We start from the raw sequence: 57,671 nt of genomic DNA, 5'->3' as shown, positions 1-57,671 counted from the left end.
ACCCGTTGCCTGAACTGCAGCAGATCCCGTCGCCGTATGAGTCGTTGATTTTGAAGGTGTAATCACCATCAGTCAGACATATCTCTTTCGTGTAGGTGGTCGAGTTATCGAGGTTTTTCCCTTCAAACAAGTTTTCTCCGGCTTTGTTTGTCAGCAGCCAGGTGGTTTCTGATGCGAACTGATCTGTTACCAGCGTCAGTGTTGCCGTGGTGTCTTTGCAACTGACCGGCGGTGGTGTTGTATTGCCGCTGTTTTCTGCCGGGCGGAAGTTATCGACATAAACGACTTCCGAACCGTCAAAGCCGGAGACATCATAGAAACGCAGTCCGACACGGATATCTTTGGTAGAGGTTGCCGTGTAAGTGTGGCTGATTTCCTGCCACTGGTTGGTTTTAGACGGAGCTGAATAAAGCTGGTAACCATCGACATACAAGCGGGCTTTTACATGGCCTTCGGTGTGGAAAAGGGATACGGCGAAATGATAGGTTTTGCCCTGCTCAACACGGATGGTCTGTAAGAAGTCAGTATTGCTTTGTGAGCCGGTGTTAACCGTCACTTCTGCCGCCAGGGAACCGCTTTGTGCCTGAGTGGATGAAGGAGAAACACTGATGCCCGAGTCAATGACACTCCAGCCGTCAGGTTGATTGCCATTCCACAGTTCAAAATCGCCGTTAGCGACCTGAGCCAGTGCACAATTTGAAGTCAGCAGCGCCACTGCACTAAGGGTCATTATTCGATTTAACATATAACCTTCTGTTTATTGATGTAAAAATCAATTAAGGATAGTAATTTATCAGCAGCTGAAAATTATCTTTGCTCACAGTTTTATATTGGCGACATATTGCTTTCATGAATATTTTGAACACTGGTCACATTAATGTGGGAATAAGGTGAGGAGATATGAAGGGGTAGCCTGAGATGAAAGAGAAACTCCCGCCACAAAATCATTGCAGCGGGATGGTTGGGATTAAGACAGACGGAATTTTTCGATCTGCGTTTTCAGGTTATGGGAAAGTGAACTGATTTCCTGACAAGCGACAGAGGTTTGCGATGTGCCTTCAGTCATTTCTGTGGCAGATGAATTGATGGTTTCAACGCTTCGGTTGAGTTCTTCAGATACGGTATTCTGCTGGTTACAGGCCGCAGCAATTTGGGTACTCATTGCGGCAATGTTGTCGATAGATTTTTCAATGTCGACAATCTGCCTGCTGGCTTCAGAGGTCTGTTCTACACAGGTGCTGATACCTTCCTGGCATTGCCGGGTTGCCTCTCCGGTCTGATTCGCTTTGACCTGAAGTTCCTTAACAATATCGACGATTTGTGTTGTCGAATCCTGGGTTCGCTGTGCAAGAGAGCGAACTTCATCGGCGACGACAGCAAAACCGCGACCCTGCTCACCGGCTCGGGCTGCTTCAATCGCGGCGTTCAGAGCAAGCAGATTGGTTTGCTCGGCAATATCACGGATCACATCAACGACAACATTGATGTTGTTGGAGTTCTGCTCAAGCTCGTTGGCAAGTTGGCCAGCAAGTTCAACAGAGCTAGCGACGTTAGAAATAATACTGATGTTGTTTTGCAGTGTCAGGCTACCGCTTTTGGCTTGGTTAAGGGCGAGGTTAGACGACTCAGCTCCGTTTTCGGTGCTTTGGGCGACTTCATTGATTGCAGCCTGCATTTCAGTCATGGCTGATGCAACAGAACTCAATTCTTGCTCTTGTTGCTGCATACCTTGAGCTGTCTGGCTGGAAATAGCGCTGACTTCTTCAACTGCGGTTGTTAATTGCAGTGAAGAGTCATTTATCTCATTCACCAGGGAATATAAGTTTGTCTGCATTTTCGACAAGGCGTCGAGCAAGGTGCCCAGTTCGTCTTTGCTGAGCTCTTCGCGCTGAATTGCCACACTCAGGTTACCGTTGGCAATTTGTTGTGCAAACTCAACCGCACGGTTGAGAGGTCTGCGAAGAACCCTGCCTAGCCCCAATGAGATAGCGATGATAACCAAAACGGTAAGTAATGAGCCAAAACCAATGAAGTAAAAGCTTTGTTGGACTTCTGATACAACTGTGCTTTTGATCTGTCCAATCAGGCTTTGATTAAGTTTGATAACCTCATCCAGGCTGGTGAGAGCCTTACTGTAAGTACTAAAGCTTCCCAGCACAATTTTGTTTGCCTGCTCGGCATCACCACGGGACAGCAATGTATTGTATGTACTGGTTTTATCTATGTATTGCTGCCAAGTTGATTTGAATACTTCAAACTTACTACGTTCTTCCGTCGTCAGATCGAGGGCTTCATATTGTTTGATTTTGGTTTGAACATCTTCACGCCATTGGTCGAGATCTTGTAGCCATTTACCTAAATCCGGATGGTTAGCATTAGGTAAAAGTGAAAATTCATCTTTACGAACCTTGGTAATGTCGACCTGCATCCCTTTGATCAGTTCAAGTGAAGGAATACTCCTTTCTGTAACTATCTGGATTTGTTTGTCCAGAGTAAGAACACTCTGGCTTATTGTTGTGTTTACAGCAATAAATACCAGCAGCACTGATAAAAAGCTGAAGCCAATTTTTTTAGTAACGCTTAAATCCCTGATCCGCATTTCTTCCCTCTTTATCTTCAATCTGTGCACGGATAGCGTGAAAACTAAGCGAAACACTATTGTGTTATTTGTTTATTAGCAAGTGTGCTCTGAGGCGTTATTCGTTATTAGAAAGGGAATTAATGACGGAAGTTAATGACTTACAAAAGTAACGAAATTTATGAATTTTTAATTGAAATGCTATGCCAATAGCTTAACGCATGAATTGTTAGATAATGGTGTCTTGTATTTTTTACTTTTGTCTGTGTTGAAGAGGCTAGCTACTAGTGCGGAGTGAACATGAATGGTGGTCAAAAGTAGGTTGATAGTTGATACAGGCTATATTGTAGATTGGCGTTAAGTAGTCAATAAATAAGAGATTAAAGAAATGAACAAAAACAGAAACACACTGGTGGCACTTTCTGTGCTGGGAGTGTTGGTGCTAACCGGTTGCCAGAATGCTGGGGCGCAATCGACAGCCAGCCAACAAGATGTAACTGCATCCGCACCCGAAACGGTTGCTGCAGAATCTGCTGCGATGAAAATGGACTCAACCAAGGTTGCGCAGATGGTTGATAGTACAATTCTTGCCCCTGAAGGCTTGTCGCTGGCAAAAGACAATATTCGTTATAAGGTTGGCATGGCTGACCTTAACGATAACGGCAGCCAGGAAATTATGGTGGTGATGCAGGACCCGTATTTTTGTGGCAGTGGCGGGTGTACGGCTTATTTATTTGATGAATCCGGTAAGACGATTACCCGTATGACAGTGGTTAAAACGCCTGTGTTACTGGCAGAGTCTTCCCATAACGGTTGGAAGGATTTTGTGGTCTGGAGTAACCGTGCATACCGTGTGATGAAGTTTGACGGTAAGTCTTACCCGTCTAATCCGTCAACGGAACCGACAGTTGAGCGTGACAGTGAGCAGAAGAGTGCGATGGCAAAGGTAATGGCAACAGAGCTTTATCAACAGGATGGTTATGAGTTGATGCCACTGGAGAGTGATATTTTACTGGAGCCGTTCCACCGTTATCACTTTACGTTTAAGCATTACGGTGATCCGGATAACCGCTACGTGGCAACAGTCGATATGAAGAGCGATACCCTGGATGTAGATATGGTACCGCTCAATGAGTGATTTAAGTCGGCTCAAAAACTTATAAATAGTAAGTGAAATCTACTTAGCTAATATCATGTGCTTTGTTATTGCCGTCATAAGGCGGGAAAGTTTTACTCAGGTTGAGCAGTTGCTTAATGCCTTTCGGTGAAACAAAGCTATTGAAGTCCTGCCCCCAGGACTCTGGTATTGCCTGCGGGCCAAAGAAAAAGCAGTTAGCCATTGTCTGATACACCATGGTGTGCGCGAGATATTCGGCCAGTTTATCCTTGATCATGCTTTCAGGCAGTGCCGGTGTTGCCGCTCGTAACTCTGCTAGTTTGGCGATCAGTTTTTCCGGGAAATCGCCGGACAATGGCATTTTATCTGAGTACAGCTCACTTTGTGCGATCAGCTTGTTCCAGAAAAATTTACGGGCAAATTGCATTTTGGCCGATTCTTCTGCACTACCAATACATTTCGCATACTCATTATAAGGTGTGATGTACTTCTTCCCTTGGCTTTTGTAGTACTCCTTAAAGACAAGGTAACCGAATAAATCTGCTGCGGCTTCATCCCAGTCAACGTTGAGGGTTCGGTTATAGTCCTGAAGGCCACAAGAGTCGTGAGACCATAAATGCATCATTTCGTGGATCAGGCACGACAGGATCGAGGCCGGGTCAGGTTTTTCGAATGAGAAAAATGCCGGACTTTCCACTTGCATGTAGACCCCGGTTTTATCTGTTTTGGCACGGGCTTCTGCATACGTTCTTACATCACCCCATGCCCGAGCCTGCGCCGTCCAGCAGTCTGGGCATAGTGTTTTGATTGTTGGGTTATTGCTGATATCAGGCATTTTCTTGCCGTTTAATGCTTCAGCCAGAATTTGTTGTAGCGCTGTCTTAACTTCGAAAACCTTAAATCGCTCAATCCTGTCAGGTAATTCCAGCCCTCTTTGAGAAATGGTCCACGATACTTCAACGTTACAATCTTGATTACTGCATACAGGCATAATACGTCTTCTTGTTGTTGTCCTTGTGGCTTAAGTTTTCTAATGGTGAATTAGAATAATCAGAAATATATTGCTTTGATAATAAGTTAGAAGATAACAGAAATTATCCTTATGCGGCTACAACTAATATTAGATGTGAAGTGGCAAATATATGTTATTTGAAATTGGTGGTTTATATGACTCGAGGTGTCATAAATAAGTATTCAATGACGTGCTTAATTAATTTGCAATCTATATTTGGCAACTTTAATTTATCACAGGCTAATGCTATGTTGGTTCTTTTGATGATTAAGTATATGGGTTTGAACATCCAATACATCTGATTTTATGGTAACGAATAAGTTTTACTTTTCAAAGAGAACGATAATTCAATCAGTTATCATCCTCTATATTGCTAGCTCCGTTATTAGTTTTGTTTACGTATGGGCAAGTCGTGATCTTCATGCCAAATCTGTATTTGGTGATAAAAAAATAACGACAATATATGGAGAGCGAAATGTGTATTATGATGAAGGTATGAAAGCTTATAAGCTATTTGCGACGATTCATAATGACTTTTTTGGAAATTATAATGTCGATATCTCTTTGGTTGACCTAGGTGTAAATAAAACGAGGTATGAGTCAAAATCAATTGTTTTTGTTGATGAAGATTTATTTTTAATGCGAACTCAAAAGTTAAGTAATAAAGGGTTTAGCAATAAGAAGATATTATCTGAAGATCATATGAGAACATATCCAAAACCTGAGTATTACCTTAACGTTTATAGTAATGAAGATTTTATGTGCAATATGACGGTTGAGACAAGTGCCGTACAGTGCTTTGCTTTCGTCAAATAGTTTCTGATTGGGTTGTACACGCCAGTAGTCTCAGGCATTTGAGAACATGACAAAAATGTCATTTTTCAGTCCGGTTCCGGTCATGGTTAGCCTCTTATTATAACTCACATACAGCGAGACAAATGTGAGGACCCCCCCATGAAAACAGTTAAATCATTACTAGTAGCGGCATCTTTAGTTGCATTCAGCGTTCCTTCAATGGCTTCTACATTGGTTGCAGGCAGTAAATACAGTGTTGAAACCAACTCTCGTACTCTAGTCACTCAGGTAAGTGACAGCAAAGAAGGCGCGTATGCTGCCGGTCAGGATATGTTAAATGAACTTCAGCAAAGCAATCCCGTAGAACTTCGCAGTATTCTGAAGGCAAACACATTTCAGCCTAAAGAATTGGCAAGCCTTCAGGTGAAAGACAACAGCTATATTACTGTTGAGGAAAGCATGAATGCAGCCGGTAACATGGAATATCGTGCACTGGTTAATGTTCAGTACCAACACTTGCGTTACGATAACAACTAATTAAGGGTTACCTCCCTTTATTGTATTGTCATGACAGGGAGCATTTTTTGCTCCCTGATTTGGATCTAAGATTCGTAGTAAATCAAGATGGTTAAGCGTAACAATGAAGTTATTACTGATTGAAGATGAACCTAAAACCGGTGAATACCTGAGAAAAGGATTAACAGAAGCGGGCTATGTGGTCGATCTGTCATGTGACGGTGTCGATGGCCTCTATCAGGCGACCAGCAACCAGTATGATCTGATCATTCTTGATGTGATGTTACCTCAGCTCAACGGTTGGCAGGTACTTACTACGCTCAGGGCCAGCGAGATAGAAACACCGATCATTATGCTGACGGCACGAGATCAGGTGGAAGATAGGGTCAAGGGATTGGAGCTGGGTGCTGATGACTATATTGTGAAACCGTTCGCTTTTGTTGAACTGGTTGCCCGGATCCGCAATACCTTACGCAGAAAGAAAGCCTCTCCAGTGCAGGAGTTGGCATTGGATGTGGCAAACCTTCATCTTGATTTACTCAAACGTCGGGTTGCCCGCGAGGGAGATACAATCAACCTGACTGCGAAAGAATTTTCCCTATTGGAGCTATTGATGCGTCGGCAGGGAGAAGTACTGTCCCGTTCTGAAATTGCATCGATTGTCTGGGATATGAATTTTGACAGCGATACTAATGTGATTGATGTTGCCATCAAGCGGCTGAGAGGCAAGGTCGATAAGGGGTATGAACCCAAACTTATCCATACTATCCGCGGGATGGGCTATATGCTCGATGAAAAGATTTAGGTGGGTATTATGTTTAAATCACTTTCATCACGGCTGATCATTTCTTTTTTTACCGTTTCCATTCTTGTTCTTTGCGCCCTCAGTACAGTGACGCTCTACTCCCTCAAACATCATTTTTTCCAGCAGGATAAATACCAGCTCGACCAGAAGTTTCAGACTATCAACACTCTCCAGTTGCAGGATGATTTTATTGCCAAGTACGGAACGCTCTTTGAGCTGGGCGAAACGAAACTGTGGGTAATCAAACACAGAGAGGTGATTTATCAGACCCAGCCTTTAACACTGCCGGATGAATTTGTTCAGTATCACAACCTCGACAGCTTCGAATGGCAAATCGACCAGAACCATTACCGCGCCTTTCGTTATCACGCTGCTGAACCCAGGGTAGATGTTGTGCTGGGGATTAAAACAGATCACCAACGACGTTTTTTAGAAGGGTTCAGCACTGTCCTCATCTGGACAACGCTGCTTGCCAGCATGGTCAGCGGTGTTCTTGGCTGGGTGATCGTAAAACATGGTTTGTGGCCGTTGCGAAAGCTGAAGCATCACATGGAGCAGACTTCAACCGAAAAGCTGAATTTACGGCTTGAACCAAGCCAGTTCCCGGTTGAATTGCAGAATCTGGTCATCGGTTTTAATGACATGCTTTCCCGTCTGGAGAATGACTTTGAGCGCCTGTCTGAGTTTTCATCCGATATCGCTCATGAGTTGCGGACACCGATCAGTAATATGATGACCCAGACTCAGGTGACACTGGCGCATCCACGCACAGTGGAAGAGTATCAGGAGAGTTTGATTTCGACTACGGAAGAGCTTAGCCGCCTGGCGAAAATCATTACCGATATGCTCTATCTGGCAAAGTCCGAACATAACTTACTGGAGATCTCCAAGATTGATCTGGAACTGCATGATTTGCTGGAAGGGCTTGTGGACTATTACGAGCTGGCGGGGGATGAGAAAGAGTTATCTATTGAACTGAAGGGTCATGCGACTGTATACGGCGACAAAGAGATGCTCAAGCGGGCTGTCGGTAACCTGATTTCAAATGCAGTTCGTCACAGTTATGACAATGAAACCATCAAAGTTCAGATAGCCAGTGATGAAGCTTCGACATCGGTTACTGTGATTAATAAAGGTGAGACGATCGACGCAAGTTATCTGCCGCACCTGTTTGAACGCTTTTACCGGGTCGATAAATCCCGTACTCATCGTGCTACTGCAGGAGCCGGCTTGGGGCTTGCTATTGCCCGCTCGATAGCTCGAATTCATCACGGCGATATTTCGGTTAAATCTGCAAATGGTATTACGAGCTTTATCCTGACAATACCTAATCGCACAGCATGAGAAACAAGGTAGGGCGTAAGGAAGAGTGTTGTTGATAATGGGGATGGGAGCGCGAAATCTGTTGTTTTTGCTGCTTCCATGCAGCTTTATTTTCTTCCGCTTCTACACGTCAATGTATCCTCTTATCGAGTAATAGCGACATTAAAAACAAAAACTTAAGCAAGTTGCATAAATAATTATAAATTGTGTTTTAGTCTTAGAAGATAGGCTTCTTCTTTATTGAATTCTGTACCGGTCAGCTTGATAAAGCTATCCAGCACTATAGGAACCTGCCAGATTGCCCGAATGACGGCGGTATACAATGAAGAAGCTTCAGTGAGAGCTTATGTTCTATTTTTATAGATGAAACCTGAAAAGATGAGTTCGGACTCCCACCATTTTTCCACCTAGAAGTTATTGTAACGCGCTTTTTATCAGTAATTACTTTGCCACAAATTTCTCTACAAAATATCTGTGTTCAAAAATCCATCAATGCTTCGTCGATTTACCATAAAGTTACCCACTGTTTTTGTGGATAAACTTATTTTTACTATAGAAAACATTAGCTTAATTATTGCAATGTTATTAATGCGATTTCTTGAATAATTTTGTCGGCGATCAAAATCACGCTTTTTAGCCAGTTGTAGTCGTCAGAATATATGGAAAGGTGAAATCTTACATTTGATTATCTCTAGATTATTAAGTTAATAAACACTTGGTAAAAAGCTGGTTTTAAAATGCTTGTTTTAACTATTTTGATTCCTTTTATTTACATGGGTTTGTTGAATAAAATGCAATTACTCACTTTGCATAATCACAAGTGTTGATATGAAATAAGGCTTTATAAAACAGGTTTTAATTTAAGTTGTTGTTTTATATCGGCGTCTTTAATTTGACACTTGTGTGTGGGTGTCAACTTATTGACCCTGTTTGAGCTGTGTCATTATTTCTGTGGTAAGGCGTAAAGAGTCTTTTGGAATGTTGCCTTTCTTTGCTAATTTGTATTAAAAGTGCAAATTATTATAACTATTCGAGGTTGTGGAGATGGTGAGCTTGGCTCGGGCTTTCAATATCAGGACGACGCTGTCTGTCGTTTTTATTATTCCGACGACGTTGCTTTTGCTTTTTATTGGTATGCAGATAAAAGATGCCAATGAACAGCTAATGCAGGCAGAGTTGTCACAGGAAACAGTAGAGCTGTTTAACCTTTACGATAATGTGGCCCATCAGTTTGCGGTAGAACGAGGGCTGACGGCGGGGGTGATCGCGTCTAAAGGACAAAGTAAGCAGCGTGATGCTTTGATGAAGCAGCGTCAGAAAGCGGATGTGGCTTATCAAAATCTGCTGGCCTTCCAGCCAGAATACTTAGATTCGGCAGAAGTGAATGCGTTGCTGCGTGAAGTGAAATCTCAGCTTGATCGCCGGGATAATATTCGTCGTCAGGTCGACAGCTTGAAATTGGTCGATTCGCCGTTTGCTTATTACTCTAATGTGAATCGTCTTGCATTGGATAACCTTGGCATCGTGATGTCCGGAGTAAGTAGCCTGGAACTGAAGCAGGAGTTACAGGGGCTGCTTTCATTGCTGGTGATTAAAGAGCAGGCGGGGATGGCGCGTGGGGCGCTGAACGGTGTTTTTGCCGGTAAGAAATCCAGCCTTGATCGCTATGCTCAGATCTCTTCCTACATTAACGCTGAACGCTATGCTTTGCGCCAGGCAGAGATGCTGCTTAAAGGTGATCAGTTGAAGCAGCTGAAATCCATCACTCAAAACCCGACATGGCAGAAGGTCATGGATATTCAACAACAGTATCTAGCCCAGAAAGCTAACCTGTCATCAGTTAAAGGCCCTGAAGCTTCTTCCTGGTTCGGTCTGGCGACAGAGCGTATCGGTATGGTGAAAGGGTTACGAGACAGCTTTGCAACCGTGATTCATGATAAGGCGGTTGAGGATCGCGCGGATGCTAATATGCTTCGAATGGCTTACATTGGCGTGACTCTGTTGGTGGTATTGCCACTTATTCTGTTAACCATCCGTATTGTGATTAATCTTCGTCGCCGAGTTGAAACCTTCACCGCTCAGCTTGATCGAATGGCATCCAACAAAGATCTGACGATCCGCTTATCCGATGGTACACAGGATGAGTTCGGTGAAATCGCGACTCATCTGGACGGACTGCTTTTGAGCCTGGGGGATACCCTGAATAAGGCTCTGCAGGTGGCAAGCCGTACTCAGAAAGAAATGGATGCGATGGTCTCTATGGTTTCTCAGGCCAGTCAGGCTAGTGAGATGACCCATACCCGTTGTGACAACATTGCGACAGCTATGACCGAAATGGCTCAGACCAGCGAACAGGTTGCGGGAATTACGACTGATGCCCAGCAGGGTACGGACTCAGTAAAAGCCAATGCTGAGGAGTGTCATAAGCACAGCGAGCAGTCATACGCTTCGACCACAGGGTTGCTGGAGAGTGTGAACCAGACTTACAGCTGTATTGAAACCCTGGAACAGCAGATGGGCAACGTGTCTGAGATCCTTGATACCATCAATGCTATTTCCGAGCAGACTAACCTACTTGCGCTGAACGCCGCGATTGAGGCGGCACGAGCCGGTGAGCAGGGCCGTGGTTTTGCGGTGGTTGCTGATGAGGTTAGAACTCTAGCCCAGCGTAGTAAGCAGTCGACTGAAGATATTCGCCAATTGCTGGATGGTATCGGGCAGAATGCAAAAGAGTCGTTCAATAACATGCAACAGAGCCGTGAAGCCAGCTATGAGACACAAGAAATGGTATCTGAAACCAAGTCGCTGGTTGAAAGGTTGATCATGACTGTGAACGAAATCGCCCAGTTTAACGCCAGCATTGCTACTGCTTCGAATGAGCAGTCACAAACGGCGAAAAGCGTTGATACTGATGTCGATGAACTACTTGAGATGGCAAACAATACCAAACAGACCATTTTCGATATTCAAAATGAAGTCGAGCAGGTGAAACTGCGCATGACAGAGTTGGTCGATGAGGTTAATACCTTCACTATTAACGACTCCTCTGCCGGGAAAATTTCATTTAAGTAATTCCTGCTGAATAAAGTTAGAAAAACAAAACCCCGAGCTGGAAGGCGCGGGGTTTTATTTTTGAGAGTCTGTTTGCTTGGCTGCTAATGACGGTTCTGCCACCACTGGCTTGCCTGTTCAAGTGCGGTGTGCTGGTCTGGACATATTTTCATCATTTTGAGAGCAAGGGCCATGGTTGAGATCACGGCATGGCTGCCATAGTTATTTTCGATTTCACCTTCCCAGACTTTTCGAAGATATTCTCCGCTGATCTCACCATGTTTACCGGATGCACCTTCGAGGAAGGTTGGCCACTCTTCATAAAAGACATGACCATCAGAGACTCCGGCAACACGACAGGCTGTACGCGGGCTGCGCTCGCTTTCTCCGCCTTCGCCCTTGAAAGCGATCATGTTACGGTCACCGACCAGTGCAGCCGCTTCGGCATGGAGTTGTTCATAACCCTGATGAAAAATGCCGTGGATAGAGTAGGGTGCATCAGTCGGGTTTAGTGCGCGTGCGACGGTGTTCAGAGGTGTGCGAAGGCCGACCTGGCTACGAAGAGCCAATAGATCAACCAGAGGTTCACAGTAGGCAGAAAGCGGGATATAGCAGATATCATCATGAGCCAGAATTGCTTTGGCTTGCTCCGGAGAGTCGGCCTGTTGGATCCCCAGATCAGGGCAGGCAGATTCAATCTGAAATTTGATCGCATCAACAGCTGCATGGCCATGAAGCATCACCCTGATACCGTTTTTAGCTAACACCTTAGCTGCGAGTAACAGCCATGGCGGCTGGCGACGTTTTCCTGCAAAACAAGGCCAGTCGAGATCGACCGCCAGATCCTGCCATTCCACATCAACCCGTTTTCGCAGGGCCTGAATATAACCGGCAGCTTCTTCCGGTGTTTCGCATCGTACTCGTTGTAGCATGAGTAAAACAGCAAGCTGGAGCAGTTCGGCTCTACCGTTGAGGTACATGTCCAGTGCCTCACGGGCTTCCTGTTGGGTGAGTGGTCGGCGGCCTTTTTCTCCCCGGCCGACGTGTTTAATAAATTCTGAAAAGGCTGGCATTTCAATCCCTGATTTTTTAGTTATTTAAGTCTATTAAGTATACCCAAAATGAAATTTAAGCAATCAGGCAGTAAGCAGCAGATCTTCTACACTGATAAAACTGTTTTTTGCAAAGAGACAAGCCAAAGGTGAGATGATGAAAGGAAAATTATTGCTGGTTGCTGTTTCAATGCTGATGTCGTTTGCCACACAAGCGGTGGAAGGGAGGACGGTAAATTATCGTGTGGATGGTCAGGAGTTTGAAGGGTACTACATTTCCCCGGATGCCAAAGCACCGCTGATGCTGATGATTCATGACTGGGATGGTTTGACCGATTATGAAATCAAACGGGCTCAGATGCTGGCAGAAGAAGGTTATGCGGTGTTTGTGGCGGATATGTTCGGTGCCGGAGTCAGGCCAACCAAAGTTGAAGACAAACGTCAGCATACCGGTGAATTATATAAAGACCGGCAGAAGATGCGTGCTTTATTAAACGGCGCATTGCAAATGGCAGATTCTTTGGGTGCCAACACCGAGCTAACAGTGGCTATGGGATATTGCTTCGGTGGTGCAGCTGTATTGGAAATGGCGCGATCCGGTGCCGAAATGAAAGGATTTGTCACTTTTCATGGCGGCTTGAAAACTCCACAGGGTCAGGATTACTCCAAAACTAAATCCAGTCTATTGATCCTGCACGGCGCTGCGGATCAGGCAATTTCGATGGAAGATTTTGTGGCTTTGTCGCGTGAACTGGAAAAGGCATCGGTTGAAAACGAAATGATTGTCTACAGCGGTGCGCCTCATGCCTTCACAGTTTACGGCTCTGACAGTTACCGCCAAGTTGCTGATTACAAATCCTGGCAACGTTTTCTGAGTTACCTTAAAGCGGTAAATCCGTCCTAAAAATGCATTTTGAGGCTTTGAAACGGTCAATTTGAAGCCTCATAAATTTTGCTCATATCATTATAAATCTTCGTATTTCTATTTGAATTCTTTGTCGTTGTTATTCATGCTAATTTTTTCAAACGATTTTTAAGTCTATGGAGTGGAAATATGCTGTGTGTCTCAACGCCTGATATTGCGGGTCGTGAAATCAAGGAAGTGCTGGGTGTTGTTACCGGGAATGTGGTTCAGTCCAAACATGTAGGCCGAGACATTATGGCGGGATTGAAAACGATTTTCGGTGGTGAGATCAGGGGGTACACCGAGATGCTGACAGAGGCCCGCCAGAAGGCAACAGGTCGGGCAATAGCCGAGGCTGAAGCCATGGGCGCAGATGCGATAGTTAATGTGCGCTTTACAACGAGCGCGATCATGCAAGGTGCCTCCGAAATTTTGGTTTACGGCACGGCTGTAAAATTAGGTTAATTGCTGCGAATCAAGGTGCATCAGAAATGATATCTACCAAACAGGCAGTTATAGCGAAAATGAGTACAAATCAAAGCCTCCGCTAATCGGGGGCTTTGTTTTAGTATCTATCTGTTTATTATCTGCCAACGGTTTTGGAAATTGCCTAAGTAAGATTTGCCCCAAAATCACTTTACGTAATTACTTAGTGGTAGAACGCGCCAGCCGATTTGTCTTATTTTTGGTTATGCTTTCTTATCCAAGTGTGATGCTCAAAATCTCTCAAAAGTCGGCTAAATAGAAGTTCCTTACCAGTTAAAGTCGATCTGAATAGTCATGCGCTACTTGAACGATTGTGCTGAGGTGCTTTCGTCTCATAATATCTTGCGTTGCATTCTCATTCAGAGATCTCTCGCTGAGATTCAGGAAGCTGATTCATGGATTAGGCTTAAGGAAAACCGTTAAAACGGCAACCAATACAATAGCTATGAGGTGTGCGGTATGAGTGTAGACAGAGTTGCTGTGTCCACCAAATTGGCTTACGGTGTTGGGCAAGCTGCCGAGGCTATAAAAAACAACACCTTCGAACTGTTTCTGTTCTTCTATTACAACCAGGTTTTGGGGTTGTCTGGAACCCTCGCGGGTCTGGCTATGTTTATCGCCCTCTGCGTGGACGGTATCACAGACCCCATCATAGGTTCACTCTCGGACGGCTGGCAATCTCGCTGGGGCCGGCGGCACCCTTTGATGTACCTATCTGCCATTCCACTGGCGTTAAGCTTTTTTTTCCTTTTTGCGCCACCAGATGAACTGGAACAGGCCGAACTCTTTGTCTGGCTCACTCTGTTTGCCGTGCTGGTGCGCTTCTTCATGACTCTTTATCAGGTGCCCCATCTGGCCCTGGGCGCGGAACTCTCCGATGACTATGAGGAGCGTACATCGCTTGTCGGTTATCGTACCGCGTTTGGGCTGATAGGCGGTGCTGCGCTGGTGATCATCGGCTTCAGTGTGTTTTTTAAAGCAACACCGGACTTTCCCAGTGGTCAGCTCAATCCTGATGTTTATCCTGACTTTGCGCTATTTTTTGCCCTGCTCATGTGGGGAAGTATCTGGTGGTCAGCAGTGGGGACCCATAAGACGATTCCATTTCTGCCCAAACCAGCTCCAGGACTTCCCCCTTTTCGTGTTGTTCGTGTTATTAAAGAACTGCAATCGGTATTGAGCAACAGGGCTTTTCTCATTCTTTTCCTGAGCATGCTGGTATTTTTTATGATGCGCGGGGTGCAGGCTACCCTGGGCCTGCATGCTACAACCTTTTTCTGGGCATTAAACCCACAACAGATTCAAATGGTGACGCTAGCCATTGTTGTCGGCCTGTTAGCTGGCATTCCCTTATCCAAGCCCCTTAGCCACCATTTTGATAAGAAGTGGATTTTTATCGTTGGGTCGTTCTGGTCTTTGCTGTTCCATGTAGCCCCCATTATGTTGCGTTTATGGGACTGGCTGCCGGAAAACGGTGATCCAGCATTGATCATTATCCTAGTGATTGCATCGCTGTTCGGTGGTATGGGTGCTGTACAGTCTTTGATCGCCGCAGGCTCAATGATTGCCGACATCAGTGATGAACATGAACTGACCACTGGACAGCGCCAGGAAGGCATGTTCTTTGGTGGTATGGCCTTTGCTGGTAAGGCGGCATCAGGGCTGGGGCACTCATTCGCCGGGATCGGTATTGATCTTATCAACTTCCCAACGGAGTCTGTTCCGGGTGAGGTTGCCAATGACGTGTTACAACACCTAGCATGGATATACGGTCCTGGCGTCGGCTTGATTGGCTTGTTGGCCGTCACTATCTTTTTTAGATACCCCCTGACTCGGGCACATATCGAGCGGGTTCAGATAGAACTTAGAACCCGACGCGATGCGACCATTTCCGGGCTTTCTCCGGACCTGGATTAATGTGCCTTTATTGTTATGACGATCTTCTTACCGGCATAAAATCAAAAGTATAGATGGGGATATCCTGAGTCTTCTGGGTGCCGGTTTGGGCGAAATGAAACATCGCCGCTGCGCGTCGGCTGTGCGACTGGTTATCTACCGAACGGTGCATCAGGAAACTGTGAAATATCAGTAGGTCACCCGGCTGCATCAGAATTGGAACTGCATCAGTAAAGTCATAATCAACGATCTCAACATAGCCGTAGTTCGCCAGTGGGCGCTGATCCGGTACATGCGCGTGGATAGGCTCGCGGTGGGAACCAGGTTGCACCAGCAAGCAGCCGTTTTCAAGGGTGGCTTCACTGACTGCCAGCCAAACACCCACCTGCGGCTGGTGGTCAAGGGGCATATAGTAGGAGTCTTGGTGCCAGGGCTGGCCCCAAGCTCCGGCATTTTTGAAAATGAACTGGCTTTGGAAGCAGTCAATCTCCGGACCAATAAGTTGTTCCAGCACATCAAGCACTTCAGGCTGTTCTACAAATCCCTTAAAAGGCTCTCGGCGGTGCAGGTTGAATACCTTTGATATGTTGTCTTCTGGATTTTTAGCGAAGGGGTTAGGCTTACTTTCCGGGATAATAATTGAACCGTCGGCCACATATACAGTTGAGTCATCCGGTGCCTTAACCGTTTGGACTTTTGAGCTGTCAGATCTATTTTCCCTGACAAAAGCGACGATATAATCCAGCATAGCCTGACACCGGTGTGGATCTACAAACTCACGAAGCAGAATATAGCCGTTGCGTTCCCACGCCTCCTGATAATTCATTTCCACCATCGCTGGATGCCTCCTTCGCTTACTGTAATGTTAATATTGAAGCCTGTGTTTAATAACTTAGCAAACCCGAGGACTTGCATTTGTTATTCACGGGAACCGATAGAGGATCCCGCTTTTGCCGAGCGGCCAGTTACCCTTAATAACTGCTTTGGAACCTTGAAATGCCAAGTAGCCTCTACGCCCGTAATGGGGTAATGGACGGAGCAAAGCTTCCAGCGACTCCAGGCTGTCGGCAGCAATAATTACATATGATTGTCCTTGTGGAGTATGTTGCGACCAAACTTGCGCACTGCTCGGTACCGCTAATTCTTCAGGCATCCCGGGAAGCTTATGAGTACGCAAGAAGGTATCGACTTCAGAACGCGGGCCGATCAACAAAAACGGCTTTTCCGGCTCAAGAGTGCTATTAGGTTGTAATGATGAATCCAACATTGCGCGAGCCAACACCAAGGCTTGTTGTTGAAAAGCCGCTCCCCCCAGTACCAAAGTTTGTGTCTGCCCGCTAAGCAGCGTATCACGCAGGATCGGTGGTGCTTCGCCTGATGCCAAGCGACGAAACAGATTAAAATCGGGGTCAGCCATCAACTCCACAGGCTCGGCAGATAACTGTATCTCTACCTGTGTATGAGTTCCCCTAATCGGAATTAAGTGCTCCACTGGATCTTTTGTGGTCAGAATCCTTACTGGAACTTGCAACTGATAGGGTGGGGCAGATTGCTTGATCTCCAGTGATAAGATCCAGCCATCTTTTTTTTGACGCCTTTTATCAACTTTGGTAAAGGAAATATCAGGAGCCCCTGTTCTATCCAGCCATTGGGCGAAGATAACAGATAAGTCCCTGCCTGCTTCTTCGCTGAAGGCTCGCTCCAGTTCATCCCATCCTGCGATTTGAAAGCGCTGCTCACGCCAAAACCGGCGCAGGGCGCTTTCAAAGACTTGCTCACCCAATTGCCTGCGAAGCATATGGAATAAAAAAGCGATCTTGTTGTAACCGATCACCTGGGATGCGGTGTGGGTCTTACTGGTAAACGTACGGGGTGGCCGATCTCGCTCGGCTGGCAGTGCTGCGTAATCTCGTAACCACTCAAGACGCCGTACTTTAGCCATTTCATTGGATCTCTGCTCAAGAAAAGAGTAATCGGCCAGATAGGTGGTCAGTCCCTCGGCCCAGTTACCATTTTCATAGTCAATATAGACACCGTTGCCCCACCAGTTATGAAGGACTTCGTGACCCAAAGAACTATGTTTGATAAAGGGCAGCTCCAGTACATGCTGACCGATATAGGTGATGCCAGGAAAGCCCAGCCCTACTGGCAGCCTGGCAGCAACAATATGAAAGCTATGGAAAGGGTATGGACCGATACGGCCAGCAAACAGATTGAGATAGTCTTTGCTCAGACCCAGATAGTCATCCGAAAGCGCCTCCATCCCCTCGAAAAAATAGGTCCGAAGTCGATAAGGCTCATGGCGACGCTCCTGGATACGATAGGGGCCAGCAAAGAGGGGAATCCCCCAGGTTGGGGCAGCAAAGTCAAACTGGGCCTGATAATAGCCGCCTTCTTCGTTATCCTCTGTTTCAGATACCAGAAGACCGGGAGCAACCGCCTTCTGTGGTGTCGGTAAACTAACTGAAAGCTTATAAGTGAAGGGGCCTGACTCAAGTTCAGGATACCAGCCAGATCCAGGAGGCAAGTAACTGGCATCGGGGCCGATAACCGGGCGCGGGGAGCGGTTGTAGCCTGAAGTGTCCGTTCGCGGATCTGGTAAGAAAGAACCTGAATAGCTGAGCTCCAGTTTATGTGGTCCATAACTTCCCAGGTCTATATGCCAATGACCATCTTTGCCTTTTACCGAGACTGACTTACCATCGAGGTGTGCTTCATTGATGCTCAGTTCACTTGCAAGCATAAAGCTTAATTTACCGGCTCCATCGATTTCGATACCATCTTTGGCTTGTAGAAAATGCTGATGGGGGATAAGCCTAACTTGAAGGTTGTGCCGCAGAGATGGGGGGGCAGGTACCTCCCCTGAAATCGACGAGGACATGGAACTACTGATGCAGAAAAAAGTAACCAAAGTGATTATCTTCCTACCCCATGCGATCATAGGTTTTTCCTTTTTGGTTCCCTGTTTAAGCACATAAATTTGATAATCCATCCTCTCTATGAATGCGAGAGCGATCGACTCATTACGTTTTTTATCGTCAGAGCGCGCTAATTGGCCCTGTTGCCTCAATCTTTACCGGGTAACCTTCCAGGGAAGAAGGGATTTTATGAGACAATGCAGGCGTATTTTGGATAACGTAAACCTTGATGCAAGGTTTACCTTCACACAGCCCCTGAGCGGTACCGACTACTCCGGCCAGAGACATTAACTTTGCAGTGTGCTCCGTAAGCACTTCCTCTATTGTTTTCATCGGCGTTATAAAATCTCTATAGGCTAGCTTCCTTAAGCGTACCTCCACTAAACCTGGATATACGCTTAATAAAAGGGCTCTAGAAGCTGCGCTAAAAGACGACCGTTACCTCATTAGAGCAGGTAGTGGTGCTGTCAGTCTCGCAGACTTGATAGGTGTAGCTACCGCCACCTCTTCTGTTGATATGGTCAGTGAAAGAGGTCTCTGATGTGGTGTCTATCTGTGTACCATCCCGCTTAATGTCGACATATTCGGAAGTGGCACCACTCCAATTCAGATCGACCTTCTGGCGTCCTTGCACCTTGTAACCTGTTGCCGACAAATCAATAGTAGGCGCGGTGCCAGGCTCATTCACAGCCACTGTTGTGGAGCTGGTATCATTGGATGAGACATCATCGGTCAAGTTATGAACTGCACTTAGGGTATGATCCACCAAAGAACAATCAGCTGTGTCCCAAAAAAAAGTTAATGTCGTGGCTGCTCCCGCTGACAAGCCGCCACTAATGATCTCTGTGCCGATTTCTATACTGGTTGTATCATCCGTATCCGTCAGGACCACGCTGATATCGCCTTCCACTTTCTGGTTACCGGTGTTGGTCACAGTGACATCAACTGTAACGGTATCACCTTGTGTCACGGAAGTTGGGTTAGCAACAACACTTGTTATTGCTAGATCTGTGACTGGTGTAACCGGCTCAGGTGGGGTTGAATCGATAGTCACATCGAAGTGTTTGAGCACAGGTCCAATTGGATTGGCAAATGTATGTGTGTTGCTGCCTGCAAACAGCAGTCCGACAGGGTGGTTACTCATATCAACAATTAGGGAACCAGAATCACCGCCGGCACTAAAATCCCCGTCAATAATGGCGATCTGATCTACAAATCTTGCAACTGTTGTACATGTGCAATTAAAAGGGCCCCGACATTGCTGCTCGTAGCAAACATCCACGTTGACGCTGATACCATCAACCGTTCCTTGAGTCCAGGCGGTTGTCCGGCCGTATTTTTGTACAGCTTGAGGGGGAGTAGAAATTACTGCATCTACGGGGGTCGAACTGGGAGTGCCATAGCCGTTGGAGGGAGTACTATTTCCCAACATATCAGTTGTACTATGGGCTATCGCCGCATCCATAATGTTTTCGCCACCGGAGAAGTTGATCGGCTCAAAATCCGCGAGGCTTCCTATATTATCAGCAGGCGAGCTCCCACCATCAAAGTCCCCTGGTTGAATAACAGAGTCCCCAACCCCATCATTGATTGTTGCACGGGCATCGTTACTGTTGGCAAAAACATGGTTATTACTTAGGGCATAATAAGTAATATTACCGTCAGAGTCTGTTTTAATGACCCTCGCTCCTATGGTACCGGCAGTAATATCCGGATGGCCGGTTGAAACCCCTATCGGTACGGGACGTGGCTGTCGGGCTGTGGGGTCGGTTAAGGCGACGATCATCCCGGTTACCTCTACCTGAGCCGGAATACCTTCAAGGTCCACGGGAATATCAGGTATGCCAGCCCTTACGGTGTATATCTTGATAACGGGCAGGCCATCCACTCCCAGCCCGATACCTGTACCAACCACACCTTGAATATTCATGAGTCTTGTAGTGTGCCTATCTTGTACACCCATCGCTGCATGAATAAGGGGGTGGTCTTGAGTGAGTTCAATGCCCGGGGGAGTTCTGCTCTCTTGGGCCATTGCAGTGTTGATAAATGTACTTTCATCGCTACTAAGGACAGGCGATAAGGCAAATATCAGAGCAAAGAGGCCTAGAGTATACTTTGCATATCGATTTAAAGAATTTTTCATAGCTCAGCTCCGTTTCTCCATATCCTGGCTCGTACAACCATCCATGTTCTGGAATGTCGGCCTGAAAAATCATGCAAGTATGAGTAGTATAGATAGCAATTATATTATTAGGGAGAAAAGCAGGAATTTACTTAAAGATTAAAGTTTCAATGGTATTAATTAGAAGGTGAGGTTCACTGAACGCATATTATGGTTAAATGGCTTGGCACTATTATATTCCCCCCAATTAGGTAGTAATAGCTCAGTACTTGAGGTTTGAGATACTTTTCCTTATGTGGGTATTTTAAATTAGAATATAAAGTCTAACTTGTTTCTGTCCAGAAACGTTTTTTGGGTAATGTTGGGGCTTGTGTGATCGTTCTAAGCCCAAATTGAGAGATAGGGAATATTGAGGGAAATTATCACTGCTACTGGAAGGAATTCTATCGGTGGTAAATTTACAACAGAGATATTTGTAGAGTTAATATTTTGCTAACTATTACTGCAATTTTATGTTAACTATTGATGCATTTTCAGACGTAACTTATTGATAGTTTATTTAGATCATGCTGACGTTATATTGCACGTATCAATCAAGGTGCATCAGAAATGATATCTACCAAACAGGCAGTTATAGCGAAAATGAGTACAAATCAAAGCCTCCGCTAATCGGGGGCTTTGTTTTAGTATCTATCTGTTTATTATCTGCCAACGGTTTTGGAAATTGCCTAAGTAAGATTTGCCCAAAAATGAGTTGCGATTGACATCATAGTGAATAGTAGTGTTCTGATTTTAGAATACATTAACTAATGTCAGGCAAAAGGAAGGACAGGACCCCTATAGTTCTCCTCCAGCTAATATTCTGTTTAGTTCAATATAGCTAACATCTTCGCGGCAAATAGCATAAGATACACGGCCTTTACCTAGCACTGAGCCACTCATCGTAATGACGGATAACACACAGCAAGTGACATTTGCCGATCTTGGTTTGGTTCCAAGCTTAGTCGAGCGACTAGAATCCTTGGAATATAGCCAACCGACTCCAATTCAATCTCATACCATTCCTCACGTACTTGAAGGGCGAGATATTGTTGGTGGTGCCAATACTGGTTCTGGTAAAACCGCCGCTTTTGCGTTGCCAATTCTGCAAAAGATCTACCAGCAAGATACATCACCTAATCGTCGTGGCAACTTCGTGTCTCATCTGATTTTGGTTCCAACTCGTGAGTTGGCATCACAGGTGGCTTACAACATTAAATCCTACTCGTACCATCTTAGAGATAAGATCAAAACGGTTGCGGTATTTGGTGGCGTATCGGTGAACCCTCAAATGCTGGCTCTTCGTGGTGGTAGTGACGTTATTGTCGCAACTCCGGGCCGCCTACTGGATCTAGTATCTAGTAACGCCATCAAGTTGGACCAAGTAAAAACACTCGTCCTCGATGAAGCCGACCGTATGTTGAGCCTCGGATTTACCGACGAACTCAATAAGATTCTTGCACTACTACCAGAGAAGAAGCAGACACTGCTGTTTTCTGCCACCTTCCCTGAGAAAGTTACGAGCTTGGCTAAGGACTTGCTACACGATCCCGTTGAAGTCCAATTACAGAGTGCTGAAGCCAGTACGTTGGTACAGCGTGTGTTTAGTGTCAACAAAGGTCAAAAGACCGCAGTACTTGCGCACCTAATCAAACAGCACCAGTGGCGACAGACTTTGATTTTTGTTAATGCTAAGAATGCCTGTAACCACCTAGCTCAAAAACTGTCAAAACGCGGCATCACTGCGGAGGTTTTCCATGGTGACAAAGGGCAAGGCGCTCGTACTCGCGTGCTTGAAGGGTTTAAGTCTGGTGATATTCAAGTACTTATTGCTACCGATATCGCGGCTCGTGGTCTTGATATAGAAAAACTACCAGTGGTTATTAACTTTGACCTTCCACGTAGCCCTGCTGATTATATGCATCGAATCGGGCGTAGTGGTCGTGCGGGTGAAGTCGGCCTTGGGTTATCGCTTATTGATTACGATGACTATCACCACTTTAAAGTGATAGAGAAGAAAAATAAGTTCCAGCTTGAGCGTGAGCAGGTTGAGGGCTTTGAAGTGGAAGACGATCAAAGCGAAGCCTACTTTGCACCGATGAAACCACGTGCAAAGCCTGCCGGTACGGGTAAAAAGAAGAAAAAGCGCAATCAGTAGAATGTAGTTGGTGGGAGAGAGGGCTAGCGAGTTTGTTTTCTCACTTTAATCGCGTCTTTTATAGTAGTGTAGAGCCTTACTTGAAACGTCAAGTAAGGCTCTTTTGTCTTTCAAGAGTCGATTACGCGCTATCGTACTATCGACGCGTCGAACATCCGCGAGATGAGCGTTTCTTAAATGCAGATGCCGCTTTAGCCTGCGACTTCAGAATAGAATCAACGGTGAGCGGCATCGGCTCTTTCGGTTCAAGACCATGAGGGAAAGTACGTGCTCTCGGTGGTAAGTTATATTCTTCCGCGCTCGCTCGTGGCATGCGCTTAAAGCGATATAGGTAAAAGTTCTCCAGCTTTTCTCTCGCCCATTCGGTTTTCTTTAAATACTTAACGCTACTCGCAATTGAGGGCTTGGTGTTAAAGCAGTTAAAGCGCATTGCGGTATCTAGAATGTCCCAGCCATAAAAATCCACCAACTCTTGCAACATAGTTTCTAGCTTTAGCCCGTGCAGTGGGTTATTGCGTTGCAGTTCGATTCTTTCTTCGTCAGTCATCATTTTAGGGGTCTCACTCATTAAAGGGCGGAGTTTAGCAAAGTATGCAGTGCAGAGATATCTAAAGTCACGATGCGATGATTTGAAAAAAGTATGGGGACAGGTTTTGTCTATTGCCTGTCTAGGTCTCCCATACTTCAGTTAATTTAGTTTTTGCTAATTTTGTAAAGTCGATAGCAAACTTTTGTCCAAAAGTGAGTTGGATGGTGTGGTGTAGAACTGTAAGCTTAGGTCAAACTACACCACCGAATCTGTCAGATCGCGTATGAGTCAGTACAATTAATCCCAAAATAGCGCACTATACAAACCTTACGCAGCCCCAACCCAAATCGTCTTATCTACACTGACATTGGTTCATCACTCGGCTTTGAACCTTTACACAGCTTGTCTTCCTGCTCAGCGTTCATATGCTGTGGTACCACTAACTCTCCTTCATCCCTGAAATGACCGAAGGCTCATTGAGCAGGTTAAATAACAGGCCCTTTGCTGATGACCTCTGGGAATCAGATAAGGCCTTCTTTGGGTTCTCTCTAGATTGCGTCAGTATGTTTTTGATGAACTTGTTGTTAGTGCCTGATAGTTCATACACAAACCTTAGAGTGTCTAGCAACTCGCCCTGAGGCATACTATAAACAGCCATCTCACAACCAAGGCTATCCATGGAAAGTAAGTTGTTCACTACTACTTTACGCTCAGCCTTGAACTTTTCTTTAGCTTTATAAGCATCAATTAAAGCCTGTACTCTATCAGCGATAGCTACTGGCACTTCCATTGTTTTGGTTTCATAAGTCATTACTGCTTCTCCTGATCTAGCGGGGATTTACCTATAGCCTTGGCAATTAAGGGATAGATCATTTCAGATAATTCCAAAGTAATCACCTTTTATTTCCACACTTCAACCTCTTTCACTGGCACAAGTTTACGTTCTAGCTCACATTTCGGCATCAGCCAAAGCTTTAATCTGAGGTAATGCATTGGTATACAAAATGCCTAATGGATTAGACAATCCGCATGCTTAACTTGTCAATATAGGAGCTATAACGAGTCATTCAGACCGAAGCTGGCAAAGTAGATATTTGGGGTGCCAACCTTCCTGAGCATGCCGCCAAGCAAGGGCTCAGTCAGGTCGTAGATCGTAGTGATTAATTGTTGCTTGCGGTTGTCTGATTTTCACCCAATCGTGGTATAGCTGATACTCGTAACGTTTTTACATGGTCTTCTTTGACTTAGTTTATCAAGTGCCTTAGGTATAAAGCTTGATGACTCGTTACACTTAACGTTTTAGATATGACGTTTATATGCTTTGTAGGGGCTCTTATTGCAGGCGTTGTAGCGCAATGAAGCTGAAAACTAAATCGCTTATCCCTTCATTTTGAGTTCGATCTGATTCTCTCGCTAAGCCTGTTAATGGGCTGTATCATATACAACCAAATTAGTCACAGAAGTAGTAAGTTATGTCGTTTCCACCTTGTCCAAATTGCCAGTCTGAATTCGTTTACCAAGATCAAAATCATTTAGTGTGTCCAGAATGTGCTCACGAATGGAATCCATCAGAAGTCGCGGCTGAAGATACCATTACAGTTAAAGATGCCAACGGAACATTGCTTGCAGAAGGTGACAAGGTCACTTTAGCTAAAGATCTCAAAGTAAAAGGCAGTTCACTTGTACTTAAGATTGGTACAAAAGCAGTCATTCGACGAATCGTCGATGGTAAGGATCACCAACTCGACTGCAAAGTTGATGGAGCGGGTGAAATGATGGTGACTGCTCAGTTTGTGAAGAAAGCCTGAAAAATCTTCAATTGCGCTATAAAAATACAATCAAGGTAACCCGTTACACTCGACGGTTTGAGTGACGTTTTGTGTGCTTTGTTGGTTTTGTACGGGGTACCTTATTGCGAGTGTGAGCTGCAAAGGAGTGTTGAGTGACATTAGTTGAACAATTTGAAGCTAAGCTTCTTGAATATATACAAGACGAAATGGTTCAAGATTTAGCACATGACATTAGCCATGTATTACGTGTCGTAAACACGGCCAAATCGCTGTGTCAGAAAGAGCATGCAATTGAAGAGGTAGTTGTTCCAGCTGCTTACTTACACGATTGTTTTTCATTTGAAAAAAATCACCCAAATCGAAGTCAAAGCTCTAAATTTGCAGCGGATAAAGCGGTACATTTTTTGGCAGATATCGGCTATCCATCGAAGTATTTAGGGGCAATACGTCATGCAATCTTGGCACATAGCTTCAGTGCTGATATTACTCCCAAAACGCTGGAAGCTGAAATCGTGCAAGATGCTGATCGATTGGATGCGTTGGGGGCGATAGGAATCGCAAGGTGCTTGCAAGTTAGCTCGAAGTTAGGACGCCCTTTGTACTCAAATGACGATGCTTTTTGTATAAGTCGAGCTCCTGACGATAGTTCGTACACGATAGACCATTTTTATACAAAGCTTCTGTCTCTAGCTAGTACTATGAAAACCGACTCCGCGCGAGCTGAGGCTGAAATACGAACCAGTTTTATGCAAGAGTATCTCAAGCAAATGGAAGCAGAGGTGAGCGGCAACTAGCAAGGTGATTCGTTACACTCGACGGTTTAGTTCGGTGTGTTTTGCTGGTTTAGTGTGGGGCACCTTATCGTAGGTGTTAACCATAAAAAGAGGTTTTATTGAATAACTTTATCGTATTTACAGGTGGGCCCGGTTCGGGGAAGACAACCGCTATTAACTGTTTGAAAGAACTCGGCTATCAATGCGCGGTTTATCCCATTTTCTAGCAAAAAAGTGACTATAACCAGTAATTTATGCAAGCTAGATAAAAGACATAACTCGGTTCTCGGCAAAATGTGTTAGTCCCCTGCTCAAATTCACTCCTTTTCCCGAGTAAAAAAGAATATCCGCTAACTCGCATCCCCCTCAGAAAGTTGGAGGATCCAAGAAGCTATCTCTTCAATTTTGGTTTGGTTGCCATTTAGTAGCCGGGTCATTAAACCACCAAGTAACAAAGCATATGCCTGATTGGCATTCTCTTTGCCTACGATTTTCTTTAGCTCTGCTAGGAATTTGCTGTCAGCCATTTTTAGAAGCTTATCATTCGCTATATCTTGGCTGTCTCTATTTTTGACATAGTCCAGTAGTACCGTCATTTCGCCCTTAAAACGGCTATCCAAGGTTTTTATCAATTGGACTGTGGCTTGCTTCTTGTCTTCAGGTAGAGCTGAAGTACTATCTACGCCGTAAAGTGAGTGTGGCTCCAGCACAAACTCTGTACAGGCGGTAAATAACTCTTCTTTACTGGAAAAGTAATGATAAAGAGCGCTTTTGGACACACCCAATGCTTCTGCAATGCCTCGCATTCCTAATCCGTTCAGCCCGTGTTCTGAAAAAATATCAACGGCTTTAGTGATTAATTCATTACGGTATGCTTCTCGATCAACGATTTTTGGCATGTTTTCGCCCCTTTTAAAGTCCACTTGGACTATATTCTCATTTCCTTTAAAAGTCCACTGGACGATAAAGAGCAAGATTTAAAAGACCACTTGGACCAAAAACCGTTGACAAGATCAAAATTGATCGGCTAATCTTATTTAGACCGATTGGACTAAATAAGATTGCCTTATTGCTCGTCCGTAATAATTTCAAATGAAGGGGACAATATGACCAAAGATCAAATCACCTTAAAAGATGCACCTATCAACTGGCAGTGCAACGGCAAGTTTAATTTCACAACAGGCTATGGTGCGACTAAAGCTGAGAGTGCAATTGCAAATTATGCTGCATTCATAGCACCTGTAATCCTATACTTTTTTGCGTGGAAAGAGCTTGATTGGAGTGTGTTACAACTTGTCGTAGCAGCAGTTTTAACCTTGGATATGATTGGTGGTGTGCTAACAAACTCACTAGGTTCAATGAAGCGGTATCTTTATACCGACCAAAACTTAGATGTTAATTGGCTGGGAAAATTGGTTGGAAGTAAATTCCTATTTCCAGCTATTCATTTTCAATTGTTTGCGATTCCACTGTGTTTTGACATCGCATGGTCTTATGCCTTCTTTTGGTATGGCATGATGATGATATCAATTATATTTATTCACTTTACACCTTTGTACCTACAACGCCCTGTCGCGTTGTTGATCGTAATGCTATCGATCATTCTTGCTCAGCTTATTCCTTCCCCTGTTGGTCTTGAGTGGATAGCTCCAATTTTCATGATTAAGTTAGTGCTTTCTCATGGCGTAAGAGAAGAGCCGTACCGCCGAACATTAACGGAGTAATTAACCGTAAAAACTAAGGGAAATATGATGACGACATCGAAAAAGGTTTTAGTTGTGGGTGCGACTGGTTACTTAGGCCTGTATATTGTTAAGCAACTACAAGAGCGTGGGCAGGACTTTGTTGCGCTGGCTCGCAACAAGCAAAAGTTACTAGTAAACGGGATAAATGAAGCACAGATTATTGAGGTGCAAGTTACTAATCAGAAACAGCTTGAAGGCGTTTGCAATGATGTCGATGTCGTTATCTCTTGCTTAGGTATTACTCGACAACAAGATGGTTTGAAGTATATGGATATCGACTATCAAGCCAATCTAAATATTCTGCTAGAGGCTGAAAAAGCAGGAGTTGACAAATTTATCTATATTTCAGCGCTCAATGCGCCAAAATATTCCAATGTTCGTATGTTGAGAGCCAAGGAAAGGTTTTCTACCCGTCTACTTAGCTCAGAAAGATTACAACCATGCGTTATTAGACCAAATGGTTTCTTCTCTGATTTGGAAGAAATCTATCACATGGCAACAAAAGGTAGTGTTTGCTTGTTTGGCTCCTCATCGATAAAGTTAAACCCAATTCATGGTGAAGATCTCGCTGCATTTTGTATTGAGGCTATTCATTCTAACTTGACAGAACTAGACATTGGTGGCCCTGAAGTATTAACAACTACTCAGATTGCACAGTTTGCTTTTGAAGCACAGTGTAAAGACGTGAATATTGTCCGATTACCTGACTGTTTAAGGCGCTTAACTTTGTGTTTAATGAAACATTTACCTGAGAAGTGGGGTGGTGCTGCTGAGTTTTTCTTAACTGTTATGGGAAATAACTCTATTGCTCCAACCTATGGAGAGCATAAAATCAGGGATTACTATGCAGACATATTTGCGATGGTAAACAAGCCTTGATTATAAAGTGTCTTAAGAGAATAGAGAACGTTTCGATTTAAAAATATGTCAGAGATGAGCGATGTACAGAATGTTCTCTTGCAAGTTCTGCATAAAGTAATGCTGGTAACGCGAATCGCGTGTGAAAGCTTTGTCCAGAACTTAGCAAAATGACCACCGCTACCAAACGGTGGTCACTTTATTTGGGAATGCTAAAAGTTATCTGAAGGGTAAATACAGTCTGTTATTGCTAAATTAGAAATATACAGTTTCATGTTGGTGATCATAATAAACTGCCTTCTTGGCTGTCAGTTTAGTTATGCAATTTTAATTAAATTCGTAAACCTATAAAATAAAAAGTGGAGAGAATAATAATGAAGCATATTGTTATATTGGCATTAAATTATTTTATTATTATGATTCTTGCTTTTATTGTGCCTGGCTTTGTTGGTTATTGGCTTATAAACTGGTTGGTGATGCTATTTTTTGATGTGCAATAAGTAAATGTTAATTGGCGCTTTTTGTGATGGCTGAAATTTTTTCTAATATCGTAATGTTTATTGCCAATGTTGATTAATAGTATCCACTCTATAAATCCCTTACTTAAATCGGTTTAACATGATTCATCCTTCCAATAGGGATGTGTTGTGAGAGGATCATTATACATATAGTGACTGACTATAGATAAAAAGATGTGTGAACTAGCCAACACCTATCAGAAGAGCATGTTGAAAAAGTCATATCAGCTTGGTCGACCAGAAATTATAAGTGCTGTTATACACCTCGTAGTGAAGTATAACTGAGTCGGTGGTTATAATTCCGTTCATTTTCATGGTCCTTTACTTCATTAATTTTAGCGTTTGTCATCAATGGAAATACCTGCTGTCGTAGAACCCATTCGCATGTAACTATTTACAACATTATTATCCTCACAACTGATTTGTGCGGTTTTCATGCTCCGATTTCTTATTTGCAGTTTCACTCTTGTATTGTTGTATCCTACCGCTATCGATCTTGTTGGTTTCCCCCAGATTGCCGCTGACCTTAATGCAACAGAAGCTCAGCTTCACATCGCTTTTTCTGTGTATTTGGCAGGTATGGCAAGCACCATGCTTTTTGCGGGGAAAATAGCTGATTCTGTCGGTCGAAAATCTGTTGCTATTACGGGGGCCGTGATTTTCGCAGGAGCCTCTCTATTCCATTTACGATGATTTGGCACAAGCGCAATGCTTACAATCCCAAGATTTTGTGGCTGAAAGATACCATCAAATCACTTTATTGTTGAAACACTTAAGCATCGCCAACATGCTGAGCACTTGAGCTTTGGCGATCAAACACCTTTTAAGTGGTTTCGAAAAAAATCAACGAATACTCTGGTACGTTTGGGTAAATGTTCCCTTTTGGGATAGAGAATATACAAAGGTAATATCGGGCTTGTTTCCCAATCGGGAACAAGTTGAATAACCTCTTTTCGTTTTTCCTGCGGCAGTTTGGATAGCGCTAAATCATCCAGCATGGTAACACCGCACCCGCTTAACATGGCATCAACCATCGACGAGACAAGATTGACACTGAACGCGCCCTTTAGCTTGATGAGGACTTCTTCCTTGGTCGTTTTATTCTGAAACGTCCAGTTATCTAACATGAACTCTGTATTTCTATAAAGAATGTGGTTGTACTTGTCGAGTTCGGAAGGATGTTCAATCTCACCGTGGCTTTTAATATAACTCTCATGAGCGAATGGCTTGCAATGCAGTGAGCGAAGATAATGCCCGACATAACCTTCCGGCGGGGAGTCAGTCATGAAAAATGCAACATCAAAGCCCGACTCCATGAGGTCCAGCGGACTTTCTGTAAAGATAATCTCTATCTCTAATCTCGGGTACGCCTGATAAAACTGAGCTAAGGGCTCCGTTAACAATATCGCACCGAATGATGCTGAAGCCGCTACACGCAGTTTGCCAACTACCTTTTCTGTTGAACATAACTTTTCGTTAATAACCTCAGCACTCTCAAATAAGTACTTCACCTGCTTGTAAAACTCAACGCCGTCATAAGTAAGGTTGAACTGGCGGGTTGTCCTTTGTATCAACTGAACAGACAGAATGTCTTCAAGTTGCTTTAGCTGCCTGCTCACGTGCGCATTTGAACAATTGAGCCTCCTTGCTGCACCAGCAATACTTTTTTCCTCACACAGTGCGATGTAGATGGGGATATAGGTGAGCCACTTTATTTCCATATGGTAATTCTGAATAACTAGATGAGTGCTACTGGAAATAATAGAGAGGATTTAAACTCCCGGCAATACAGAGAGTAGGAAGGTAACAGATGCAGTTATTCAACAGTTGGCTTGAGGGCCAAAACTTAAAAGAGCATGTCTCCAACCCCAATATTGAGGTTGGAGACTACAGCTATTACTCGGGTTTTTATCATTCAAAGTCGTTTGAAGATCAGGCTGTTCGCTATTTGCTGGGGGACGAGTCGACCAAGGAAGTATGGGCAAGCGGTCAGTTTGGAGATGTAGACAAGCTGCGCATAGGAAAGTTTTGCTCCATCGCGTCGGGAGCCACTTTTATGATGGCGGGAAATCAGGGCCATCGCATTGATTGGATCTCAACATTTCCCTTTTCAGCAGAAACATTTGGTGGCGATGTTCAGGATGGATTCCTGAGAGCGGGTGATACTGTAATAGGCAATGATGTTTGGATTGGCAGTGAGGCGATGATTATGCCAGGCGTTCAAATCGGTGATGGTGCCGTGATAGGTGCCAGGGCTGTGATTACAAAAAATGTCGAGCCTTACTCTGTCGTTGTCGGTAACAATATCGTGGTAAAAAAGCGATTTGATGAAAAGTCGATTCAATCACTGTTAACGATAAAGTGGTGGGATTGGCCGCTGGAACATATTAAGGGCGCGATGAAATTGCTGTGCAGCGGGCAAATTGAGGAATTAGAGCGATACTTCTTCACGAATTTGTCAGTCTGATCCAGATAGCTTTTGTGTTTCAGAACGAATATCAGCAGTTCGATATAACTGTAATCGGGCAGCAGCCTGCCCGATGATCCAAGTTTTGTATCGCTTGTCTGAAGGCTTATTAAGTGTCGGATTTGGTGTTGTACATTTTCTGATTTGTCTTGTCGGACTCAGACCAGAAATTAATGTTGAACTGGGCATCGTCACTTAGTTCGATCCGATGCCAGTACTGCGGAGGGCTGGTAGCAAAGTTACCTGCCGGGATAACGACTTTAATTTCCGGCTCGGTGGCGTTTTCGTCGGCAAAACCGAAGTAAGTTACAACACCTTCCATTACACAAAGCTGGCCGAATACACCTTTAGCTGTATTGTGATGGGAAAGTAGCGCCGCAGGTACGTTCTCTTTGGTAAAAAATGGCGTTGAGCGTTGGATTGTCCAGTTTTTGGGAATGCGTTGATGACTCATAATATCTCTCCTAGCTCTTTGAATTAGCTGTTTGAAGTTCTCGAAATAACGGAAATGCCTGGTTTACATTCTCTTTGGTGACCACGAAACCTGTGAGTTGCTGTTCCCGGTTATAGGCTTTTGCCAGTACCCCTTGGTCTGAAAACGTAACCTGCCATTTTGATTCGGCGTTAAATTGTCCACCAGACTGAACGGGATAGTTGGGTGTCTTTACCTTGATCATCATGGCCGGAACTTTCAGCTCGCCAGCTCCGGTCAGCAGGTGACTGGCAAGCGTATTCGCACTCAGAATGATCGGTTGTAGAAACGCCATTACCTTGCCGTTGATTTCAGCACAATCGCCAAGTGCATAGATATCTTTGATGCTGGTTCTCAGTTGACTATCGACAACAATACCGTGATTTACGTTTGCTCCGATCTGTTTTGCCAGCGCAGTATTTGGAAGCAGTCCGGCGGCTGAAATGATGCAATCAGCCCGGTATTCAGTGCCATTGTTGGTAGATACCGCCAGTTCGTCGTCAGCGTCATTAATCGCGGTAACATAGTTACGGCTATCAATTTGCAGACCATCATTGCGTAGCTGTTTCTCCAAAGGTGTTGAAACAAAGTCTGGCATTACACTCGCCATCAGTTGTTCACCCGGCTCAACAATCCGAACCTGTTTGCCACTGGATGCCAGATCCATTGCCAGTTCCACCCCGATAAGTCCGCCGCCCATGATCAGAATACGCTGAGAGCCTGCGATATGCTGTTGAGACTCCCGGTACTCTTGCAGGCTGTTAAGGGTGATCACTTTATCGACAGCATTACCCTTGAGTTTGGGTACAAAAGCGTTGGCACCGGTTGCCAGAACAAGTTTCGCGTACCGGTAACTGGTGCCGTTAGCGATGATGGAGTGCGCCTCAGCGTCGATCGCCTCTACTCTGGTATTTGCAAACAGTTCTACCTGGTAGTGGCTGGCGAATGCTTCACCCGTCATTGAGACTAGGTCATTAGCGGTCTGCCGACGGCTAAAGACATGGCTGAGATCCGGTTTGTTGTACTCATCACCGTTGTCCGTCGTAAATACCTGTATGGCTATATCACTGTTTTTACGGCGTAAGGTTTTAACCAGTTGGTAAGCGGCAAAGCCGCTACCAATGATGATAAGAGGATCTGTCATCAGGCTGCCTCCCCATTGCTTTTGTTGTGTTCAATGAATACGTCTTTGCCCAGATTGCACTCCGGACACAGGAAGTAATCCGGTACTTCATTCCACGGTGTACCAGGTTCAACACCCTGATTCGGCTCACCAGTCGCCGGATCGTAAATCCAGTTACATACGGTGCAGATCATGCACTGGCAGTCTGCCGGGTGAGAGCTTTGTTTGGCTGGGACGACTTCTGCGATCGGCGCTATCGGTTCTGGTTTGGTTGTTGACTGAGTCGGAGCTGAAGGCAGGGTTGCTTCTGAATGTATAGCCCATTGCTTAGCAATCTGGCGACCGTGTTCACGGCACTCGCGCATGGCTTTGCCGTCCGGACGCCATTTGGTTTTCAGGCTCAGTGCAGTTTCAAATCCGGCATCTGTCAGGCGAGCGTGAATACGGTCTACCGCACCACCGTTCCAGCCGTAACTGCCGAAGGCTGCCGCTTTTTTGCCTCTGAATCTCAGGCCAGTGATCTCTTCCAGCATACCGGCGATTTTAGGCATCATGACGTTGTTCATTGTGGATGAGCCGACAAAGATACCTTTTGAGCGGAATACGTTAGCCAGGATTTCGTTCTTATCGTGTTTGGAAACATTGAATACCTTAACCGCCACTTTCGGATCAAAGTCGTGGATCCCCTGGGCAATGGCATCAGCCATCATGCGGGTGTTGTTCGACATAGAGTCGTAGAAGATGGTGATACGATCTTCCTGGTAGTTATCAGCCCACTCTAGGTACTGGTGCACAATCTGAGTTGGGTTATCGCGCCATACAATACCGTGTGATGTGGCAATCATATCTACCGGGACATTAAAGCTCAGTACCTCTTTAATCTTGGCGGTCACCAGATTGCTGAACGGCGTAAGGATGTTGGAGTAATAACGCAGGCACTGCTCCATTAGCTCATTCTGATCTACCTCATCGTTAAACAGGTGCTCATCACAGTAGTGCTGGCCAAAAGCGTCATTACTGAACAGAACAGCATCACCGGTGAGATATGTCATCATGCTATCCGGCCAGTGCAGCATAGGTGCTTCAATAAAGATAAGCTGCTTGCCGTTACCGATATCAATGGTGTCGCCCGTCTTAACTGTTTTGAAGTTCCACTCGGGGTGGTGGTGATGGCCAACGATAGAATCGATCGCCGCTTCAGTACAATAAATCGGTGTACCTGGTATTTTCTCCATCAGTGCTGAAAGCGCGCCGGAGTGGTCTTCTTCTGCATGGTTAACTACGACAAAATCGATCTCTTTCAGGTCGATTTCCATCTCTAGATTTTGGATAAACTGATGACTGAATCGGTGATCGACAGTATCGATAAGCACTGTTTTTTCTTCACGGATCAGGTAGCTGTTATAGCTGGTACCTTTGGTCATCTTATACTCGGTACCATGAAAGTCCTGAACTTCCCAATCACGTTGACCAACCCAATGGATGTTATTTTTTACATGAATAGTCATCTTATTTCCTTAAAACAGTTACGACGTTTTCAGATATAAGAGCATGATGTGTGCCAGTTTTTTATTTTCTTATTTATCAGTGGTTTATGGTTTTGTGGGTTCTTGTTTTGTCAATTTGATATGATTGGGCGTATTGTCATAAGGATAATTGTTGTTTAAATGACAAAGGCGTTTGATAAAATCCAGAGAATTTTAATTAGACATTTAGATTCAAAGTGGATTCGTTTTTTTTTGCTTTAAATCAGATATGTAAATTCATGCTTGGTGTGTTTTTATCATTTGGACAAAGATGAATGATTGTCTTTGAGATACAATCTTTCTTAGTAAAACAAAGCTTATGGGTACGAACATGGTTATGGAACAGGTTGGGAAAGAGTGGATACAGGTCGCACTGGATATTACATCTGGTATCTCTGATCAGGACAGGTTCGACAGATTGCTCTCAACAATCAGGCAGACGCTGAATTGTGATGCTTCAGCCTTGCTGCTATTTCGTGATCAGCAGTTTGTTCCGCTGGCCATTAATGGCTTGAGTGCCGATGTACTCGGGCGACGATTCGATGTTGAACTGCACCCACGCCTCGAAGCCATTGCAAGGGCGGGTGATATTGTGCGTTTTCCGTCTGACAGTGATCTGCCAGACCCCTATGATGGTCTTATCCCTAGTCATGAGGAAGAGCTCAAAGTCCATTCCTGTATTGGTTTACCGCTTATGCTGGAAGACCGCCTGATAGGCGCGGTAACAATAGATGCCTTTGATCCGACTCAGTTCGATAACTTCAAAAATGACGACCTGCGAATTATCAGTGCGCTGGCAGCAAGTAGCCTGAACACAGCACTGTTGATGGAAAAACTGGAGAGATCGGCAGGGATCGAAGCCAGCACGCCAAGACGCTCTCACAAGCTTAGTCAGCAAGTTGAGATCATTGGAGAGTCACAGTCTATGCTCGAGCTTAAGGCGCAGGTAGATGCAGTGGCTGATACGGATCTTTCTGTATTGATTATGGGGGAGACGGGTGTCGGTAAGGAGTTGGTAGCCAATGCCCTTCATGCTCAATCTGCTCGCGCAGATCACCCTCTTGTTTACCTGAATTGTGCCGCGCTGCCGGAATCAGTGGCAGAAAGTGAACTGTTCGGGCATGTAAAAGGGGCATTTACCGGAGCAATCAGTAACCGTAAAGGTAAATTTGAACTGGCGGATAACGGAACCTTGTTTTTAGATGAGGTTGGTGAATTATCGCTTCCTTTACAGGCGAAACTACTCAGAGCTTTGCAATACGGCGATATTCAGCGAGTAGGTGACGATAGAAATATCAAGGTGAATGTTCGTATCATTGCAGCTACCAACCGTGTAATGCATGAGGAAGTGAAAGAAGGTCGTTTCAGAGCAGACTTATATCATCGCCTGAGTGTATTTCCTTTGTTTGTTCCGCCATTGAGAGAGCGGGATAAAGATATTGTTCTTCTTGCTGGCTTCTTTGCTGAGCGTTGTGCACATAAGTTAGCGGTAGCCAATATTAGTTTTGATGCGAGAACCTTGTCTATCATTCAGAGCTATCCATGGCACGGTAATGTCCGTGAACTGGAGCATGCGATAAACAGAGCATCGGTTATCGCAAAATCAAACAGCCAGACAGATCAGATTATATTGCAGCCGGGGCATTTTAATCTTTCTGGTGAGTCAGTCGGTTCACAAAATACCGAATACCAGCCAGATGTCATTACAGATACTGATATGAATGAATACCGGCAACTTGGATTAAAAGAAGCTGTGGATCAATTTCAGACTCAGTTGGTTGAAAGTACTTATCTGGAGAACAATAAAAACCTGAGCGCAACAGCGAAGCAGTTGAAAGTCAATCCGGGCAATTTACACCGCTTAATGAAACGCCTGAATTTGAAATAGGATCAGGGATTGATTTATCGCAGCTCGGAGTGCCAGTATTCACTACCGATTCTGGCTAGTTTTACTGGTTAATGTCTTTAGACTAAAGGCATAAGGACGTTAAAACAGGAAGAGAACCGAGTTGTGGAACTGACCTCCGCCCAATGCCAGCAAGCCAGACTTGCCAGAGATCACCGTTATGACGGGCTGTTTTTTACTGCGGTGAAAACCACCGGTATTTACTGCCGTTCAGTGTGTCCGGCTCCGGCCCCGAAAGAAGAAAATGTCGAGTATTTTCCGACGGCCATAGCTGCAGCTAATGCTGGTTATCGCCCTTGTTTGCGTTGTCGCCCTGACAGCGCGCCCGGCTCTCCGGCATGGTTGGGGAAAAATGCCACTTTGAATCGTGCGTTGCGCCTGATTGATGAAGGGGCATTGTCTGAGCATCCGTTGTCCCGCCTTGCCGAACGGTTGGGGATCACTGAGCGTTACTTGCGCCAGTTGTTCAGCGATGAAATCGGCTTGTCACCCAAATCATACAGTCTGTATCAGCAGTGCCTGCTGGCGAAAAAGCTGCTGCATGATACCCGAATGCCTATAACCGATGTGGCACTGGCTTGCGGATTCAACAGTATTCGCAGGTTCAATGACTGTTTCAGGCAACAGTTCTCCCTTACCCCGACGCAGATCCGTAAGCAGGGTAAAGGCTCGGTTACAACAGGCAAAAAGATTGCAGGTAAAAGCATTGAAATTACCCTGGCTTATCGTCCGCCATATAACTGGGCTTATCTGCAACAGTTCTTCGCGTCACGTTTGATCCCCGGGCTCGAATGGCTGGGCGATAACAGTTACGGTCGGACATTTCATTATGGCAACTGTTTTGGTTATTTCACCGCGCATCATCAGCCGGATAAAGCTTCTTTTCGGGTTGAGTTACAGCTTTCAGAACTCAGTTATTTACCTCGGGTGATTAAGAATATTCGCCGCTGTCTGGATTTGGATGCTGATGTTCGGTTGATAGAAAGTCAGCTCAGTCGGGCGCTGGGTTGTGAGTCGTTGGCGATGGAGGGGATTCGTCTGCCGGGAATCTGGAGCCCGTTTGAAGCCGGGATCCGGGCGATATTGGGGCAGCAGGTGTCAGTGAAAGCAGCACGAAATTTGGTCGGGCAGTTTGTGGCACTTAATCCGGATAATCATAAGTCGGTGGATTCGGCACAAACACCGTATTTTTTTCCGAGCCCGGAGCAGGTCAGTCGCTTTGATCTTGAAAAGCTAAAGATGCCGCAACGCAGACGGGAAACGTTGAGGCTGTTTTCAGATTATGCGGCCAGCGATAATTCCCTGGATGATCACGCAGCCTTGTTGGAGCTGCCGGGAATTGGCCCGTGGACAGTGAACTACCTGCGAATGAGGGGGCTCAGCGACCCGGATATTTTTCTCTCCGGTGATTTGGGTGTAAAGAAGGCACTAGAGATGCTGCCAACCTCGTTTGATGATACTCTCGCTGCTCCCTGGCGCAGCTATTTGACTTTGTATTTATGGAGCCTTTTGTCATGAATAATCAGCTATTAAACACTCCGATCGGCTGGCTGAATATTGTCGCTGATGATTCAGCGGTTATTGCGATTGAGTTTGATGCTGATCCTGAGGCTGTACAGGAGCCTAATTCAGTCTCAACCAATTGTTGCCAGCAGTTGGACGCTTATTTTGATGGCAAGCTGAAGGATTTTGATGTGCCGCTGAAGATGCACGGTACCGATTTTCAGCGTCAGGTATGGCAGGCACTTAACCATGTACCTTACGGTGAAACATGCTCCTATGCTGATATCGCCAATCAAATCGGCAATCCGAAAGCGGTAAGGGCAGTTGGTGCTGCAAACGGAAAAAATCCGATTCCGATTATTGTCCCTTGTCACCGGGTGATTGGCAGCTCCGGCAAGCTGACAGGCTATGCCGGAGGTTTGGACTTAAAAGTCTGGCTATTGGAGCATGAAAGCGGTGCGAGCCGTCAGTAAGGTATCACTCCTTCTGTAGTTCGATGACTTTAAATTGTTCGACATCAACCAGCCCTTTTACGGTGATTTTTAGTGATGGGATCACCGGCAGGGCAAGAAAGCTCATCTGAACAAATGGCTCGTCAACGGTAATACCGATCGCCTTTGCCGCTGCTTTCAATGCTACGATTTGGCTGGTGATGTTTTCAGAGCTTTCGAGACTCATGATCCCGCCTAACGCCAGATTAAGATCGGCTGTCACCTTTCCATCCCGGACGACGCAGTAACCACCGCCGATATCTAACAGGTGATTAACTGCCAGGGCTATGCTCTGTTCGTCATCGCCGATAGCGACAATGTTATGAGAGTCGTGACCAACACTGGTCGCGATGGCTCCTTGATTGAGTTCAAATCCTTTTACCAGTCCCATTACCGGCGGTAGCTGGTGGCCGTAGCGTTCAACAACAGCCAGCTTGTTGATACCCGGTTGATCGAACTCTTGTCCGTCGTAGTGGCAGACAAGGTGGTTGGTAAGTAGTTCATTGCGGACAATTTCAATGACATGGTAATCCCCGTTTTGTAGTGAGACTGCAAGTTCTTCTGCTGTGAGGGGAGCATGCTGCATAGTTGGCTGCAACGGTGGGGCAGAGGCTTCCAGTTTACTGGTAACTGATTCGTCGAGTCTGAGTTCATCAACAAATTGACCGCCAATCAGCACCCTTTGGATATCAACCTGATGAAGATCCTGAACCAGGTTGATGTCTGCTTTATAACCGGGAGCAATCAGGCCAAGGCGGCGCAAACCAAAGTGGTGGGCTGCTGACCATGATGCAACCCGATAAGCGAGATGCGGCGGTATGTTGTGATGCTGGATCAGCCGTTTAACCATATAGTTGATATGGCCTTCTTTGGCGATTTCATGTGGATTCCGGTCATCGGTACACAGCAGGCATTGCGGGGAACTGTATTCGGTGATGAGTGGTGCCAGAGCATCAAGATTTTTCGCTACCGATCCTTCACGCAGAATTACCGCCATGCCTTTGGTGAGCTTCTCTTTTCCTTCTTCAAAGTTGGTGGTTTCGTGGCAGTTCTGGATGCCGCTGGTAACATAGGCTGACAAATCAAGCCCGCTGACCAGAGGACAGTGACCGTCGATATTGAGGCCGCTGAAGGCAGAAAGTTTATCGTGTATCGCCGGATTGGCGTTGATAACGGAAGGATAGTCCATCACTTCGGCCAGGCCGAGAACATGCGGGTGGCCGACAAAGGCTCTCATCTCTTCCAGGGAAAAATCACTGCCGTTGATATCAAGATCGGCCACGGCCGGAACACAGGAGCTGATCTGGACGAACATATTTTGCGTCATCATCTCGCTGCAACGCAGGAACCACTCGATAGCTTCTTTACCGATAACATTGGTCAGTTCATGGGGATCGCAGACAATACTTGTGGTGCCGAGCGGCAGGGTTGTCCGTTCAAATTCAAACGGGGTCATGGTTGAGGTTTCAACGTGCATGTGGCCGTCAATAAAGCCGGGAACGGCTGTTTGGCCGTGGCAGTCTAACGTTCGTTCTGCGTTCAGCGATTCTGCTTCTGCGCCAACGGCGGCGATATGTCCTTGGTCGATCACAATCGGGCCGGGAATTGTTTCGCCGTTGATCAGGTCAAGCACAGAGAGGTTCGTCAGCTTCAGTGCCGCAGGTTTTTCTCTGCGTTGTACTGCGAGTATTCGGAGCAGCTGTTCCCTGCTGATTTGTTGGGTATGTTTGTGCATTAGATTCGACATCATTTTTCTCCTGATTAATGACCGTCGACGAAGACAAATTTAATAATGAACAGCAGTGCAACAATGGCGACGCCGGGGTGGATTTCACGCCAACGCCCGCTGCCTGCTTTCATTACACAATAGGTGATAAATCCGGTTGCGATCCCTTCGGTAATAGAGAAACTGAACGGCATCATGATGCAAGTAACAAAAGCGGGAGCTGCTTCTGTCATGTCGCCCCAGTTCACCTTTGCAAGGCCGGATGACATCAGAATACCGACGTAAACCAAAGCACCGGCTACGGCATAACCCGGCACCATGGCAGCCAGCGGTGAGAAGAAAATCACGACGATAAACAGCAGTCCGGTGACAACCGCAGTCAGACCTGTGCGTCCACCGACGGCAACCCCAGCCGAACTTTCGATATAAGCGGTAACAGTAGAGGTGCCCATGTAGGCGCCGGTTACGGAGGTAATTGAGTCTGTCATCAAGGCCTGTTTCATCCGAGGGAAGCGGCCACGGTCATCGGTGATTCCGCACTTTTCCGTTACCCCAATCATGGTGCCGGAGCTGTCGAACAGGCTGACAAGGGCAAAGGAGAAAATCACACCGGCCAGTCCCAGATCTAAAGCGCCTGCAATATCGAGCTGGCCGAAGGTATTCTCAATGCTTGGTGGCATTGAGATAACACCAGTGAAGGTGACATCGCCCATTATTGCGGCAATGGTAGTTACGACCACGATGGAAATCAGCACAGCGGCATGAATACCACGGGAAGCTAAGATAACGATAATGAAGAAGCTCAGGGCTCCGAGCACGCATTGCAATGAGCTTAAATCGCCGACGGTGATCATGGTGGCCGGGCTGGCAACCACGATGCCAGCGTTATTGAGGCCGACTAACGCAATCAGCAGGCCGATGCCACTCGGAATACCAATTCTCAGGCAGCGCGGAATGTTACTCAGGATCCATGAGCGGATCCCAAGCAGCGACATCAGGGCGAAACAGATCGCCCCCCAGAAAATGGTACCCATACCGGTCTGCCAGCTTATTCCCATACCGACAACAACGGAGAAAGCAAAGAAGGCGTTAAGCCCCATGGCCGGCGCCAGTGCAATCGGTAGGTTGGCAATCAGCCCCATGGCGATACAGCCTAGGGCACTGATCATACAGGTCACCACGAAAACCCCGCTGGGATCCATTCCGGCGGCAGACAAGATCTGCGGGTTTACAAAGACGATGTAAACCATGGTCATAAAAGTGGTGATCCCGGCGATAATTTCTGTGGAGAGGGTGGTGTTATGGGCGGAGAGTTTGAAGAAACGTTCGATGAAACCGGGCGGATTTCTGGTTTGGCTGTTTTGTTGCTGTGAAGATTGTTGCGGCGTAGGGACAGAGCTTCCGGGGAGCTCATTGACGGGGGCACTATTCTCGTTTCCAGGTACGTTCATAAGAGATTCCTTTTCTATCTTCTGTCTGACAGATAAGTGCCGGGCGGGAATAGTTCACATGAACCCATAGTATGATTATTGTATTAATTGGCTCTATTTTTAATTCATTTCTATTTATATAGAAAATGTCGGATTCATATTGTAACTATTCGATTTTAAAGACCTCAGGCACGACAAGTTATGCTTTTTATATATTGGTATTGCTCAACTTTATTGTAAGTAAAGGTCATGAATAAACAGGTTGATCGGGTTCTCACTTTATTGGCTTTATTATTCCGCAAAGTTAGTCATTTGATGAATTCGTTAATAATGGATTGATTTAAATCAAATGCTTTTGGGGTATTCATTACCAAATATCAGAAATATGAACAGGTTTGGTTTTTTCTGAATTTGTTTAAGGTGTAATCAGCCAAATATTTTGCAATCGATCAGGAAAGGAATGAATGCGTTAGCTAAAACCCGTGGCAGGCCAAGGCAGGAGGCGGATCAGACTTGTTGTCAGCAAGTGATTCTGGAGATTGCCCGAAAGTTGTTTATGAAGCACCCGTATGAGAAGGTTACTACAAGGCGGATAGCCGCTGACGCGGGCGTTGATGTTGCTTTGATTAGCTACTATTTCAAAAGCAAAGCAGGGCTATATAAGGCGGTGTTTGACGATATTTATTCCCCATTCTTTGCCAGGTTGAATCAGTTGGAAAAAGCCTCTGCAACCCGCAATACCATCGAAGATTTATTTATGACGATCTTTTATCTGGATATTGAACATCCGGAATTGCTCGGAATTATATATAAAACCCTGGTACTGAAAGATGGGCCACGACGAAGTTTTATTGATAAATCCATTCTGGCTTATACCGACGCTTTCCATATAAAAATATTTACCACTTTACAGGGAAAAGGTTTTATCGACCCGAAACTAGATGTCTGCCTGCTAAAAGACAGCTTTAATGCGCTGGTGATGATGCCTTTTTTCTTTTATCCACTTAAACGAGAAAATTGTTCACAGGAAGAAACCATTGCTTATTTGGAACAGTTATACCGGCAAAATATCCGTTTATTCTTATATGGTTGTGCAGTGAATTAATAAAGCCCCGATTTGTTCTTACAAATCGGGGCTTTGTTCTATTGAGTTGCTTTATGGCACATTGTTTCTATTTTTCATTACAGGTTAATCAGTTCACATTTGTTGTGCGGCTGCTACGTTCGCCGGATACAGTGCGTACTTTAACCGGTGCAGCTACCGCTGGTGGGTTTGCCTGATCATACGCCTGCCAGCTTTGACCATTGTCGGTTGAATACTCGATAGCAAGGCCAGGGAATGGCGAGTTAGCTTTGAGCACACCGGCTTCGATGACAGCACCCGGAACCGGAAGGTTGAAGCTGATGCCATCGGCTTCCATATCCGGCAGGATTTGCTGGCCGAGCAGGTTAGCAAAGCGGTTGTAATCTGCATTACGTGCAGGTTTATCTGCTGCTACCTTGTTATTGTCATGGGCTTCCCATGGTGCGGTATGCCATGCACGTTCTGCTAGTGCAATAGCGCGAGGGAACAGCATGCCCTCGAATTGCTCTTCTGTACGAATGGTTTCCGCCCAGATTGACCCTTGCAGACCCAGAACATTCTCCGGACGCTCAAGTGATTTCACACCAGCCTTAGCCAGTACTTCTTCTTTGGTGATTGGTACACCGGCACGGGTGAAGTCGGCGTTAGCGAACAGATCATCAGGCATAAAGCCGAATGACTTACGGGTATCGGTAAAGCGAGGTGCCCAGTAATAGCCGCGTTCTTCCGGATCTGGTTCGTACGGATGGTCGAAGTAGAAGTGGCTGGCCTGGTTATAAACAACGCCGTAGCCGTTGTTAGCTAGGTTGTAGGCTCGGTCGGCAACACCCCATTCCCAGATGTTTTGCCATGCGTTACCGGCTACTTGCTTATTAACCATCTGGCTACGTGGGTAAACCTTGTTATTGTGCATCAGGCCGTCTTCCCAGCCGCCCAGGTTCAGGCCATGGTTGGCGGTGATTGTCGAAATGCGTTCTACAAAGTAGCGGCTGAGTTCTGAAACATCCGTCACGCCTTTGTTATTGTTGGCAATAAAGTTCTGACAAATTGGGGAGTCTTTCCAGGCTCCGGCAACTTCATCGCCGCCGAAGTGGAAGGTTTTCAGTGGCTGGATATCCTGATGAAGGGCAACCAGTCCGGCAACAACGGTATCCACGAACTTGTAAGTTGATTCCATGCATACATTCATTGCGTTGTCGTTGAACATCTGCACTGAATGGTATTCAGTCTTATCATTGAAATCAGTCAGCAGGTATTCGTTGGCTTTGGCAGCATCACCTTGCTTTATGAAGTTGTGGTAGCGGGCTTCCATTGACTTAATTGCGGCATGGGCGTGGCCCGGCATATCCAGTTCAGGGATGACTTCAATATTCAGATTCTTGGCGACGCGAAGAATTTCACGGTAATCCTCGGCTGAGAAGAAGCCGTTTGATTCAGCTGTGCCATCTGGACCCGCGCCCAGGAACGGCAGCAGACATTTCTGCTCTGTGACGTCGTGACAACGTTTTGAACCCACTTTTGTCAGTTCAGGCAGAGCTGCAATTTCGATACGCCAGCCTTCATCATCGGCAAGACGAAGGTGCAGTTTATTTAGTTTCAATGTTGCCATTTGTTCCAGCAACTGAAGCATAGAATCTTTGTTGCGGAAGTTACGGATAGTATCAATAGATAGGCCGCGGTAATGGAAGCGAGGAGCATCGGCAACATTGGCTGACGGAATCGCCATACCGTTTTTCAATTGTAGTAAGGTTTGTGCGGCATAAAAGGCTCCGGCCTGATCAACGGCTTTGATCTTGATGGTGTTGGTGGTTGTATTTACGTCAAGGTTATAAGCTTCAGCCCATTTTTGCTGGCCGTCAACCGTCACTGAGCCCCAACCGATGTGGATGGTATTCGATGTCGCAGGCGTCCAGTTTACTGTTTGTAGCCCCAGCTGTTTGGCCAAATATTCTGCCTGCTCCTGATAGCCGTTGTCGAAGGTAACAACCCAGTTATTATTTAGGGTGACAGTTTCTGTACCGACTGTTATCGCCGCTGGTGTTGGAACAACGCCGGCAAGGTTGTCGATTTCGTTTAGATCGGCGTTACGCTCATAGCGGTCTTTTGCTGTAAACGGGTCGTAATGATCAGCCAGTGCACTGCTGTTGTAGCGTTTCCATTGCTTGGCTGAAGTAAAGTCGCTGACGAAAGGTAATTCATCGCTAGGTTTTACCGGTACTTTGCCATTGATAGTGTTGCTGGTACTGGTGATGAGCGCGGTAATTTCCTGGCCTTTATCTTCAGATACCAGATACCAGTTCGGCATGACATCGGTTTTTGCAACCAGCCAGTCACCGGCATCAAACTCAAAGTTAAATGTTTCTCCCGGTTTCAGAGGTTGGAACTGCGAAGTTGGTTCGAGCTTGAAAATATCGCCGTTCACATGGGTAACTTTTAGTGCCGATGTGGCGACAGTTTTAAACATGCGTATATGGCTGAAATAGATAGCCCAGCCAGATGCCGGTAAGTCTGTCGCGCTGTTATTGGTCAGAGACAGTGCTCCTCGGAATGTGCGCCATTCATCCTGGGTGTTATCTAGCACGCTGTAAGTGACATCAAGTCCGTTTCCGAGCTGGTTTAAACTTGCAGGTGTAATGGCATAAGCCTGTGAGCAGCATGCTGCCGCAAGTGCGATGGACAGCAGTGGTTTTTTTATCATATTTCCCCCCTTATTTTACGTTGAAAACAAAGAGTATGAAAAAGAGTATTGGCGATAGAAATGTTATTAGCGATTACATCAAATTACATTCTTATTTTTATTCCCAATTATCAAGTTATTGGTAACGGATAATTGCTGTTGACATGCTTTTGCGATCGACTGCGCAATAACTTTTTGAAGAGTAAAAAGCTGTTAACTTTGATTTTATCGCTTCAGGGAATGTTAATGTGAAATTGATATGTGAGTTGGTTGTTTTTTTTGCTAGGGAATTCAAACAAGAGAGTAAATACAGGTGATGGGTTATGTTAATAATAATTTCTGCTCTACGATTTTGTTGGAGATATTAAGTTGTTTTTTCCGGTTGGCTTATTTTTCAATAAAAATGAGAAAGCAAATTATGAATATCAAATTATCTGAGAACATTGCAGCACCAGAAGGATCTGCTGTTGACCGTTACGGTTATTTAGAAATTAGAAATGGCAAAATATATAGCTTAAAAGCTGAAAGTGATGTTCAGCTTAAAGGGATCAGTTTTTATGGGTTGGGATTTGGTCCGAAAGAGGGAGAAAATATAGGGCCTAAGGCGTTTGCTAATGCCCGCTCTGTTTCTTACATGGCTGAAACGTGGGGATCACAGATAGTTCGCGCGCCTGTGTATACCAGCTTGAATACCCCTGACTATGGTGGCTATTTCCATGAAGATGAATGCTCGTTGGGTGAGGGGGCAGATGGTTGTAGCGTCTATAGCAGCCACTATATCAATAGTGGTTTTTTGAAAGGTAAAGTGGCTGAATTGGTCGCCGGAGCCGTTGCCTCCGGACAGTACGTCATTATTGATTGGCATGTCCTCAATGATAGCCCCTGGATCTGGAATCAAAATGACGGATCTGGTGGTGAGAATTTTTATTGGACAGCAGCTAAAGAGTTCTTTGCAGAAATGTCTCGAATTTACGGCCATTTACCTAATGTGATTTTTGAATTGGGTAATGAGCCAAACAGAGAGAATGGCATTGAAACTGTAGATCAATGGCATGACATTTATGTCCCTTGGGCGAACGAAATGATCAACACCATTCGGGAAAATTCGCCGAGCAATAAACAAAACTTAATCATTGTCGGTACGCCAGAATGGTGTCAGAAGGTTGAAGTTGCTGTCAATGCAGATATTATCGATGAAAATGTCATTTACAGTGCGCACTACTATGCTGGATCTCATGGTCTGGATACTCAGATAGGTCAGGATATTCTTAACGGCATCGATACTGCGCTTAATGCCAATAAGGCAGTTATGGTTTCTGAGTGGGGGAGTGTGGATGAATCTGGCGATGGTAAGGTTTATCGGGATGAGTCATTAGCGTGGCAGGTTGAATTGGATAACCGTGGTATCAGTTCAGTTAACTGGCAACTATCTAATGTTGATGAAGCGTCATCAGTTCTTAAACCTGAAAACGAAATTCCGGATATGCCGACAAATGGTGGCTGGAATGAAACTCATCTCACTGACGCCGGTGATTTGATTGTTGAAATTCTTGATATGCACAATAACCCGCAAAAGTATCATGTGTGATGTTTTTAAAGCTGGTTTAAATAACCGATAAACGGGAAGATCTGCGGTCTTCCCGTTTTTTGTTTCATTTATCGTCAAAGACTGGTAGTGTCGCTGCCCTTGCTGGTGTATTGGGTTGAGGTTAACGGGGAAAGGCCGGCTAGCCTCAGTGAGAACTTGTGCACCCTCCTTTGTTGCCGTGATAATTCGCCCGGCATCTTATCTGAACCAAATAGGAAACTGACTGTGAGCCAGACTGACTTTTCGACCCTGGATTTGAAACCAGAGTTACTTAAAAACCTGTCGTCATTGGGTTATAACTCGATGACACCAATTCAGGCGCAGAGTCTGCCGCATATTCTGGCTGGTAAAGATGTGATTGCACAGGGTAAAACAGGCTCGGGCAAGACTGCTGCATTTGGCCTGGGTGTGTTGGACCTTCTTAATGTGAAGCGTTTTCGGATTCAGTCGCTGGTGCTTTGCCCGACGCGTGAACTGGCTGATCAGGTAGCGAAAGAAATCCGTAAGCTGGCTCGTACTATTCACAACATCAAGGTGCTGACACTTTGTGGTGGTATGCCGTTTGGACCGCAAATCGGTTCATTGGAGCATGGTGCACACATTATTGTCGGTACACCTGGGCGAGTAGAAGAGCATGTCCGTAAAGGTTTCCTGAATCTTGATAACCTGAATCTGTTGGTATTGGATGAAGCTGACCGTATGCTGGAAATGGGCTTCCAGGACGCGCTGGATGCCATTATTGATGCTGCACCGAAGCGTCGCCAGACTTTACTGTTCAGTGCGACCTATCCGGCACAGATCAAGTCAATTGCCGAACGCATTATGTTTAAACCGGTGATGACGAAGGTGGAATCCACTCACGACAACAGCAGCATTCAACAGCATTTTTACAAGGTAGACAGCAACGATGAACGATTGACGGCATTACGTCTGTTGCTGTCTCACCATCGTCCGGAATCAACAGTGGTATTTTGTAATACCAAGCGAGAAACTCAGGAAGTGGCTGATGAGCTGGAGCATTACGGTTTCAGTGCGATTGCTCTGCATGGTGATTTGGAACAACGCGATCGTGACCAGACTTTGGTGCGTTTTGCCAACAAGAGTGCTTCTGTGCTGGTTGCAACCGATGTTGCTGCGCGTGGTTTGGATATTGAATCTCTGGACGCGGTAGTGAACTACCATATGGCGCGAGATACAGAAGTCCATGTTCACCGTATTGGCCGTACTGGTCGCGCAGGTAGTAAAGGTGTGGCTTGCTCATTCTTCAGTGACAAAGAACACTATAAGATTGCTCTGCTTGAAGACTACCTGGACAAAACCATCGAAGGTGAAGAACTACCACCGATGCATCTATTGGATCAGCCAACTCATCGCCCGGCAATGGTAACTTTGCAGATTGGTGGCGGTAAGAAGCAGAAAGTCCGTCCCGGTGACATTCTGGGAGCGCTAACCGGTGAAAACGGTATTGCCGGTAACCAGGTAGGTAAAATCAATGTCTTTGATTTCTGTGCTTATGTCGCGGTTAACCGTGATGTGGCTCGCCCTGCATTGAAAAAGCTAGAAAATGGCAAGATGAAAGGACGTTCATTCCGCGTTCGTCAAATCCGCAGCTAATGGCCAAAAAATGATATTAAAAAACCCGCTTCGGTTAACCAAGCGGGTTTTTTGTTTTTGGGCTATTCAGCTGTTTGCTTAGCCGATGGTTTATTTACAGGAATGCCAGCAGTGGAGAGATACACAGCAGGATACCGGTAAAGATAATGATGTTGGTTGCCATGCCTTTGTATTTCGCCAGATGCGGAACCTTGTATACCAGGTAAGCCGGGATCAGACAGCCAACCAGACCGAAGACCGGGCTGCAGACAGAAGTGAATGACAGGATCGGAGCATTAATAGCAATTGCACCCCATGCCAGCAGAATGATGAACAGGGTGACTAGTTTGTTTACCAGAGCTACGTTGATCTGTGATTCTTTGAATTTACGCAGCAGCACGTTCATCGCCAGGCCGCGGCATGCTTCCTGGAAAGCCAGAAATACGCCAAAGAATGAAGTAACAACCGCGAAGATGTTGATTATGATACCAGTGATTGTTGCCCAACTGCCTGGGAAGTAGCTAGCGATAATTGCCAGTGCTGAGATGTTTTTGTGCATGGCTTCTGTTGCTTGCTCCTGGCTGATCGCCAGAGTGAAAGAAACAGCAAAGAAGAACACGATAAAAAATAGCAAGAAGAAAGCAATCTTCATTGCTCGGGTTGCTTTATAACGTGCTACTTCGATGGACTTTTCATGTGAACGGTATGAAATCACCATCGGACTCAGAGACTGGATGAACAAAATTGAAGTCAGGGTGAATGGCAGGGTGATGATGGCATCTTTGATCATCGGGCCGATGTCGCCGACTGCCGGAATGTTAGCAAGATCCCAGCGGGCAACGAGCAGGATACCCATCACGGCAACTAGTGATAAAACAGTAATTGCCATAAAACCGGACAGTTTAAATAGCAGCTTTTCACCTTTGGAACCGATAAAAGCCAACGCACAGATCAGGGCAAGACCATAGAATACGTTGTCATTCAGATGACCTTCGGTAACACCGTAGGTATGCAGGTATGACGCGCTGTCGTTGGTCACGGCAAGCGAGTAAACCAAAACCCAGATCACCAGCATGATGAAGTAAAGCACACCTAATAGGATCCCCCAGTTTTTGCCGAGGTAACCTGAAATAATACCTGGGTAGTCAGTACATTTCTTGGATTCCGCCAAGGTGTTAATGAACAGCTTTTGGAACATGTACATTGCTGGGTAGCCGATAACGGAAGACAAAAGGAATACCCAAAGTCCCATTACGCCCACCTGTACCGGAAGGAAAACGATCCCCGCACCGATGGCCATACCGATGCTCATCACGATCCAGCCGATATCGACGCTGTCGAACTTGATCGCTTCTTTCCATTCCTGTTCTGTCATGTCTGCTTTGCCATGCAAAGCGGGTTGATAGCTTGTTTGTGCTGACTGCTCAGCATTCAGTAAATCGGCCATTATGATTCTCCAGCCATAAATCGATGTAGGGTCATATTTCTTATTTTTTTTGCGATAACACCCGAATTGATGTGATTGTTTGCCGTTGCTGTTCTATGAAATCAGCATGCATTTTTTTTCACTTTTTTCTGATGCTTATCGATAGCATACGCTCGTTAAGGGAGAAAAAAATTCCCTCAGATAGAAATATGACGTTCGAATTAGAAAATATTTCTCTCAAAATGGCTGACGCATAAAAGGATTTTATCTTTTTTGATTTAAATCGTGTCCGCCACAGATGGTGAGCCATAAGAGCATGATTTAGTTCAAAAATCCAGTCAAAAAATGAACAATTGGAACAGGTTGGGTGAGTTTTAAATCAAGAGAAAAATCACAAAAAGATCATTTAGGTTTTGGTTTCTTATATTCCATCTAATGCATTAGTCTTGTTGGGTGTGGTTTGGGGTTAATTTATGGAGGAAATATGTTGGAGCTTAGGAAAGCAACAGAAAGTGACTATGAGATATTATGCGGGCTATCAGTAACTGAATCTCAGGCTGAGTTTGTGCTGCCTGTATCTGATACCTGGACAGAGAAAAAAGCAGAAGAAGATTTTTATGTTATTTGTCTGAAGGAAACAGATGCAGAAGAGCTGGTGATCGGTTTCTTTCTTATTGATCGTAGTTTTGCCAATCATCAGACATTCCGGACTTATGGCGATTTAGGGTTACGATCTTTCTTTATTGATAAAGCTCGCCAGGGAAAGGGATATGGTAAAGAAGCGTGCTTTCAGCTTGGTCCTTTTGTGAAAGACAACTATCCACAAAGTGAAAAACTAGTGCTAACAGTAAATGTGAGAAACCCCAAAGCGAGAGCTTTGTATTTAGCTTGTGGCTTTGTCGATACACAGCAACTTTATCTAGGCGGTCCAGTGGGGCCTCAGCATATTTTGTCTTTGTCAGTTAAATAAAAGCGTGGGATGTCCCGTTTGAATCGGGCGGGAACACTTTCGTTTTTACACTGTAAACTCGGCTTGGACATTAGGTTGTAACGAGAGCGCTTTAATCGCTTCACGAAAGCCGTTTAGCTTATCGTCATGGAGTAAGTTGTCATGGGGGAACTTACGACTATAGATAATGGTTCCTTCTGTATTAAGACAGATCACCGCTGGTGCTGACATTCCCTTTAAAGCTCCGGTATTAATTTGGAGTCCATAGTTTTCAGTGAAAACCGGATCCCGGAAGAAGCTGGCGGTATGGATATAGTCGAGCCCTTCCTTTTGACAGAATTGCTCAATGGCGAAAGGTAGATCGGCTGAAAGGCACAAGCAGTGGATATGCTTGTTCCTGCCAGCTAGCAGATTCAAATCGCGTAGTGATTGTGCCCATTCGGCAATATGAATAGAAGGAATAATGTTGAGCAGTATATTTTTTCCTTCTAAATCGGAAAGGGATATATCGGTGTTACTGTTGTCCGCAAGGATAAAGCATGGAGCCTGAGTTCCTGCATTAGGAAATTTACAGGCGAGGCCATCAACTTTGTGCGATGCAATAGACATACAATCCTCTTAAAAGCTCGGGCTGTGGTTTACGTATTGCTTAATTTCGAAGTTCAGCGCTTTGAGAAAGAGTTGATATTCCCTTGTTCCTTGCAATGCATTCATTAGGATTATTGAAGGCGAATTATAGGCTGATAACAAGGCATGTTCGTAGTTGATATCATGCCGTTTGCCGCACATTAAAACGGCAGCAATGCAGAATTTAACAATGTCATCGTTGATATTTAGTTTGAGCTTTTCGCAAAGCGACAGCATTTTTTTTAACGGAGCAGATTGGTTCGTTAATGACATTTAAACCTCATGATATCTCTGTTAAGCGCTGGAACTGAAGATGATGAGTTGCTTTGGCGCTATGATTTGCTTCCTGCTGACTGATTTTCTTCTTCTCTTTTGATAACCATCACGCGCCATTTTTTATGTTTTCTGATAGAAAATCAGAACATGTATTTTGATACTTTCGTGCTGATACCATAATCAGCTTTAGTTTCAGGCTGGCATGTGAATGGCATTACCTGCAGGCTTTCACCATCCATTTTTGTAACTAGCTCACCACCACCGATAAAGGTGATTTTATAACCAGTTGTGATCGCCTGACTCATACCATGTACATCGAAGTATTCTTCAAGGGTTGTGAAATCAGCAACCTGGTGATTTTGACATCCGTCGTTGAAGAAGAATGTATTGAATTGTTGCTTTGGTGTTTTCTGTAGCGTGTTGCAGATCAGGTTCATTGAATCAACATTGAAGATGATCATTATTATTCCTTATTGTTAACGTGGTCAGTTGATTTTGTGAAAGATATCACGGTTTTTGTGTAATCTGGTCTAACCATTTCATTTGTTTATGACAAAAAATTACAACCGATTAATACCTTTAGCGAATACATTGCTGATTTTAAGGACTTTTTTGTCTAAAAATTGGTATGTAAATTTTTTTCAAAATGTGAATTTTTTAACGCTTAAAAAACATGCGTTTTTTAGGAGAGTTATGTGTTTTTGTCTTTAAAACAAGTCACGAGTGCCTTTCTAACAACTCTTAGCGCTGAAAATAGGAAACGGGGGGATTGAATTAGAGATGAGAGAGCATGCTTAAATGCGCAGTTGTGTGAATATCGATCATGGTCTCATATTAAATGATTTCATCGGTTTCCTTCCTTGATGCTTTCTTTTTTTAGTCCACCATTGATATGTAACCGTGTGCAATGTGTGGTTATTGTGAAATAGGAATAAAAACGTAAGGTTCTTTATGGATAAGGATCTTAGTTGTACGGGCGGCTGCCATTTGCTCATTTTAAGTTTTGTCGTATCTCTGACGTGAGCAGACTGTAGCGAATAATAAATTCAATACAGGTGTCCTATGAACGTAAAGAGTATTCAATTAAGGATCATTGCCCCTTTTGTCCTTGTTGTGGCAGGCTTTTTAGCGGGTTTTGGCTGGATGAGCTATAATGAAACGCGTTCTCAGCTTTTTCAGCAACTTCAGGTTAGAACTGAGAACAGCCTTCAGCGGTTACAGCTCAGCTTGCCGGAATCGGTATGGAATTTTGATCTCGAATTTCTGGCTGAAAGTGTTGATTTAGAGATGAATGCCGATTTTATGGCAGCCATTGCTGTAAAGAGTGATGGCGAACTTATGTTGTTCAGAGCGAAGTCACCAGATGGCAGTATTGTCGATGTTAGCGCGGCACCATCCTCAAACTCGTATAGTCTTCAGTCATTACTGCATTATGACGATGGCAACGGTCAGCAATCTGTTGGTGAAGTAACAATTTATATTGATGACAGTTTGGTTCATAACAAACTGCAACAGTTTCTTCGTGAACTAGCGATCGAGATTGTATTGCTGGAAATTGCAATTACAGCGTTGATGATGCTGCTGGTTAATCATGTCGTGCTGTCTCCTCTTCGTAAAAACATTCAAACGACAGTGGAAATCACAAAAAGTGGGGATTTTCGGCAACGGCTTAATACTGACTCCGGTGATGAAATCAGCCTGGTTGGGGAAGGGATCAACAACTTCATCTGCCGGTTGCAACAAATTATTGGTCAGGTATCGCGACTCTCTGAGTCGGTGTTAAGCAGTGTGAGTGCTACGGTATCGGTAAGTCATGAAACAAATGATGATCTCCATAGACAAATGGATGGTATCCACACTATTGCGGAAGCCATTATGCAAATGAGCCAGGCGAATGAAAAAGTCGCGCAGGGGGCAATATCTACCTCTGATTCGGCTGATCAGGTGCAGAAACTAGCGGAACACAGTTGCCAGGTGGTTAATCAAGCGGTCAAGAACATTGAAGCGTTAGCAGAAAAAGTTCAGCGAACAACCGAGGTACTTCAGGAACTGGCCGAAGACGGTGAGCAAATCGGTACTGTGACAGTGGTGATTAAAGATATTGCCGACAAAACTAATCTTTTGGCTTTGAATGCTGCTATTGAGGCAGCTCGGGCCGGGGAGCAGGGGAGAGGTTTTGCTGTTGTGGCTGAAGAGGTGCGCTCATTGGCAATGCGAACTCAGGATTCGACAGACGAAATCACTCAAATTATTGAACGGCTACAAAACGGTTCTAAGGATGCAGTAAATGTGATGGTAGAAGCATTGGAACATGTTCAGCTAGTTGTTGATGAAGCATCTGATGCAGAGACATCGATCAGTAGAATCACGCCGGCAATCTGCACGGTATCTCAAATGAGCAATGAGACTGCTAGCGCCTCAGAAGAGCAGAGTTATGCGGTGAAAGAGATCAATCAAATAGTTGAAACTATTTTGCAGTTGAGCCGGGAAACGGTGGATCGCGCGGTTAATACTGAGCAGCTCAGTCATGATTCCGCGCAGCTGGCAACAGAACTTCAACAGCAAATTGCCCACTTCAAGGTATGAGATTTGCTTTTAGCCTGATTCATGAGAAAGGATTAACAATGAATATGATAGAAGAGTTCAAACATAAACTGATACTGGCGGTATCGGTATTCGCTTTGGGACTTTCTTCCCTGAGCACTGTTGCCGCAGAGTATCCTGCTGACGTTAATTTAGTAAGTGAGGCGTGGGAAGATGCCACTCTAGAGGATGGCAGTGGTCTTTACTGGGATATTATGCGGCTGGTTTATGAACCCCTGGGTATCCGGGTTAATTACAGCACAACCTCTTACGCGCGAAGCATTTCTTTGGTGAAGCAAGAAAAAGCGGATGCCTGGCTTGGTGCATATTCTGATGAAGTTGATGGTGTGTTGTATCCTCAATGGCATTTTGATGCAGATCTGGTTTCGGCTCTTTATAAGAAAAATGATGCCCTGAACTGGCTGGGGGAACAAAGTCTTGCCGGGAAAAATGTGGGCTGGATTAAGGGCTACGGCTATAACGACTATATGGATACCAAGTTTAAAAACAAGGAATACAAGTCAAGAAAACAGGCGATTAAGTTGCTTGAGGCAGGACGTCTGGATTTCTTTCTGGACGCCAAGGAAGAACTGGAAGAAGAGATTGAAAAAGGCTATTTCAATGAGGCTGATTATGAAATCAAACCGATCATGCAGCTTAATTTGTACATGGCATTTAGTAACAATGAGCGCGGACGTCAGCTAAAAGACATCTTTGACGAACGTTTCCCTCAATTGCTTAAGTCGGGTGAAATCCAACAACTTTATAATAAGTGGGATTGGGAAACCTTCCCGTTTAACGAGCAGTAAAACTATATCCGTCCATACCTGCTGCTTTGCCGGTATGGACATTTTCAACTCAGCCTTTCTTACCACTCAATTTCTAAATCAAATCTCTCCTGAAGCAACCTGCAATCGAGAATAAACATCGAAGTGATCATGTTATTGATTATTCCGAAAATCCCAATTTCAGTAGCGTGATCGGCTAAACAACAAACAATTAGATAGAAATATAGACTGCGATAGCGTTAGTTATTGACATAATTAGCATAAATAAGTAATTAATGCATTTATTGTGAATTATTATTCACTTGGATTTTCCCCGAATATGGAGATTTACGATGAACAAAATGTCTTTGACTCTTGTCTCTGCTGCAATTCTGTCTGCACTCAGTATGAGTGCTAATGCGTGTACTGGCCTGATTGTGGGTAAAGGCGCTTCCGTTGACGGCAGTATCATGATTGCCCGTAACGAAGATTTCGGTGTTAATAACTGGAATAAACACCTTGCGTTTCGTCCAGCACAGAAAAATGAAGCTGGTGATTGGAAACTGGGGAATGGCCTGGTTGTTCCAATGCCGGAGCAATTTTATGCATATTCTGCAATTCCGGACTGGGATGCGAATACGGTAGATAGCCATGGCAAGTTTTACGAAGAGCGCGGTATTAACGAATACAATGTTGCGATTTCAGCTACCACCAGTGCGGAAGTAAATGACAAAGCTCAGAAAGCCGATCCATTGGTAGAAAATGGAGTGATTGAAGCGGTGATCCCGACGTTGATCCTACCTCAGGTGAAAACAGCTAAGGAAGGGGTTGCGCTGCTGGGCAAATATGTTGAACAGTATGGTGCCGGTGAAGGTAATAGCCTTTACATTGCTGATGTGAACGAAGCATGGCTGGTGGAAATCGGTTCAGGTCATCACTGGATTGCAGTGAAAGTGCCGGATGACAGCTACGCAATGATTGCAAATGGCTTGCGCGTTCATGGCGTTAATCTAAGCAGCAAAGATGTGATGCATTCAAAAGGTTTGATGGCGTTTGTTAAAGAGCATCAGTTGCTGGACAAACCAAATGCGAAGTCATTTAATTTTGCTAAAGCCTTTGGTGTGACAGGGGATCTCTATAACACTGACCGTGAGTGGTTGGGGCAGAAGATGCTGACATCATCTGAAAAACAGGCAACCCGCCAAGATCAGTATCCGCTGTTTATGAAGCCGGATCAGAAGATTTCAGTCAATGACGTAGCTGAAGTGCTGAGTGCGACTTATAAGGGTACAGAGCTTGAAGCGAAAGCCAAGCGTCCGATTCGTGTTGATCGCCAGCTTGAATCCCACATTATTCAGCTTCGTAAAGAAATGCCGTTTGAGCTTCAGGGCCTGATCTGGCAGAGCTTCGGTGTATTGCCTGAATCGGTTTTAGTACCAATCTACTCTAGTCTGCAGGAGTATCCAACGCCTTATCAGACAGGTAGCGATACGTACACCGATCAGTCGGCTTACTGGCAGTTCCGTAGCCTGACAGCACTGGCATCAGCAAATCCTGATAAGTACCTGCCAATGCTGAAAGAAACATGGGATAAGGAAGAATCAAAACTGTACAAGCAGGTCAGCAATTTGGATATGACGCTGACGTCGCTTTATAAGTCAGACAAGCAGGCTGCGCTTAACATGGCTTCTGATTATTCATACGGCCAGCTGCAGCGTACATTATCAATGGCGACAGAAATTCGCTATAAGATGATGACAGACCTGACTAAGAGTACAGAAAAGAAATACTCTGAAGAAGAGTTCAAAAAAATCATGAGCCTGTAAAGGTTACCTGATTAGAAAAAAAGCCCCCAAAACATCATTGTTCGGGGGCTTTTCTATTTATTTTGGGTTCTTTTGACTGAGGAATGATCGGATGCGGCTTTTTGGGCACAAAAGATGAGCGGTTAGTGATTTTGAGGGTTTACAGCATTTAAATAGCACAGTATTATTTGCCGTACTTACGGAGAGATGGCTGAGTGGTTGAAAGCACCGGTCTTGAAAACCGGCATACGTTTGTAGCGTATCTAGGGTTCAAATCCCTATCTCTCCGCCACATTCTAGAGGTTGGGCGCAAGCCGGGCTTCATACAGAATTGGAGCGGTAGTTCAGTTGGTTAGAATACCGGCCTGTCACGCCGGGGGTCGCGGGTTCGAGTCCCGTCCGCTCCGCCACTGATTAAAGCCCCTGTCGAAAGACAGGGGCTTTTTCGTATGTGTTAATTTTGTGTCTGCCTATGGACACTGAATACCCTTGGAATGTTGGGCAATTGACTCTCGTCCCTTCGTCGCGAGGTAAATCAATTCTGTTTATTTATTGATGAAATACTCTTGCTTTGTTTAATGGTTGAGCAGGAAGGTTTTTTTTATAAAAAAAGGGTTTACAGGGTTTAATTAGCCCAGTATTATTCACCGCACTTACGGAGAGATGG

The 57,671-nt window shown here is 45.1% G+C and carries 48 protein-coding genes, 2 tRNA genes and 2 pseudogenes (1 of these 52 running past the window's edge); 30 read left to right on the top strand and 22 right to left on the bottom strand.

The annotated features are described in order from the left end of the window. Window positions 1-745 carry the 5' portion of an endonuclease gene (locus tag C942_RS04910; RefSeq protein ID WP_007463140.1) on the bottom strand. Its footprint begins 890 nt before the window's first position, so 745 of the gene's 1,635 nt are visible here — the first part of the coding sequence; it begins with the start codon at window positions 743-745; its stop codon lies beyond the left edge, outside the window. A gap of 222 nt (window positions 746-967) precedes the next feature. Then, a complete protein-coding gene (locus C942_RS04905) occupies window positions 968-2,599 on the bottom strand; it encodes a methyl-accepting chemotaxis protein (protein ID WP_007463138.1) in 1,632 nt (543 codons plus the stop codon). A 367-nt stretch (window positions 2,600-2,966) separates the two neighbouring features. Here C942_RS04905 and C942_RS04900 point away from each other — a divergent pair, with 367 nt between their 5' ends. Continuing rightward, complete coding sequence (locus C942_RS04900; protein ID WP_007463136.1) at window positions 2,967-3,716, top strand: hypothetical protein; 750 nt, start codon at window positions 2,967-2,969, stop codon at window positions 3,714-3,716. Window positions 3,717-3,759: 43 nt separating this feature from the next. On the opposite strand, the gene C942_RS04895 is transcribed toward C942_RS04900, so the two are convergent. After that, a complete protein-coding gene (locus C942_RS04895; protein WP_007463134.1) occupies window positions 3,760-4,686 on the bottom strand; it encodes a hypothetical protein in 927 nt (308 codons plus the stop codon). Between the two features lie 327 nt (window positions 4,687-5,013). On the opposite strand from C942_RS04895, the gene C942_RS04890 reads away from it, so the two are divergent. From C942_RS04890 to C942_RS04870, 5 genes are all read left to right on the top strand, one after another. Next, window positions 5,014-5,523, top strand: coding sequence for a hypothetical protein (locus tag C942_RS04890; protein ID WP_036798826.1), 510 nt, complete (start codon window positions 5,014-5,016; stop codon window positions 5,521-5,523). A gap of 138 nt (window positions 5,524-5,661) precedes the next feature. Next, on the top strand, window positions 5,662-6,039 hold the full coding sequence (locus tag C942_RS04885) for a DUF3316 domain-containing protein (RefSeq protein WP_007463132.1): 378 nt from the start codon (window positions 5,662-5,664) through the stop codon (window positions 6,037-6,039). A 103-nt stretch (window positions 6,040-6,142) separates the two neighbouring features. Continuing rightward, window positions 6,143-6,823: a heavy metal response regulator transcription factor gene (locus C942_RS04880; protein ID WP_007463130.1), complete on the top strand. Its 681-nt coding sequence runs from the start codon at window positions 6,143-6,145 to the stop codon at window positions 6,821-6,823. Window positions 6,824-6,832: 9 nt separating this feature from the next. Further along, window positions 6,833-8,167, top strand: coding sequence for a heavy metal sensor histidine kinase (locus C942_RS04875; RefSeq protein ID WP_007463129.1), 1,335 nt, complete (start codon window positions 6,833-6,835; stop codon window positions 8,165-8,167). A gap of 1,023 nt (window positions 8,168-9,190) precedes the next feature. Beyond that, entirely contained in the window at window positions 9,191-11,218 is a 2,028-nt protein-coding gene (locus tag C942_RS04870) for a methyl-accepting chemotaxis protein (protein ID WP_051035726.1), read from the top strand. A gap of 83 nt (window positions 11,219-11,301) precedes the next feature. On the opposite strand, the gene C942_RS04865 is transcribed toward C942_RS04870, so the two are convergent. After that, window positions 11,302-12,270 (bottom strand): glycosyl transferase family protein, encoded by a 969-nt coding sequence (locus C942_RS04865; protein ID WP_007463122.1) that lies wholly within the window; start codon window positions 12,268-12,270, stop codon window positions 11,302-11,304. A gap of 136 nt (window positions 12,271-12,406) precedes the next feature. Between C942_RS04865 and C942_RS04860 the strand changes: the two genes are divergently transcribed. The 3 genes from C942_RS04860 to C942_RS04850 all read left to right on the top strand — a co-directional run bounded on the left by C942_RS04860 (window position 12,407) and on the right by C942_RS04850 (window position 15,556). Beyond that, entirely contained in the window at window positions 12,407-13,153 is a 747-nt protein-coding gene (locus C942_RS04860; RefSeq protein WP_007463120.1) for a dienelactone hydrolase family protein, read from the top strand. Between the two features lie 150 nt (window positions 13,154-13,303). Then, window positions 13,304-13,618, top strand: coding sequence for a heavy metal-binding domain-containing protein (locus C942_RS04855; protein WP_007463118.1), 315 nt, complete (start codon window positions 13,304-13,306; stop codon window positions 13,616-13,618). A gap of 480 nt (window positions 13,619-14,098) precedes the next feature. Next, on the top strand, window positions 14,099-15,556 hold the full coding sequence (locus C942_RS04850) for an MFS transporter (RefSeq protein WP_007463116.1): 1,458 nt from the start codon (window positions 14,099-14,101) through the stop codon (window positions 15,554-15,556). A 13-nt stretch (window positions 15,557-15,569) separates the two neighbouring features. On the opposite strand, the gene C942_RS04845 is transcribed toward C942_RS04850, so the two are convergent. From C942_RS04845 to C942_RS24300, 4 genes are all read right to left on the bottom strand, one after another. Further along, on the bottom strand, window positions 15,570-16,370 hold the full coding sequence (locus tag C942_RS04845) for a phytanoyl-CoA dioxygenase family protein (RefSeq protein ID WP_007463114.1): 801 nt from the start codon (window positions 16,368-16,370) through the stop codon (window positions 15,570-15,572). A gap of 87 nt (window positions 16,371-16,457) precedes the next feature. Then, window positions 16,458-18,278, bottom strand: a complete 1,821-nt coding sequence (locus C942_RS04840) for a M1 family metallopeptidase (protein WP_157372561.1) — start codon at window positions 18,276-18,278, stop codon at window positions 16,458-16,460. A gap of 295 nt (window positions 18,279-18,573) precedes the next feature. Beyond that, complete coding sequence (locus C942_RS04835; protein WP_036798823.1) at window positions 18,574-18,786, bottom strand: hypothetical protein; 213 nt, start codon at window positions 18,784-18,786, stop codon at window positions 18,574-18,576. A gap of 91 nt (window positions 18,787-18,877) precedes the next feature. Next, on the bottom strand, window positions 18,878-20,596 hold the full coding sequence (locus C942_RS24300) for a CARDB domain-containing protein (RefSeq protein WP_007463108.1): 1,719 nt from the start codon (window positions 20,594-20,596) through the stop codon (window positions 18,878-18,880). Between the two features lie 925 nt (window positions 20,597-21,521). Between C942_RS24300 and C942_RS04825 the strand changes: the two genes are divergently transcribed. Continuing rightward, window positions 21,522-22,772: a DEAD/DEAH box helicase gene (locus C942_RS04825; RefSeq protein WP_007463106.1), complete on the top strand. Its 1,251-nt coding sequence runs from the start codon at window positions 21,522-21,524 to the stop codon at window positions 22,770-22,772. Window positions 22,773-22,908: 136 nt separating this feature from the next. Here the strand turns inward: C942_RS04825 and C942_RS04820 are convergent, their stop codons facing one another. Then, window positions 22,909-23,322, bottom strand: a complete 414-nt coding sequence (locus tag C942_RS04820) for a VF530 family protein (protein WP_007463104.1) — start codon at window positions 23,320-23,322, stop codon at window positions 22,909-22,911. A 418-nt stretch (window positions 23,323-23,740) separates the two neighbouring features. Beyond that, on the bottom strand, window positions 23,741-24,112 hold the full coding sequence (locus C942_RS04815) for a hypothetical protein (protein ID WP_007463102.1): 372 nt from the start codon (window positions 24,110-24,112) through the stop codon (window positions 23,741-23,743). Between the two features lie 661 nt (window positions 24,113-24,773). Here C942_RS04815 and C942_RS04810 point away from each other — a divergent pair. The 3 genes and pseudogenes from C942_RS04810 to C942_RS24985 all read left to right on the top strand — a co-directional run. Next, complete coding sequence (locus C942_RS04810; protein WP_036798821.1) at window positions 24,774-25,109, top strand: zinc ribbon domain-containing protein YjdM; 336 nt, start codon at window positions 24,774-24,776, stop codon at window positions 25,107-25,109. 134 nt (window positions 25,110-25,243) lie between these two features. After that, window positions 25,244-25,885 (top strand): HD domain-containing protein, encoded by a 642-nt coding sequence (locus C942_RS04805; protein WP_007463098.1) that lies wholly within the window; start codon window positions 25,244-25,246, stop codon window positions 25,883-25,885. Between the two features lie 98 nt (window positions 25,886-25,983). After that, window positions 25,984-26,073: pseudogene (locus C942_RS24985) on the top strand (AAA family ATPase); the annotation flags it as partial. A 141-nt stretch (window positions 26,074-26,214) separates the two neighbouring features. Here the strand turns inward: C942_RS24985 and C942_RS04800 are convergent. Beyond that, complete coding sequence (locus C942_RS04800; protein WP_007463095.1) at window positions 26,215-26,763, bottom strand: TetR/AcrR family transcriptional regulator; 549 nt, start codon at window positions 26,761-26,763, stop codon at window positions 26,215-26,217. Window positions 26,764-26,970: 207 nt separating this feature from the next. Between C942_RS04800 and C942_RS04795 the strand changes: the two genes are divergently transcribed. From C942_RS04795 to C942_RS04785, 4 genes and pseudogenes are all read left to right on the top strand, one after another. Beyond that, window positions 26,971-27,588 (top strand): hypothetical protein, encoded by a 618-nt coding sequence (locus C942_RS04795; RefSeq protein ID WP_007463094.1) that lies wholly within the window; start codon window positions 26,971-26,973, stop codon window positions 27,586-27,588. Between the two features lie 27 nt (window positions 27,589-27,615). Next, window positions 27,616-28,488, top strand: a complete 873-nt coding sequence (locus C942_RS04790; RefSeq protein ID WP_007463093.1) for an SDR family oxidoreductase — start codon at window positions 27,616-27,618, stop codon at window positions 28,486-28,488. A 353-nt stretch (window positions 28,489-28,841) separates the two neighbouring features. Then, window positions 28,842-28,967 (top strand): DUF4017 family protein, encoded by a 126-nt coding sequence (locus C942_RS25290; protein WP_007463088.1) that lies wholly within the window; start codon window positions 28,842-28,844, stop codon window positions 28,965-28,967. Window positions 28,968-29,420: 453 nt separating this feature from the next. Next, a pseudogene (locus tag C942_RS04785) lies at window positions 29,421-29,663 on the top strand (MFS transporter); the annotation flags it as partial. A 134-nt stretch (window positions 29,664-29,797) separates the two neighbouring features. Here C942_RS04785 and C942_RS04780 read toward each other — a convergent pair. Then, the gene (locus C942_RS04780; protein ID WP_007463084.1) at window positions 29,798-30,706 is read right to left on the bottom strand and encodes a LysR family transcriptional regulator; all 909 of its coding nucleotides are present in this window, start codon (window positions 30,704-30,706) and stop codon (window positions 29,798-29,800) included. Window positions 30,707-30,795: 89 nt separating this feature from the next. On the opposite strand from C942_RS04780, the gene C942_RS04775 reads away from it, so the two are divergent. Next, on the top strand, window positions 30,796-31,452 hold the full coding sequence (locus C942_RS04775; RefSeq protein ID WP_007463080.1) for a CatB-related O-acetyltransferase: 657 nt from the start codon (window positions 30,796-30,798) through the stop codon (window positions 31,450-31,452). A 109-nt stretch (window positions 31,453-31,561) separates the two neighbouring features. On the opposite strand, the gene C942_RS04770 is transcribed toward C942_RS04775, so the two are convergent. The 3 genes from C942_RS04770 to norV are packed head-to-tail and all read right to left on the bottom strand — an operon-like array spanning window position 31,562 to window position 34,555. Next, window positions 31,562-31,906: a DUF1971 domain-containing protein gene (locus C942_RS04770; protein ID WP_007463077.1), complete on the bottom strand. Its 345-nt coding sequence runs from the start codon at window positions 31,904-31,906 to the stop codon at window positions 31,562-31,564. A gap of 10 nt (window positions 31,907-31,916) precedes the next feature. Then, window positions 31,917-33,068 carry an NADH:flavorubredoxin reductase NorW gene (norW, locus tag C942_RS04765; RefSeq protein ID WP_007463075.1) on the bottom strand — a complete coding sequence of 384 codons (1,152 nt, stop codon included), beginning with the start codon at window positions 33,066-33,068 and terminating at the stop codon, window positions 31,917-31,919. Continuing rightward, a complete protein-coding gene (norV, locus tag C942_RS04760) occupies window positions 33,068-34,555 on the bottom strand; it encodes an anaerobic nitric oxide reductase flavorubredoxin (protein ID WP_007463073.1) in 1,488 nt (495 codons plus the stop codon). Before norV ends, norW begins: the two co-directional genes overlap by 1 nt. Window positions 34,556-34,910: 355 nt before the next feature. On the opposite strand from norV, the gene norR reads away from it, so the two are divergent. The 3 genes from norR (at window position 34,911) to C942_RS04745 (ending at window position 38,455) form a co-directional block, all read left to right on the top strand. Beyond that, window positions 34,911-36,461 (top strand): nitric oxide reductase transcriptional regulator NorR, encoded by a 1,551-nt coding sequence (gene norR, locus C942_RS04755; protein ID WP_036799027.1) that lies wholly within the window; start codon window positions 34,911-34,913, stop codon window positions 36,459-36,461. Window positions 36,462-36,584: 123 nt separating this feature from the next. Further along, window positions 36,585-37,997 carry a DNA-3-methyladenine glycosylase 2 family protein gene (locus C942_RS04750; RefSeq protein ID WP_007463069.1) on the top strand — a complete coding sequence of 471 codons (1,413 nt, stop codon included), beginning with the start codon at window positions 36,585-36,587 and terminating at the stop codon, window positions 37,995-37,997. Then, on the top strand, window positions 37,994-38,455 hold the full coding sequence (locus C942_RS04745) for a methylated-DNA--[protein]-cysteine S-methyltransferase (RefSeq protein WP_007463067.1): 462 nt from the start codon (window positions 37,994-37,996) through the stop codon (window positions 38,453-38,455). The genes C942_RS04750 and C942_RS04745 overlap by 4 nt, the downstream gene beginning before the upstream one ends. Before the next feature lie 4 nt (window positions 38,456-38,459). Here the strand turns inward: C942_RS04745 and adeD are convergent, their stop codons facing one another. Together adeD and C942_RS04735 are read right to left on the bottom strand one after the other, a co-directional pair. Beyond that, window positions 38,460-40,223, bottom strand: a complete 1,764-nt coding sequence (gene adeD, locus C942_RS04740; RefSeq protein WP_007463065.1) for an adenine deaminase — start codon at window positions 40,221-40,223, stop codon at window positions 38,460-38,462. Window positions 40,224-40,234: 11 nt separating this feature from the next. Next, window positions 40,235-41,650 (bottom strand): NCS2 family permease, encoded by a 1,416-nt coding sequence (locus C942_RS04735; RefSeq protein WP_007463064.1) that lies wholly within the window; start codon window positions 41,648-41,650, stop codon window positions 40,235-40,237. Between the two features lie 439 nt (window positions 41,651-42,089). On the opposite strand from C942_RS04735, the gene C942_RS04730 reads away from it, so the two are divergent. After that, window positions 42,090-42,734 (top strand): TetR/AcrR family transcriptional regulator, encoded by a 645-nt coding sequence (locus tag C942_RS04730; protein WP_007463062.1) that lies wholly within the window; start codon window positions 42,090-42,092, stop codon window positions 42,732-42,734. A gap of 88 nt (window positions 42,735-42,822) precedes the next feature. On the opposite strand, the gene C942_RS04725 is transcribed toward C942_RS04730, so the two are convergent. Next, window positions 42,823-45,411: a family 20 glycosylhydrolase gene (locus tag C942_RS04725; RefSeq protein ID WP_007463061.1), complete on the bottom strand. Its 2,589-nt coding sequence runs from the start codon at window positions 45,409-45,411 to the stop codon at window positions 42,823-42,825. Window positions 45,412-45,706: 295 nt separating this feature from the next. Here C942_RS04725 and C942_RS04720 point away from each other — a divergent pair, with 295 nt between their 5' ends. Together C942_RS04720 and dbpA are read left to right on the top strand one after the other, a co-directional pair. Continuing rightward, window positions 45,707-46,978 carry a glycoside hydrolase family 5 protein gene (locus C942_RS04720; RefSeq protein WP_083882304.1) on the top strand — a complete coding sequence of 424 codons (1,272 nt, stop codon included), beginning with the start codon at window positions 45,707-45,709 and terminating at the stop codon, window positions 46,976-46,978. A 225-nt stretch (window positions 46,979-47,203) separates the two neighbouring features. Next, a complete protein-coding gene (gene dbpA, locus C942_RS04715) occupies window positions 47,204-48,592 on the top strand; it encodes an ATP-dependent RNA helicase DbpA (protein ID WP_007463059.1) in 1,389 nt (462 codons plus the stop codon). A 94-nt stretch (window positions 48,593-48,686) separates the two neighbouring features. Here dbpA and C942_RS04710 read toward each other — a convergent pair whose 3' ends face one another. Beyond that, on the bottom strand, window positions 48,687-50,018 hold the full coding sequence (locus C942_RS04710) for an SLC5/6 family protein (protein WP_007463057.1): 1,332 nt from the start codon (window positions 50,016-50,018) through the stop codon (window positions 48,687-48,689). Window positions 50,019-50,481: 463 nt separating this feature from the next. On the opposite strand from C942_RS04710, the gene C942_RS04705 reads away from it, so the two are divergent. After that, window positions 50,482-50,967: a GNAT family N-acetyltransferase gene (locus C942_RS04705; protein ID WP_036798811.1), complete on the top strand. Its 486-nt coding sequence runs from the start codon at window positions 50,482-50,484 to the stop codon at window positions 50,965-50,967. A 45-nt stretch (window positions 50,968-51,012) separates the two neighbouring features. On the opposite strand, the gene C942_RS04700 is transcribed toward C942_RS04705, so the two are convergent. The 3 genes from C942_RS04700 to C942_RS04690 all read right to left on the bottom strand — a co-directional run bounded on the left by C942_RS04700 (window position 51,013) and on the right by C942_RS04690 (window position 52,310). Then, entirely contained in the window at window positions 51,013-51,555 is a 543-nt protein-coding gene (locus tag C942_RS04700) for a redoxin family protein (protein WP_007463053.1), read from the bottom strand. Window positions 51,556-51,564: 9 nt separating this feature from the next. Continuing rightward, window positions 51,565-51,846, bottom strand: a complete 282-nt coding sequence (locus C942_RS04695) for a hypothetical protein (RefSeq protein ID WP_007463051.1) — start codon at window positions 51,844-51,846, stop codon at window positions 51,565-51,567. A gap of 143 nt (window positions 51,847-51,989) precedes the next feature. Next, complete coding sequence (locus tag C942_RS04690; protein ID WP_007463049.1) at window positions 51,990-52,310, bottom strand: hypothetical protein; 321 nt, start codon at window positions 52,308-52,310, stop codon at window positions 51,990-51,992. A gap of 601 nt (window positions 52,311-52,911) precedes the next feature. Between C942_RS04690 and C942_RS04685 the strand changes: the two genes are divergently transcribed. From C942_RS04685 to C942_RS04665, 5 genes are all read left to right on the top strand, one after another. Then, a complete protein-coding gene (locus C942_RS04685) occupies window positions 52,912-54,435 on the top strand; it encodes a methyl-accepting chemotaxis protein (protein WP_007463047.1) in 1,524 nt (507 codons plus the stop codon). A gap of 38 nt (window positions 54,436-54,473) precedes the next feature. Next, window positions 54,474-55,241 (top strand): substrate-binding periplasmic protein, encoded by a 768-nt coding sequence (locus C942_RS04680; RefSeq protein WP_157372558.1) that lies wholly within the window; start codon window positions 54,474-54,476, stop codon window positions 55,239-55,241. A gap of 311 nt (window positions 55,242-55,552) precedes the next feature. Next, window positions 55,553-57,025 (top strand): C69 family dipeptidase, encoded by a 1,473-nt coding sequence (locus tag C942_RS04675; RefSeq protein WP_007463042.1) that lies wholly within the window; start codon window positions 55,553-55,555, stop codon window positions 57,023-57,025. A 180-nt stretch (window positions 57,026-57,205) separates the two neighbouring features. Then, window positions 57,206-57,296 (top strand) — tRNA-Ser (locus tag C942_RS04670). Between the two features lie 41 nt (window positions 57,297-57,337). Next, a tRNA-Asp gene (locus C942_RS04665) sits at window positions 57,338-57,414 on the top strand. Window positions 57,415-57,671 lie beyond the last annotated feature (257 nt).

This window comes from Photobacterium marinum (assembly GCF_000331515.1).
In the GTDB taxonomy this organism is placed as follows: Bacteria; Pseudomonadota; Gammaproteobacteria; order Enterobacterales; family Vibrionaceae; genus Photobacterium; species Photobacterium marinum.
Note: the sequence above shows the minus strand (reverse complement) of the source record. Positions and strands in the feature narration are given on the sequence as shown.

Excerpts from the sequence above, each read along its gene's own strand:
- C942_RS04905 (WP_007463138.1), bottom strand. The coding sequence starts at position 2,599 with ATGCGGATCAGGGATTTAAGCGTTACTAAAAAAATTGGCTTCAGCTTT.
- C942_RS04900 (WP_007463136.1), top strand. The coding sequence starts at position 2,967 with ATGAACAAAAACAGAAACACACTGGTGGCACTTTCTGTGCTGGGAGTG.
- C942_RS04895 (WP_007463134.1), bottom strand. The coding sequence starts at position 4,686 with ATGCCTGTATGCAGTAATCAAGATTGTAACGTTGAAGTATCGTGGACC.
- C942_RS04890 (WP_036798826.1), top strand. The coding sequence starts at position 5,014 with ATGGTAACGAATAAGTTTTACTTTTCAAAGAGAACGATAATTCAATCA.
- C942_RS04885 (WP_007463132.1), top strand. The coding sequence starts at position 5,662 with ATGAAAACAGTTAAATCATTACTAGTAGCGGCATCTTTAGTTGCATTC.
- C942_RS04880 (WP_007463130.1), top strand. The coding sequence starts at position 6,143 with ATGAAGTTATTACTGATTGAAGATGAACCTAAAACCGGTGAATACCTG.
- C942_RS04875 (WP_007463129.1), top strand. The coding sequence starts at position 6,833 with ATGTTTAAATCACTTTCATCACGGCTGATCATTTCTTTTTTTACCGTT.
- C942_RS04870 (WP_051035726.1), top strand. The coding sequence starts at position 9,191 with ATGGTGAGCTTGGCTCGGGCTTTCAATATCAGGACGACGCTGTCTGTC.
- C942_RS04865 (WP_007463122.1), bottom strand. The coding sequence starts at position 12,270 with ATGCCAGCCTTTTCAGAATTTATTAAACACGTCGGCCGGGGAGAAAAA.
- C942_RS04860 (WP_007463120.1), top strand. The coding sequence starts at position 12,407 with ATGAAAGGAAAATTATTGCTGGTTGCTGTTTCAATGCTGATGTCGTTT.
- C942_RS04855 (WP_007463118.1), top strand. The coding sequence starts at position 13,304 with ATGCTGTGTGTCTCAACGCCTGATATTGCGGGTCGTGAAATCAAGGAA.
- C942_RS04850 (WP_007463116.1), top strand. The coding sequence starts at position 14,099 with ATGAGTGTAGACAGAGTTGCTGTGTCCACCAAATTGGCTTACGGTGTT.
- C942_RS04845 (WP_007463114.1), bottom strand. The coding sequence starts at position 16,370 with ATGGTGGAAATGAATTATCAGGAGGCGTGGGAACGCAACGGCTATATT.
- C942_RS04840 (WP_157372561.1), bottom strand. The coding sequence starts at position 18,278 with ATGCTTGCAAGTGAACTGAGCATCAATGAAGCACACCTCGATGGTAAG.
- C942_RS04835 (WP_036798823.1), bottom strand. The coding sequence starts at position 18,786 with ATGAAAACAATAGAGGAAGTGCTTACGGAGCACACTGCAAAGTTAATG.
- C942_RS24300 (WP_007463108.1), bottom strand. The coding sequence starts at position 20,596 with ATGAAAAATTCTTTAAATCGATATGCAAAGTATACTCTAGGCCTCTTT.
- C942_RS04825 (WP_007463106.1), top strand. The coding sequence starts at position 21,522 with ATGACGGATAACACACAGCAAGTGACATTTGCCGATCTTGGTTTGGTT.
- C942_RS04820 (WP_007463104.1), bottom strand. The coding sequence starts at position 23,322 with ATGATGACTGACGAAGAAAGAATCGAACTGCAACGCAATAACCCACTG.
- C942_RS04815 (WP_007463102.1), bottom strand. The coding sequence starts at position 24,112 with ATGACTTATGAAACCAAAACAATGGAAGTGCCAGTAGCTATCGCTGAT.
- C942_RS04810 (WP_036798821.1), top strand. The coding sequence starts at position 24,774 with ATGTCGTTTCCACCTTGTCCAAATTGCCAGTCTGAATTCGTTTACCAA.
- C942_RS04800 (WP_007463095.1), bottom strand. The coding sequence starts at position 26,763 with ATGCCAAAAATCGTTGATCGAGAAGCATACCGTAATGAATTAATCACT.
- C942_RS04795 (WP_007463094.1), top strand. The coding sequence starts at position 26,971 with ATGACCAAAGATCAAATCACCTTAAAAGATGCACCTATCAACTGGCAG.
- C942_RS04790 (WP_007463093.1), top strand. The coding sequence starts at position 27,616 with ATGACGACATCGAAAAAGGTTTTAGTTGTGGGTGCGACTGGTTACTTA.
- C942_RS25290 (WP_007463088.1), top strand. The coding sequence starts at position 28,842 with ATGAAGCATATTGTTATATTGGCATTAAATTATTTTATTATTATGATT.
- C942_RS04780 (WP_007463084.1), bottom strand. The coding sequence starts at position 30,706 with ATGGAAATAAAGTGGCTCACCTATATCCCCATCTACATCGCACTGTGT.
- C942_RS04775 (WP_007463080.1), top strand. The coding sequence starts at position 30,796 with ATGCAGTTATTCAACAGTTGGCTTGAGGGCCAAAACTTAAAAGAGCAT.
- C942_RS04770 (WP_007463077.1), bottom strand. The coding sequence starts at position 31,906 with ATGAGTCATCAACGCATTCCCAAAAACTGGACAATCCAACGCTCAACG.
- norW (WP_007463075.1), bottom strand. The coding sequence starts at position 33,068 with ATGACAGATCCTCTTATCATCATTGGTAGCGGCTTTGCCGCTTACCAA.
- norV (WP_007463073.1), bottom strand. The coding sequence starts at position 34,555 with ATGACTATTCATGTAAAAAATAACATCCATTGGGTTGGTCAACGTGAT.
- norR (WP_036799027.1), top strand. The coding sequence starts at position 34,911 with ATGGAACAGGTTGGGAAAGAGTGGATACAGGTCGCACTGGATATTACA.
- C942_RS04745 (WP_007463067.1), top strand. The coding sequence starts at position 37,994 with ATGAATAATCAGCTATTAAACACTCCGATCGGCTGGCTGAATATTGTC.
- adeD (WP_007463065.1), bottom strand. The coding sequence starts at position 40,223 with ATGATGTCGAATCTAATGCACAAACATACCCAACAAATCAGCAGGGAA.
- C942_RS04735 (WP_007463064.1), bottom strand. The coding sequence starts at position 41,650 with ATGAACGTACCTGGAAACGAGAATAGTGCCCCCGTCAATGAGCTCCCC.
- C942_RS04730 (WP_007463062.1), top strand. The coding sequence starts at position 42,090 with ATGAATGCGTTAGCTAAAACCCGTGGCAGGCCAAGGCAGGAGGCGGAT.
- C942_RS04725 (WP_007463061.1), bottom strand. The coding sequence starts at position 45,411 with ATGATAAAAAAACCACTGCTGTCCATCGCACTTGCGGCAGCATGCTGC.
- C942_RS04720 (WP_083882304.1), top strand. The coding sequence starts at position 45,707 with ATGGGTTATGTTAATAATAATTTCTGCTCTACGATTTTGTTGGAGATA.
- C942_RS04710 (WP_007463057.1), bottom strand. The coding sequence starts at position 50,018 with ATGGCCGATTTACTGAATGCTGAGCAGTCAGCACAAACAAGCTATCAA.
- C942_RS04705 (WP_036798811.1), top strand. The coding sequence starts at position 50,482 with ATGTTGGAGCTTAGGAAAGCAACAGAAAGTGACTATGAGATATTATGC.
- C942_RS04700 (WP_007463053.1), bottom strand. The coding sequence starts at position 51,555 with ATGTCTATTGCATCGCACAAAGTTGATGGCCTCGCCTGTAAATTTCCT.
- C942_RS04695 (WP_007463051.1), bottom strand. The coding sequence starts at position 51,846 with ATGTCATTAACGAACCAATCTGCTCCGTTAAAAAAAATGCTGTCGCTT.
- C942_RS04690 (WP_007463049.1), bottom strand. The coding sequence starts at position 52,310 with ATGATCATCTTCAATGTTGATTCAATGAACCTGATCTGCAACACGCTA.
- C942_RS04685 (WP_007463047.1), top strand. The coding sequence starts at position 52,912 with ATGAACGTAAAGAGTATTCAATTAAGGATCATTGCCCCTTTTGTCCTT.
- C942_RS04680 (WP_157372558.1), top strand. The coding sequence starts at position 54,474 with ATGAATATGATAGAAGAGTTCAAACATAAACTGATACTGGCGGTATCG.
- C942_RS04675 (WP_007463042.1), top strand. The coding sequence starts at position 55,553 with ATGAACAAAATGTCTTTGACTCTTGTCTCTGCTGCAATTCTGTCTGCA.